Annotated in this window: 48 protein-coding genes and 1 pseudogene (2 of these 49 running past the window's edge); 19 read left to right on the top strand and 30 right to left on the bottom strand. The window is 62.2% G+C overall.

Annotated elements, in window-relative coordinates; all coding sequences use genetic code 11:
• On the bottom strand, positions 1 to 693 hold the 5' portion of the coding sequence (locus tag Q1V57_RS07060) for a DcaP family trimeric outer membrane transporter (protein WP_300529067.1). Its footprint begins 660 nt before the window's first position; 693 of the gene's 1,353 nt are visible here — the first part of the coding sequence; the start codon lies at positions 691 to 693; the stop codon falls past the left edge of the window.
• 208 nt (positions 694 to 901) lie between these two features.
• Between Q1V57_RS07060 and Q1V57_RS07055 the strand changes: the two genes are divergently transcribed.
• Positions 902 to 1,543 carry a response regulator transcription factor gene (locus Q1V57_RS07055; protein ID WP_300529065.1) on the top strand — a complete coding sequence of 214 codons (642 nt, stop codon included), beginning with the start codon at positions 902 to 904 and terminating at the stop codon, positions 1,541 to 1,543.
• A gap of 13 nt (positions 1,544 to 1,556) precedes the next feature.
• Here Q1V57_RS07055 and Q1V57_RS07050 read toward each other — a convergent pair whose 3' ends face one another.
• The 3 genes from Q1V57_RS07050 to Q1V57_RS07040 form a co-directional block, all read right to left on the bottom strand.
• Positions 1,557 to 4,994 (bottom strand): ATP-binding protein, encoded by a 3,438-nt coding sequence (locus Q1V57_RS07050; protein WP_300529063.1) that lies wholly within the window; start codon positions 4,992 to 4,994, stop codon positions 1,557 to 1,559.
• A gap of 123 nt (positions 4,995 to 5,117) precedes the next feature.
• Complete coding sequence (locus tag Q1V57_RS07045) at positions 5,118 to 7,037, bottom strand: sodium:solute symporter family protein (protein WP_300529061.1); 1,920 nt, start codon at positions 7,035 to 7,037, stop codon at positions 5,118 to 5,120.
• Between the two features lie 9 nt (positions 7,038 to 7,046).
• Complete coding sequence (locus Q1V57_RS07040; RefSeq protein ID WP_366145103.1) at positions 7,047 to 7,349, bottom strand: DUF4212 domain-containing protein; 303 nt, start codon at positions 7,347 to 7,349, stop codon at positions 7,047 to 7,049.
• 252 nt (positions 7,350 to 7,601) lie between these two features.
• Between Q1V57_RS07040 and Q1V57_RS07035 the strand changes: the two genes are divergently transcribed.
• The 5 genes from Q1V57_RS07035 (at position 7,602) to Q1V57_RS07015 (ending at position 16,392) form a co-directional block, all read left to right on the top strand.
• Positions 7,602 to 8,612 carry a LacI family DNA-binding transcriptional regulator gene (locus tag Q1V57_RS07035; RefSeq protein ID WP_300529057.1) on the top strand — a complete coding sequence of 337 codons (1,011 nt, stop codon included), beginning with the start codon at positions 7,602 to 7,604 and terminating at the stop codon, positions 8,610 to 8,612.
• 144 nt (positions 8,613 to 8,756) lie between these two features.
• Entirely contained in the window at positions 8,757 to 11,594 is a 2,838-nt protein-coding gene (locus Q1V57_RS07030) for a TonB-dependent receptor (RefSeq protein WP_300529055.1), read from the top strand.
• Between the two features lie 28 nt (positions 11,595 to 11,622).
• Positions 11,623 to 12,603, top strand: coding sequence for a glycoside hydrolase family 16 protein (locus Q1V57_RS07025; protein ID WP_300529052.1), 981 nt, complete (start codon positions 11,623 to 11,625; stop codon positions 12,601 to 12,603).
• Positions 12,604 to 12,645: 42 nt separating this feature from the next.
• Positions 12,646 to 14,121 (top strand): MFS transporter, encoded by a 1,476-nt coding sequence (locus tag Q1V57_RS07020; RefSeq protein ID WP_300529050.1) that lies wholly within the window; start codon positions 12,646 to 12,648, stop codon positions 14,119 to 14,121.
• Positions 14,122 to 14,178: 57 nt separating this feature from the next.
• Positions 14,179 to 16,392 carry a glycoside hydrolase family 3 N-terminal domain-containing protein gene (locus Q1V57_RS07015; protein ID WP_300529048.1) on the top strand — a complete coding sequence of 738 codons (2,214 nt, stop codon included), beginning with the start codon at positions 14,179 to 14,181 and terminating at the stop codon, positions 16,390 to 16,392.
• Here Q1V57_RS07015 and cysS read toward each other — a convergent pair.
• Positions 16,389 to 17,813 (bottom strand): cysteine--tRNA ligase, encoded by a 1,425-nt coding sequence (gene cysS, locus Q1V57_RS07010; RefSeq protein WP_300529046.1) that lies wholly within the window; start codon positions 17,811 to 17,813, stop codon positions 16,389 to 16,391. The genes Q1V57_RS07015 and cysS overlap by 4 nt on opposite strands.
• A gap of 146 nt (positions 17,814 to 17,959) precedes the next feature.
• On the opposite strand from cysS, the gene Q1V57_RS07005 reads away from it, so the two are divergent.
• The gene (locus tag Q1V57_RS07005) at positions 17,960 to 19,279 is read left to right on the top strand and encodes an AarF/ABC1/UbiB kinase family protein (RefSeq protein WP_300529044.1); all 1,320 of its coding nucleotides are present in this window, start codon (positions 17,960 to 17,962) and stop codon (positions 19,277 to 19,279) included.
• On the opposite strand, the gene Q1V57_RS07000 is transcribed toward Q1V57_RS07005, so the two are convergent.
• Positions 19,276 to 20,394, bottom strand: a complete 1,119-nt coding sequence (locus Q1V57_RS07000) for a CaiB/BaiF CoA-transferase family protein (protein ID WP_300529042.1) — start codon at positions 20,392 to 20,394, stop codon at positions 19,276 to 19,278. The two genes, Q1V57_RS07005 and Q1V57_RS07000, sit on opposite strands and share 4 nt — an antisense overlap.
• 42 nt (positions 20,395 to 20,436) lie before the next feature.
• The gene (locus tag Q1V57_RS06995) at positions 20,437 to 22,020 is read right to left on the bottom strand and encodes an alpha-amylase family glycosyl hydrolase (RefSeq protein ID WP_300529040.1); all 1,584 of its coding nucleotides are present in this window, start codon (positions 22,018 to 22,020) and stop codon (positions 20,437 to 20,439) included.
• Positions 22,021 to 22,190: 170 nt separating this feature from the next.
• On the opposite strand from Q1V57_RS06995, the gene Q1V57_RS06990 reads away from it, so the two are divergent.
• Positions 22,191 to 23,633 carry an MFS transporter gene (locus Q1V57_RS06990; RefSeq protein ID WP_300529038.1) on the top strand — a complete coding sequence of 481 codons (1,443 nt, stop codon included), beginning with the start codon at positions 22,191 to 22,193 and terminating at the stop codon, positions 23,631 to 23,633.
• 274 nt (positions 23,634 to 23,907) lie between these two features.
• Here the strand turns inward: Q1V57_RS06990 and Q1V57_RS06985 are convergent, their stop codons facing one another.
• Together Q1V57_RS06985 and Q1V57_RS06980 are read right to left on the bottom strand one after the other, a co-directional pair.
• Entirely contained in the window at positions 23,908 to 25,446 is a 1,539-nt protein-coding gene (locus Q1V57_RS06985; protein ID WP_300529036.1) for a tryptophan halogenase family protein, read from the bottom strand.
• A 161-nt stretch (positions 25,447 to 25,607) separates the two neighbouring features.
• The gene (locus tag Q1V57_RS06980) at positions 25,608 to 28,343 is read right to left on the bottom strand and encodes a TonB-dependent receptor (RefSeq protein WP_300529034.1); all 2,736 of its coding nucleotides are present in this window, start codon (positions 28,341 to 28,343) and stop codon (positions 25,608 to 25,610) included.
• 293 nt (positions 28,344 to 28,636) lie between these two features.
• On the opposite strand from Q1V57_RS06980, the gene Q1V57_RS06975 reads away from it, so the two are divergent.
• Positions 28,637 to 30,277 carry an alpha-glucosidase gene (locus Q1V57_RS06975; RefSeq protein ID WP_300529032.1) on the top strand — a complete coding sequence of 547 codons (1,641 nt, stop codon included), beginning with the start codon at positions 28,637 to 28,639 and terminating at the stop codon, positions 30,275 to 30,277.
• On the opposite strand, the gene Q1V57_RS06970 is transcribed toward Q1V57_RS06975, so the two are convergent.
• Complete coding sequence (locus Q1V57_RS06970) at positions 30,274 to 31,287, bottom strand: LacI family DNA-binding transcriptional regulator (protein WP_300529030.1); 1,014 nt, start codon at positions 31,285 to 31,287, stop codon at positions 30,274 to 30,276. The two genes, Q1V57_RS06975 and Q1V57_RS06970, sit on opposite strands and share 4 nt — an antisense overlap.
• 262 nt (positions 31,288 to 31,549) lie before the next feature.
• Between Q1V57_RS06970 and Q1V57_RS06965 the strand changes: the two genes are divergently transcribed.
• Complete coding sequence (locus Q1V57_RS06965; RefSeq protein ID WP_300529028.1) at positions 31,550 to 33,061, top strand: MFS transporter; 1,512 nt, start codon at positions 31,550 to 31,552, stop codon at positions 33,059 to 33,061.
• Between the two features lie 15 nt (positions 33,062 to 33,076).
• Here the strand turns inward: Q1V57_RS06965 and Q1V57_RS06960 are convergent, their stop codons facing one another.
• Together Q1V57_RS06960 and Q1V57_RS06955 are read right to left on the bottom strand one after the other, a co-directional pair.
• Positions 33,077 to 33,661: a DUF427 domain-containing protein gene (locus Q1V57_RS06960; RefSeq protein WP_300529026.1), complete on the bottom strand. Its 585-nt coding sequence runs from the start codon at positions 33,659 to 33,661 to the stop codon at positions 33,077 to 33,079.
• Positions 33,654 to 35,555 (bottom strand): alpha-amylase family glycosyl hydrolase, encoded by a 1,902-nt coding sequence (locus Q1V57_RS06955; protein WP_300529024.1) that lies wholly within the window; start codon positions 35,553 to 35,555, stop codon positions 33,654 to 33,656. Before Q1V57_RS06955 ends, Q1V57_RS06960 begins: the two co-directional genes overlap by 8 nt.
• A gap of 202 nt (positions 35,556 to 35,757) precedes the next feature.
• On the opposite strand from Q1V57_RS06955, the gene zwf reads away from it, so the two are divergent.
• From zwf to eda, 5 genes are read left to right on the top strand one after another with little or no spacing between them, the layout of a single operon-like run.
• Positions 35,758 to 37,233, top strand: a complete 1,476-nt coding sequence (gene zwf, locus Q1V57_RS06950; protein WP_300529022.1) for a glucose-6-phosphate dehydrogenase — start codon at positions 35,758 to 35,760, stop codon at positions 37,231 to 37,233.
• Positions 37,217 to 37,942, top strand: coding sequence for a 6-phosphogluconolactonase (pgl, locus tag Q1V57_RS06945; protein ID WP_300529020.1), 726 nt, complete (start codon positions 37,217 to 37,219; stop codon positions 37,940 to 37,942). Before zwf ends, pgl begins: the two co-directional genes overlap by 17 nt.
• Positions 37,943 to 37,973: 31 nt before the next feature.
• Positions 37,974 to 39,821, top strand: a complete 1,848-nt coding sequence (gene edd / locus Q1V57_RS06940) for a phosphogluconate dehydratase (RefSeq protein ID WP_300529018.1) — start codon at positions 37,974 to 37,976, stop codon at positions 39,819 to 39,821.
• Positions 39,818 to 40,792, top strand: a complete 975-nt coding sequence (gene glk, locus Q1V57_RS06935; protein WP_300529016.1) for a glucokinase — start codon at positions 39,818 to 39,820, stop codon at positions 40,790 to 40,792. Before edd ends, glk begins: the two co-directional genes overlap by 4 nt.
• Positions 40,792 to 41,421, top strand: coding sequence for a bifunctional 4-hydroxy-2-oxoglutarate aldolase/2-dehydro-3-deoxy-phosphogluconate aldolase (eda, locus tag Q1V57_RS06930; protein ID WP_300529014.1), 630 nt, complete (start codon positions 40,792 to 40,794; stop codon positions 41,419 to 41,421). Before glk ends, eda begins: the two co-directional genes overlap by 1 nt.
• Here the strand turns inward: eda and Q1V57_RS06925 are convergent.
• Positions 41,418 to 42,314: an aldo/keto reductase gene (locus Q1V57_RS06925; protein ID WP_300529012.1), complete on the bottom strand. Its 897-nt coding sequence runs from the start codon at positions 42,312 to 42,314 to the stop codon at positions 41,418 to 41,420. The two genes, eda and Q1V57_RS06925, sit on opposite strands and share 4 nt — an antisense overlap.
• A 158-nt stretch (positions 42,315 to 42,472) precedes the next feature.
• On the opposite strand from Q1V57_RS06925, the gene Q1V57_RS06920 reads away from it, so the two are divergent.
• Positions 42,473 to 43,579 (top strand): serine hydrolase domain-containing protein, encoded by a 1,107-nt coding sequence (locus Q1V57_RS06920; RefSeq protein ID WP_300529010.1) that lies wholly within the window; start codon positions 42,473 to 42,475, stop codon positions 43,577 to 43,579.
• On the opposite strand, the gene Q1V57_RS06915 is transcribed toward Q1V57_RS06920, so the two are convergent.
• The 4 genes from Q1V57_RS06915 to Q1V57_RS06900 are packed head-to-tail and all read right to left on the bottom strand — an operon-like array spanning position 43,576 to position 45,786.
• Positions 43,576 to 44,355 carry a hypothetical protein gene (locus Q1V57_RS06915; RefSeq protein WP_300529008.1) on the bottom strand — a complete coding sequence of 260 codons (780 nt, stop codon included), beginning with the start codon at positions 44,353 to 44,355 and terminating at the stop codon, positions 43,576 to 43,578. The two genes, Q1V57_RS06920 and Q1V57_RS06915, sit on opposite strands and share 4 nt — an antisense overlap.
• Positions 44,352 to 45,410, bottom strand: coding sequence for a Rieske 2Fe-2S domain-containing protein (locus Q1V57_RS06910; protein ID WP_300529006.1), 1,059 nt, complete (start codon positions 45,408 to 45,410; stop codon positions 44,352 to 44,354). Before Q1V57_RS06910 ends, Q1V57_RS06915 begins: the two co-directional genes overlap by 4 nt.
• Positions 45,410 to 45,559 (bottom strand): hypothetical protein, encoded by a 150-nt coding sequence (locus tag Q1V57_RS06905; protein ID WP_300529004.1) that lies wholly within the window; start codon positions 45,557 to 45,559, stop codon positions 45,410 to 45,412. Before Q1V57_RS06905 ends, Q1V57_RS06910 begins: the two co-directional genes overlap by 1 nt.
• Positions 45,556 to 45,786 carry a hypothetical protein gene (locus Q1V57_RS06900; protein ID WP_300529003.1) on the bottom strand — a complete coding sequence of 77 codons (231 nt, stop codon included), beginning with the start codon at positions 45,784 to 45,786 and terminating at the stop codon, positions 45,556 to 45,558. The genes Q1V57_RS06905 and Q1V57_RS06900 overlap by 4 nt, the downstream gene beginning before the upstream one ends.
• A gap of 192 nt (positions 45,787 to 45,978) precedes the next feature.
• Between Q1V57_RS06900 and Q1V57_RS06895 the strand changes: the two genes are divergently transcribed.
• Both Q1V57_RS06895 and Q1V57_RS06890 read left to right on the top strand, forming a co-directional pair.
• The gene (locus Q1V57_RS06895; protein ID WP_300529001.1) at positions 45,979 to 47,964 is read left to right on the top strand and encodes a thiamine pyrophosphate-dependent enzyme; all 1,986 of its coding nucleotides are present in this window, start codon (positions 45,979 to 45,981) and stop codon (positions 47,962 to 47,964) included.
• A 132-nt stretch (positions 47,965 to 48,096) separates the two neighbouring features.
• Positions 48,097 to 48,408, top strand: coding sequence for a GNAT family N-acetyltransferase (locus Q1V57_RS06890; protein ID WP_300528999.1), 312 nt, complete (start codon positions 48,097 to 48,099; stop codon positions 48,406 to 48,408).
• Here Q1V57_RS06890 and Q1V57_RS06885 read toward each other — a convergent pair whose 3' ends face one another.
• From Q1V57_RS06885 to Q1V57_RS06825, 13 genes and pseudogenes are all read right to left on the bottom strand, one after another.
• Positions 48,409 to 49,197, bottom strand: coding sequence for an enoyl-CoA hydratase-related protein (locus tag Q1V57_RS06885; RefSeq protein WP_300528996.1), 789 nt, complete (start codon positions 49,195 to 49,197; stop codon positions 48,409 to 48,411).
• Positions 49,194 to 49,598 (bottom strand): CBS domain-containing protein, encoded by a 405-nt coding sequence (locus tag Q1V57_RS06880; RefSeq protein ID WP_300528993.1) that lies wholly within the window; start codon positions 49,596 to 49,598, stop codon positions 49,194 to 49,196. The genes Q1V57_RS06885 and Q1V57_RS06880 overlap by 4 nt, the downstream gene beginning before the upstream one ends.
• Complete coding sequence (locus Q1V57_RS06875; RefSeq protein ID WP_300528990.1) at positions 49,595 to 49,945, bottom strand: P-II family nitrogen regulator; 351 nt, start codon at positions 49,943 to 49,945, stop codon at positions 49,595 to 49,597. The genes Q1V57_RS06880 and Q1V57_RS06875 overlap by 4 nt, the downstream gene beginning before the upstream one ends.
• 169 nt (positions 49,946 to 50,114) lie before the next feature.
• Positions 50,115 to 50,852: pseudogene (locus Q1V57_RS06870) on the bottom strand (DUF1538 domain-containing protein); the annotation flags it as partial.
• Positions 50,853 to 51,581 carry a DUF1538 domain-containing protein gene (locus Q1V57_RS06865; RefSeq protein WP_300528986.1) on the bottom strand — a complete coding sequence of 243 codons (729 nt, stop codon included), beginning with the start codon at positions 51,579 to 51,581 and terminating at the stop codon, positions 50,853 to 50,855. It lies immediately after the preceding pseudogene.
• 94 nt (positions 51,582 to 51,675) lie between these two features.
• Positions 51,676 to 52,506, bottom strand: a complete 831-nt coding sequence (gene fghA / locus Q1V57_RS06860) for an S-formylglutathione hydrolase (RefSeq protein WP_300528983.1) — start codon at positions 52,504 to 52,506, stop codon at positions 51,676 to 51,678.
• 230 nt (positions 52,507 to 52,736) lie between these two features.
• Positions 52,737 to 53,363, bottom strand: coding sequence for a class I SAM-dependent methyltransferase (locus Q1V57_RS06855; protein ID WP_300528981.1), 627 nt, complete (start codon positions 53,361 to 53,363; stop codon positions 52,737 to 52,739).
• 164 nt (positions 53,364 to 53,527) lie between these two features.
• Complete coding sequence (locus Q1V57_RS06850; protein ID WP_300528978.1) at positions 53,528 to 53,977, bottom strand: YaiI/YqxD family protein; 450 nt, start codon at positions 53,975 to 53,977, stop codon at positions 53,528 to 53,530.
• Positions 53,974 to 54,405 (bottom strand): type II toxin-antitoxin system VapC family toxin, encoded by a 432-nt coding sequence (locus Q1V57_RS06845; RefSeq protein WP_300528976.1) that lies wholly within the window; start codon positions 54,403 to 54,405, stop codon positions 53,974 to 53,976. The genes Q1V57_RS06850 and Q1V57_RS06845 overlap by 4 nt, the downstream gene beginning before the upstream one ends.
• Positions 54,402 to 54,629 carry a hypothetical protein gene (locus Q1V57_RS06840; protein ID WP_300528974.1) on the bottom strand — a complete coding sequence of 76 codons (228 nt, stop codon included), beginning with the start codon at positions 54,627 to 54,629 and terminating at the stop codon, positions 54,402 to 54,404. Before Q1V57_RS06840 ends, Q1V57_RS06845 begins: the two co-directional genes overlap by 4 nt.
• Positions 54,630 to 54,691: 62 nt before the next feature.
• A complete protein-coding gene (locus tag Q1V57_RS06835) occupies positions 54,692 to 54,922 on the bottom strand; it encodes a hypothetical protein (protein WP_300528972.1) in 231 nt (76 codons plus the stop codon).
• 31 nt (positions 54,923 to 54,953) lie between these two features.
• Complete coding sequence (locus Q1V57_RS06830; protein ID WP_300528970.1) at positions 54,954 to 55,205, bottom strand: hypothetical protein; 252 nt, start codon at positions 55,203 to 55,205, stop codon at positions 54,954 to 54,956.
• A gap of 9 nt (positions 55,206 to 55,214) precedes the next feature.
• On the bottom strand, positions 55,215 to 56,324 hold the full coding sequence (locus tag Q1V57_RS06825; RefSeq protein WP_300528967.1) for an S-(hydroxymethyl)glutathione dehydrogenase/class III alcohol dehydrogenase: 1,110 nt from the start codon (positions 56,322 to 56,324) through the stop codon (positions 55,215 to 55,217).
• A gap of 306 nt (positions 56,325 to 56,630) precedes the next feature.
• On the opposite strand from Q1V57_RS06825, the gene Q1V57_RS06820 reads away from it, so the two are divergent.
• Positions 56,631 to 56,730: the 5' end (the start) of an Ig-like domain-containing protein gene (locus Q1V57_RS06820; RefSeq protein WP_300528965.1), read on the top strand. It continues 7,055 nt past the right edge of the window; 100 of the gene's 7,155 nt are visible here — the first part of the coding sequence; it begins with the start codon at positions 56,631 to 56,633; the stop codon falls past the right edge of the window.

Genomic DNA, 56,730 nt, shown 5'->3' with positions numbered 1-56,730 from the left:
GACCATGCCGTCCGAGGCAACCAGGAAACTCGCACTCTCCGGGATGGCGGCGGTGTTCTGGAAGGTCGACCAGTCCTGGCCCATGCGCCAATTGCCATATTGCAGCCAGGCGGCGCGAAGGCGCGGATTATAGGAGTTGGAGACCCGCTCATTCCCGCCCGGCGAGCCGAGAAAATCGAACTCCAGACGGCCCCGGATTTCGCCATTATCAGTCGGAGTTGAAGTGGCGAAGAAGAAGCGTGTCCCTTTGGCGGTAAAGTCGTTATCGACCCGGCTGTCGCCGGAACCGCCAACCGGCGTTGCGCCGGGGATGTAGAAATCGCGCGCGATCGAGGTGGGGGCGAAATCACCGTCCGACAGCTCCGTCACGTGATAGTCGGCATCGACGAAGCCACCCATGGTGATGCGTGTATTGCCGGCCATGAAGCCGGATGCGCCACTGGCTGCCGCTGCGGCCGGTGCCGCTGCGACCTGGGCTTCGATCTGCTCGACACGCACGACTTGTTCGGCGTCTGCCGCCTGTCCTGCGGCCACTTCCTGGCGCAGCTCCGCGATCATCGCCTCCAGCGCGGCGATGCGGGCCTCGAGGTCCGGATTGGTGCTGGCTGCCGCCATCGGCGCCAGGCCGGTGGTCAGCGCCAGGACGGCCGTGGTGAGGCCGAGCTTGGTTTTGAGCAAACGCGAATTCAACATCGATAGTCCTCCCCGGACCTTTCTTGCCGGCGGTTTGCCGGGTGTCCGTCTGATGTGGGAGTATCGGGAAAGCCCCGCCGCGGCGGTATTCTCCAAAGGTCGTAGAGGCCGCCAATCGGGCTACGACTTTGGGCTAAGAAGACAGCGTCTTGCGCGCGGACTATGATGAATTGCAATCGATCTATTGTGCTGCCGGAATGCAACGCGAATGGCCTCAGAACGCATACTCCTTGCTGACGACCACCCGCTGGTCCGCGCGGCCCTGCTGGAAGCGGTCCGGCGACTTGCGGGCGATATTGAAACGATTGAGGTCGACAGCCTGAGCGCGGCCAAGGACGTGCTGGCCAAGGGGCCGGTCGATCTGGTTTGCCTGGATCTGCACATGGGCGACAGTTCCGGATTTATCGGGCTGACCGAGTTGCGCCGCGATTATCCGGCCATCCCCGTGGTTATCGTGTCAGCCAGCGATGCGCCGGGCATCGCCTATCGCGCCGTCGAGTTCGGTGCGTCTGGATTCATCCCCAAGACAGCCGATCTCGATACCATCTGCGCGGCCCTGCAGGCGGTGCGGGATGGCGAGGTCTGGCTGCCGGAGGATGCTGAGGATGTCGGCGATGATGAAAGCGTTGATCATGCGGCCCTTCTGGCGACTTTGACCCCGGCACAATTGCGTGTGCTGGAAGGTCTGGCAGCCGGGCGGCTGAACAAGCAGATCGCCTATGAAATGGATATCTCGATCGCCACGGTCAAAGCCCATGTGACCGCGATCTTCCGCAAGCTGGGCGTGATCAACCGGACGCAGGCGGTCCTTATTGCCCAATCCCTCTTTGTCGAACCGGCCAAGGCCTGAGTGTAGCCTCAGTTCAGGTGTTTGATTTCTGGCGCCGGCGGGTCTGCAGCGCGCTCAAACTGGCCCGAAGGACCGCCGGCGGCACAGGTTTGGCGATGACATCCATACCGAGCCGCTGCGCCGCGGTTTCGACTTCTGCACCTTTCTCAGCCGTTGCCAGCAGGGCAGGTGGCCGGGCCGCCCAGTCCTCGCACAGCCGTTCGAAAACCTCCGGGCCGATTTCGCCCTCATCGAGCCGGTAGTCGATGATGGCAAGATCAGGCGGTGTGTCCGGGAAATGGGTCCTGGCCTCGGCTTCGTCGCGGACGGCTGTGACGTCGCAGCCCCAACGTCCGAGCAATTCTTCAAAGCCTTCCAGAACGGCCGGGTCATTATCGAGGCACATCACCGTGACGCCGCTCAGATCGCGGGCCCGGCTGCGCGTGCGGCGTTTGGGCTTGGGGGCGGCGTCGGGCGCGCAACGCGGCAGCTCGACCTCGAAGACCGAACCGCCATCGGGACCCTCGACAATGCGGATAGGGTGGCCAAGGCGCTGCAAAATCCGGTCGACAATGGCGAGGCCCAATCCGAGACCGCGATCATCGGCCTTGTTGGTCTTGCCGCGCTCGAACTCCTTGAAGATGCGCTCGCGGGCATCCAGCGGAACGCCGGGTCCGGTATCCACCACCTGCAAGGCGATGGATGCGCCGCGCCGCCGGGCCCCGATCAACACGCCGCCGCTCCGGGTATAGCGCACGGCATTGGCGATCAGGTTTTGCAGCACGCTCATCATCAGGCCGCGATCACTCTCCACCCACAGCCCGCTGCGAACACTGCGCAATTCCAGACCCTTTTCGGCGGCTTTTTCGGCCATGGGGGCTGCGGTTTCCGCGATCAGGGCGTCAAGGGAGAACCGGCTGATCTCCGGCGTGACGCCGCCGGCATCGAGGCGGGAAATGTCCAGCAGCGCCCGTAGCAGCTGATCAGCATTCTCGATCGATTGATCAATCCGATTGATCAGGCTTTGGGTGTCTGGTGGCGAGCTTTCGAGCTCGCTCGACAGGGCTGAGGTGAGCAGGCGTGCGGCGGAGAGCGGCTGTAAAAGGTCATGGCTCGCTGCCGCCAGGAAGCGGGTCTTGGACTGGGTTGCGCCTTCGGCCTGGGCGCGGGCGATCTCCAGATCCTCAACCAGCGCCAGCCGCTTGGCGCCCTCCGCTTCCAGCTCGGAGGTGCGCTCGCGGACCTTGTCCTCAAGCGTGGCATAGGCCTCCATCAGCCCTTCCTCGGCGACGCGACGCGCGGTGATGTCCTGATAAACGCCGAAGAAACCCACCACCTCGCCTTCTTCTATGCGGGGCTGATACAGAACCTGCCAGGTCTGGGCTGTGCCTCCGGCTGTATCCCGGGCGATGTCGAAAACCTGGCGCTCGCCCTCAAGAGCCGCGGCGATATACGGCTCGCGGCGGGCGTATTCTTGCTCCGAGAGATACTCGGCAATGCGATGGCCGGTGATGTCCTCGTCAAGGCCGAAATAGTCCAGATAGGCGCGATTGGCGAAGCGCAGGCGCTGGTCCTGGTCGGAGAAAGAGATCAGGGCCGGCACATGATCCATATAGAACTGCACCGAGCGCTCGGTCTCCTCCCGCGCTGTTTCCGAAGTGCGGATAATCTCCGACGTTTCATCGATCAAGGTGACGACATCGCTGGCACTTAACCCGCCTCCGGGTAGGACCTGTGCGATCAGGATTCGGGCTGCCGGAGCCCCCACGGCACGGGCCAGCCGCGCCTCGCACCAGTTGAGCACTTCACGCGGTACCGCGCCGCCGCTGTCGACCGAACGGCCGGCAATGGTGCGCAGTTCAGTGATGGCCTCGCGGGCGCCGGCTTCGCCGAGGACATGCTGGAACAAGGTCTGAAGGTCCGCCAGACGGATCGCTGCTCCGCTTGGGCCCGGTGCCGGCTGCTCCCGTTCGGAGAACCGGGCGGCTTGGACCCGGTCGGTGAGGTGAGCGGGTGAGAAGGCGACAGCGATGATGAAAGCGATCGCATTGCACACCAGGCTGAGCAGCGTCATCCAGGCAAAACCATCCGCGTCGCCGGGCAAGGCGACTGGCGCGCCCGTATAGGACGGCAAGAGAACAAGGGCGAACCAGAGCAGGCTGCCAGTGCAGATGCCGGCGATGGCACCGGCGCGGTTGGCGCGTTTCCAGTAAAGTCCGAAAAGCAGGGCCGGGCCGAGCTGGGCCGCACCGGCGAAGGCCACCAGCCCGATATCAGCAAGCGCCATCTGACGGTCGAGCCCGAGGTGGAAGAGATAGGCGGCCAGCAGCAGGAGCAGGATGGTGGCGCGGCGATAATTGAGCAGGCGCGTGGCCAGGTTGCGCGGCCGGTTCTCAACCCCGCGCTGCAGCAGGATGGGGGCGGCGACGGCATCGACCAGCATGGTCGAGAGGGCCAGGGCGCCGACCGTGATCATCCCGGCCGATGCGGAGAAACCGCCGATAAAGGCCAGCAGGGCCAGGCTGTCCGAGCCCGCAGCGATCGGCAGGGCGAGGACGAAGGCATCCGGATTGGTACCGCCGCTGAGCGTGGTTCCGGCCAGCGCGACCGGTGGGGCAACCAGCGCCACCAGTCCGAGATAAGCCGGAAAGGCCCAGCGCGAGCGGCGCGCATCCTCCGGCTGGCGCGCCTCGACGACCAGCATGTGAAATTGCCGCGGCAGACACAGGGCTGCGAAGCCGGCGAGCAGGGTCAGCACGGCAAAGCGGACATCCAGATCCGGCGCGCGCAGGGACGAGGCGGCGAAGGTGGCCTGTTGCTCAGCGGTCGGCAAACCGTTCCAGATGCTCCAGGCCAGAACGCCCACCGCAATCATGGCAACCAGTTTGACCACCGCCTCGAAGGCGACAGCCAGAACCAGGCCACGATTGCCGCTCGACGTGTCCGGCCGGCGGGCGCCGAACAATATGGCGAAGGCGGCGAAGGCAATTGTCGCCAGCAAGGCCCAGTCAATCTCGCGCGCTTCGCTGCCCACGAGCAGCTCCAGGCTGGTGGCCGTCGATTTCAGCTGCAGGGCGACATAGGGCACGGACGCGACCGCCAGCACGATGGCCGCGAGCGAGCCGACCAGGGCGGACTTGCCGAAACGGGCCGCCAGGAAGTCGGCAATCGAGCCGGTATCATGTTTGCGCCCGAGGCGGACCAGCCGGCGGATAATCGGATAGCCCAGCATGAAAAGCAGGGCCGGACCGAGATAGATCGGCAGATAGTCCCAACCATTGCGCGAGGCTTCGCCAACGGCGCCGTAGAAGGTCCAGCTGGTGCAGTAGACGCCCAGTGAGAGCGCCAATAATCCGCTGCGCAGCCCGGCATGGCGATCCAGCCGGGACGCGTGACGATCACCCCAGGCGGCCAGCATAAACAGGAATGCCGTGTACAGGCCGAGCGTGATGGCGACGGCGTTGATCGACATGCGGCGCAAACCCTCCCCGGCCAAGGCCTTGTGATCATTGCGTGGTCTGCACGGTGGGACAAGCCCAAAGCAAACCGGCCCCGGTCAGCTGACCGGGGCCGGGTATTCGGCTACCGGGCCGACTTATTCAGCCGGTGCGTTGCCGTGCACAGGGTGGGCATGGATGGAGGGGATGCGGATCTCCTCGACCATGTCCTGGACGTCCTGCGGCGGTGTCTTGGTGGCCAGGGCGACGGCGGTTGCGACAGCGAAGCTGACGAACATGCCGACCGTACCGAAGCCTTCCGGCGATATGCCGAGGAACCACTGATCGCTGCTGCCCATCGGGATGTCCGGCAGGACACCGATCAATCCGAGCAGACCGACCAGAACCAGACCGCCTGCGCTATACATCAGTGCTGGGGTCGACTTGCCGGCCTGACGCGTTCCCAGGAAGAGGATCGCGGCAGCGATGGCCAGGATGACGGCGAGCACGCCGAGCACCATGGAAGAGAAGCCGATCTTGAAGTGGACGATGTAAGCGCCGGTCAGCAACAGGCCTGTGCTCATGCCTGCAATCGCGCCTTCCTTGTTCATCCGCTTCCAGAAAATGCCCAGGAAAATGACCGGGAAGAAGCTCGCCGCAGCCAGACCAAAGGCGAAGGCGACGACGGCGGCCACAAAGCCGGGCGGGTAGATGCCGGCCAGAATGGCGATCAGCACAGCGACCACCGCGGCTGAGCGCGCGACCAGCAATTCCTGCGTCTCACTCATGCCCGGCAAGAGCACTTTCTTGCACAGATCGTGAGACACCGCCGAGGAAATCACCATCAACAAACCCGCTGCCGTCGACAGGGCAGCCGCCAGCCCGCCGGCAACCACCAGCCCGATGACCCAGCCCGGCAGATTGCCGATCTCCGGATTGGCCAGCACGAAGATGTCGCGATCGAACGTGGTGACCTCATTGGTCGCCGGATCGGCGCGATACTGGATGCGGCCATCACCATTATGGTCGGTAAAGCCCAGCAATCCGGTGCGTTCCCAATTATAGAACCAGCCCGGCGTAGAGCCTTCCGGCAGGTCTGCAGCCGGGATGTCACCGCGCGCGGCTTCGACCGAATAGGTGCTTTCATTGACCGTATCGATGAAGTTGGAGCGGGCGAAAACAGCCACAGCCGGCGCCGTCGTGTACAGGATGGCGATGAAGACCAGGGCCCAGCCCGCGGATTTACGCGCATCCGATGCCTTGGGCACGGTGAAGAAGCGGATGATGACGTGCGGCAGGCCGGCCGTGCCGACCATCAGGGCCAGCGCGATGGCAAACACGTCGAGCTTGCTTTTCAGCCCTTCCGTATAGGGTTGGAAGCCCAGATCAACCAAAGTGCGGTCGAGGTTGAGCAAGAGGGGGGTGCCGTTTTCCGCATTGCCGACAAAACCCAACTGCGGGATCGGCGTACCGGTGATCTGCAGCGACAGGAAGATAGCCGGAACCATGAAGGCGAAGATGAGCACGCAATACTGCGCCACCTGGGTGTAGGTGATGCCCTTCATACCGCCCAGAACGGCATAGAACAGAACGATGATCGCGCCGACAATGACTCCGATTTCGATCGGAACATGCAGGAAGTTGGAGAAGGCGATACCGACACCGCGCATCTGCCCGGCGATATAGGTAAAGGAGATGAAGAGGGCGCAGATCACCGCAACAATGCGGGCGGCTTGGCTGTAATAGCGATCGCCCACGAAATCCGGCACGGTGAACTTGCCGAATTTGCGCAGATACGGTGCCAGCAGCAGGGCCAAAAGGACATAGCCGCCGGTCCAGCCCATCAGATAGACCGATCCGTCATAGCCGGAGAAGGCGATGATACCGGCCATGGACAGGAATGAGGCGGCGCTCATCCAGTCGGCGGCGGTCGCCATGCCATTGAAAAGCGGCGGCACATCATGGCCGGCCACGTAGAAATCATCTGTTGAACCGGCACGCGCCCAGACGGCGATGCCGATGTAGAGACCGAACGTTGCGATAACGAAGAACGCGGTCCATAGCAGGGTCGAATCCATAACCGCCTCCTAGTCGTTGTCGTCGCTCATGCCGTACTTCTGCTCGATCTTGTGCATGCGATGCACGTAGATGAAGATCAGAGCGACGAAGACGAAAATCGCGCCTTGTTGAGCAAACCAGAAGCCCAGAGGGGCTCCGCCGATCGAGAATTGATCGAGCCATTCACGCGCGAGAATGCCCGCGCCGAAAGACACCGCGAACCAGATCGAGAGCAAAATGCCCATCAGCGTGAGGTTCTCGCGCCAATAAGCTTTGGTGACGTCTTCAGTGACGTCATGATCCTCGGTCCGGGGCGGCGTATTTGTATCCATAATGTCCGTCATTGCTTGCCTCCCGCAAATTGCTGGTTTTCCAGCACCTGGGCAAGATGACAGACCGAATGCCCTGGGGTTAGAGCGACTTTGGTCTAACACCGGGGCTGAATTGCTTCGAAGCGTCCTGTGACACTTAGGTTTTTGCGCTTCGGGCCGTGACGCATTATCCCATAGGAGGGGGCAGCGATTCACCGGACTGGAACACCGGGCGGGTCGCGGCGAACGCTCACGCCAGCTGGATAGGCTTTCATGGCGAATATCTTCGACGTAGCCAAACGCGCCGGGGTTTCGATCAAAACCGTCTCACGCGTCATGAACGATCAGAGCGCTGTTCGTGCGGCGACGCGCGAGCGCGTGCTGAAAGCGATGAAGGAGCTGGATTACAATCCCAGCCACGCCGCGCGCGAGCTGCGCTCCGGCCGCTCGCGGTCGATCGGCATGCTGTTCGGTGACCCCTCAAGCGGCTTCCAGTCCCGCTTCCATCATGCGGCCCTGCAGGCCTGTGACGAGGTCGGCTACTTTCTGGCAGCGGGCCTGTTCGATGAGCGTGCCGATGACTGGGACAAGCAGCTCAGCGCCTTTCTGGCTCGGACCCGGGTCAAGAACATGATTCTGGTCCCGCCGCTGTGTGGGTCCACCGTGCTGCATGACCAGCTCATCGAGCGCGGTGTGTCCTTCGCGCTGATCTCACCGACACAGCCGGTCGAGGGCGCGCCGTCGATCAGCATGGATGATTTCCAGGCGGCCAAGGAAATAACCACCCACCTGCTCGATCTCGGGCACCGCCGTATCGGGCATATTTCCGGTGATGCCGAGCATATCGCGACCAAGCGTCGCCGTGAGGGGTATGACGCGGCTCTTGCTGCGGTGCCGGATGCAGATCGAGATGAGGCGTTGGTGCAGCCGGGCGGGTTCAGTTTCGACGAAGCGCTGGGTGTGGCGGAAGCCATGTTATCCGGGCCGGACCGGCCGACCGCGATCTTTGCCTCCAATGACGAGATGGCGGCAGCGGTCTATTTTGTCGCCAATCGGCTCGATCTGAAGGTTCCTGAAGACCTGTCCGTGGTCGGATTCGACGACATCGCTCTCGCTCGCACCATCTGGCCGCCGCTGACCACTGTGGCCCAGCCTTATGAGGCGATGACCCGCGAAGCGGTGCGCAAATTGACCGGGGCCGGAAGCAAGTCTGAAGTCGACGATCTAACCCTTGGTTATGAATTGAAGATTCGTCAATCCACCGCGGCAGCGCCCAAGCGCTAAACCACGTTCACCCCCTATCTTCTTGTCTAGGCAAAATAAAAATCTGACACAATTGTCTTGACAAGGTTGGACAAAAGCGAGAGCGTTTAGCCTAAGGGCCCATGGACCGAAAAAATTCGGGGGGCATCCGAGGGGAGAAATCTGATGATTTTGCGTGCATTGAAGCAATCCGCCTTGCGTTCCGTTTCGCTTGGCGTTCTTGGTAGTCTGGCGTTGACGCCGGCTGTCATGGCCCAGGAGGCCGACACAGATACCACAACGGACCGGGAAGAGATCACCGTAACCGTTGAACGTCGTGAGATGTCGCTACAAGACCTGGCAGGTACCGCCACCTCGTTCGATGGCGAGGAAATGAAACTGCTGGGCGTCCAGTCCATTGCCGACCTGAACGGCCGCTATCCGGGCCTGCAGATCGGTAACAACCAGGGTAATATCGAGGTCTTTATCCGCGGTGTTGGTTCGACCAACAATACCGAGCTCGGCGAGCCGGCTGCGGCGACCCACATGGACGGTATCTACATTCCGCGTCCGAGCGGTTTCGGTTCCGCCTTCTTTGATATCCAGCGGGTTGAGGTGAATGTTGGTCCGCAGGGTACGCTGCGCGGCCGTAATGCCACTGCCGGGTCGGTCAATGTGATCCCGTGGGGCCCGGGTCTGGGTGTCTTCGATGCGGCTGGCGAAGTCAGCATCGGTAACTTCGGCGAATATTCTGCCGAAGGCGTCATCAACGTTCCGATCACGCAGAACTCGGCTTTCCGTCTCGCCGGTTATGCGCTTGAACGTGACAGCTATTACGAGAATGTGTCGCCCTGCAGCGATGAAATCAGTGTGACCGTCCCGACCTGCGAAAGCGAAGGCGTCGGTGTTGCTGAATCAGCTGAAAACTGGGCCGTTCGCGCGTCCTATCTGATCGAGCCGACTTCGACCTTCCGTCTCACCCTGACCGGTGACTATATCAGCGAAGGCGGTAGCGGCTACACCGGTACCAACTATGCCAACCCGCTGGGCAATGGCGTCCGTCCGGAAGACATTGACGATCCGCGCCGTGTCATCGGTCGCGCTTTCACCCCGGAACTCGACACCGAGCACTGGGGCTTCAAGGCCCATGCCGAGTGGGAAACCGAATGGTTCAACGTCGAATATATCGGCGGCATGCGCGACCTGGTTTATGATTATCAGGCTGCAACCCCGCTCTCGCCGTATTATGACGGCGTGATCGATAACCTGCGCAACCCGTCTGACGGCAACCTGCAGGAAGCTTTCGATAACTTCTCCTTCTTCCAGTCGGTCACCGACTCCGAGTCGACGGTTCACGAGATCCGCTTCTTCGACGAGCTCGACAATGGTTCGGTCTGGAATGCCGGTGTCTTCGTATTCGAAGAAGATCAGCGCACCTTCCTCGGCACCACGGGTGACCGCGGTCTGTTCTTCTCCGGCCTTGAATTCAACCAGCGCACCCAGACGGATGCCTGGGCGGCTTATGCCGATGGCACCTGGGCAGTGCGTGACGATGTCCGCCTGACGGCTGGTATCCGTTACTCGGAAGAGGAAAAGACCCGTACCGGCGTCAACGCCCGTTACGGCTTCGCCATCGGCGGCGCCGGTTATGCCTGCTGCGGCGGCGTACGTGTCGGTACTGAAGGCTTCCAGTTCAATATCTTCGACCGGACCATCTACAACCCGGACACTGACGGGGATGGCCAGGTGACCGACCAAGAAGCGCTCGACTTCTACATGGATGGTGTCCGGACCTTCGGCGCGCGTGACAATGTCGATGACATCTTCGCCAACGGCCCGCTGGTCGGCGTCGACCTCGGCAACCCGACCCAGATCGCGTCCTATCCGACCTGTGTCGACACCATTGCCGGCGACTTCTGGGAATGCCCGAGCACGACCGACGGTATTCCGTGGGATAATGCGGCTGACGGTATCTTCACTTATGCCCTGCCTTTCCCGGGCCAGATCGCACCGCAAAACGGTTTTGCATCGTTTAACTTCATCGACTGGCGTCTGCGCCTGGAGATGGATCTGTCCGATGATCATCTCGTCTACGCGTCCCTAAGCACCGGCCATAATGGCGGTGGCTTCAACGATAACCTTCCGTCAGTTGAAAACGTCACGATCGATCCGGGTGCGGGCAGCCCGCCGGTTCCGTTCGACACTTCCGAACTGGCACCGACCTATGGAGAGGAAAGCGTCCTCGTCTATGAAGTCGGCTCCAAATACGAGTTCGATACGCCGGATGGGCGGGGGTATTTCAATGCTTCGGCCTTCTACTATGACTATTCCGACCTGATCCAGAACGTCCTGCTTTCTGTCGGTCAGATCCTTGATGGTCAGGGTGTTGATCTGGACACGTCCGCAACTCCGGGCTCGCAGCTCGGCACGGTGGTGAACTTCAACTTCAACGCGTCCGACGCCGAGATCTACGGTGCACAGTTCGAGGCCGGTTATGACCTGCCTTACAACATGCAGTGGAAGGGTACCGTCCTGTGGATGCCGGAAGCGCGCATCCAGAACTCCGAGCTGATCGCGGACAGCCGTTTCCAGGCTGACGTGGCACCGGCCCAGGCGATCCCGCAGTCCATCGACGGTTTCCGCCTGCGCCGTACGCCGGAATGGAGCATCCAGACCTCGCTCAGCCAGCGTCTGAATTTCGACCATGGCGATGCCGACTGGATCGTTTCGGTCGGCTACCGCTCCGAGCAGCATCAGGATCTGTTCAACGGCACCATCTATCCGGAGTTTGACTTCGCGAATGATGACCCGCTGCGTCTGAATGACCTGGTCGAGGGCTACACCACGATCGATGCCGGTGCGGGCTACAACCCGGGCGGCAATGAGAAGATCCGCTTTGAGGCTTACGTCCAGAATCTGACGGACGAGCAGCGCGAGCAGGCGATCGTTATCACCCAGTTTGATAACACCCGCTTCTTCTCGCGTCCGCGGACCTTCGGTGTCCGTTTCCGCGTGCGTCGCTAGGGAGGCGTAAGCGATGAGGAGCGGCGTCATGAGAGTAATGGCTGGGGCAATCGGCGCCATCGCGCTCGTGACGCCCTCCGCAATCGCGGCCTGCGACGGCCAGGGCGGGATCTCGGAAGAGACCTCCTCCTGGCGGCTGGTCTGGTCGGACGAGTTTGATGGTGACACCATCGATGCCGAACGCTGGAATCGCGAGGTTGATTGTTGGGGCGGTGGTAATGATGAGCGGCAGTGCTACACGCCGTTCGATCAGAATTCCCGCGTCGATGATGGCTGCCTCGTGATCGAGGCCCGGCTGGGCGAAGCCACGGGTCCGGCCTGGCCTGCGCATATGCGCGAGGGCATGTCGGAAGAGCAAAGGGCCGAGACCAATACTCAGCCCTTTACCTCGGCCCGTCTGAATACCCGCGGGAAGGGCGACTGGCGCTATGGGCGGATCGAAGTCCGCGCCCGCCTGCCCGAAGGTCAGGGCACCTGGCCGGCGATCTGGATGTTGCCGACGGACGAGTATTACGGCCCCTGGGCCCTGTCCGGCGAAATCGACATCCTGGAAGCGGTCAATCTCGGCGAGCGTTGCCGGGAATGCCGCGGCCGCCTTGAGAATCGCATGTTCGGCACGCTCCACTTCGGTGGCGCCTGGCCGGAAAACCGCTATATGAACCGCAATACAACGATCCCGACGGGTCCGGATAACGAACAGCAATTCAACGTGTTCGCGATTGAATGGACTGAAGGCGAGATCGAGTGGTTCCTCAATGGCGAAAGCTATGGAAGCCTGACGCCGACAAACTGGCGCACCGATAGCGAACTTGCCGACGGCAATCCCAATGCGCCGTTCGACAAGGAGTTCTTCCTGATCCTCAATCTGGCGATCGGCGGCAATCTCGCTGAAAGCCTGACGCTGGGCGGTGTCCGCCTTGAGGGCTATCCCAAACAATTCCTGATTGACTGGGTGCGGGTCTATGACTGCCCGCAAGACCTGGAAACGGCGCGCGCCTGCGCCAGCTGACGTGTGGCCCCTTAAGCGGGGCCCACGAGACAGGATTATCCCATGAGCCAGACTGCGACTAAAACGCGTCCCGAAGATCGCGTTTCCTTTGCGCATAGGCTTGCCTATGGGTCCGGTGCCTTCGCCAACAATTTGCTGGCGGGCGTGTTTGGCGGGCTAGCTATCGTGTTGAACCTTGGACTCGGTATGGACCCGGTTCTCGCGGGTATCGCCACCGGGTTACTGCCTCGCATGTTCGATGCCTTCACGGACCCGGTCATGGGTTATGTGTCGGATAATACCCAAACGCGGTGGGGGCGCCGCCGGCCCTACATTTTTGTCGGCGCGATCCTGGTAGCGATCGCCTTGGCGCTGGTCTGGCAGATGCCGGACGGGCAAAGCGACAGCTTCTATTTCTGGTGGTTCCTGGTCGGGTCCTTGGCCTTCTACCTAGCCTATACCGTCTTCGCGACGCCATGGGTTGCGCTGGGATATGAGCTGACCCCCGATTATGACGAGCGATCCCGGCTGATGGGGACGCAGAATTTCATTGGCCAGCTCGCCTATTTCATACCGCCCTGGTTGCTGGCGATCATGACCTACGAGCCGCTCTTCGAGAACATGGTTGATGGCGCGGCCGCTGTCGCTCTGGTAACTGCGGTTCTGGTCCTTTGCCTCGGATTGGTGCCGGCAATATTCCTGCGTGAACGCTTGGCCGGCATTGCCGCCAAGGAGTCGGCTGCGCGTCATACTGATAAACTGAGTGGGATCAGGGCGCTGTTCCGAACGGTCGGTGATTTCTTCAAGAGTTTTGTCGCGGCATTGAGTTTTGTTCCCTTCTTGAAACTCTGCTTGGCGACCTTCCTGATCTTCAACGGCTTCATCATGATTGCCGCATTCCAAACCTACGTGATCATCTATTACGTGATGGGAGGCGATCAGGCGGCTGGGGCGCTCTGGGCCGGTTATGCCGGCACGGTGGCAACTTTTGCGACCTTCGGGGTCGTCGCTTTTGTTGCCTGGCTCGCCACAAAGATCGGCAAGCGCCGTGCTTTCGCAGTATCCACCGGCATCTCCATGCTCGGCTATCTGGCGAAATGGTTCTGCTATAATCCTGAAGTGCCGTGGCTGGTTCTATTGCCTGGACCGCTCCTGGCGTTCGGACTTGGCGGCCTTTTCACCCTGATGCCGTCTATGATGGCCGATGTTGTTGATCTTGATGAGCTCAAAACTCACGAACGACGCGAGGGCATGTTTGGCTCAATGTACTGGTGGGTCGTCAAACTGGGCATGTCCGTTGCCCTGGTCGGTGGCGGCTTCCTGCTGAATGCGACGGGCTTCGATGTCGATTTGGGCGCGGAACAGAGCGAGCAGACCCTGTTGATGTTGCGCATCTTCGATGTTGGCGTTCCCTTTATTGCGTCCGCGATTGCCATCTACACGATCTCAACGCTCGATGTTACGCGGGAGACGATGCACCAGGTTCGCCTGAAGCTGGAAAGCCGTCGCGGTGTGCCGGACGCGGTACCAGCCGAATAACTCAACTGAACACTCCACCCGGCGGCTTTGACCGCCGAGAAGAACGGGAAAGCCGTCATGGGCAATGCACAAGAAGTCAGCGCCGCGGGCAATGATAACGGCATCGAGAGCCGCATCCGCGATCTCCTCGAGCGGATGACGCTGGAGCAGAAGATCGGCCAGCTCAACCAGGTCCAGGCCTGGGGCGATAATATCGTTGAAAGCCTTGCTCCGGCCATTCGCGCCGGTCGCGTCGGCTCTGTGATCAATATTGTCGATCCGAATGTCATCAACGCACTGCAGCACATTGCCGTGCATGAGAGCGAGCATGGCATTCCGCTCCTGATCGCCCGCGATGTCATCCATGGCTATCACACGGTGGCGCCGCTGCCGATCGGCCAGGCGGCGAGCTGGAATCCGGAAGTGGTCCGCGCCTGTGCCCGCCTGTCGGCCCAGGAGGCCAGCGCCTTTGGCGTCAACTGGACCTTCGCGCCGATGATCGACATTTCGCGCGATCCGCGTTGGGGCCGTATCGCCGAAAGCCTGGGTGAAGATCCCTATCTCACCGGCGTTCTGGGGGCGGCGATGGTCGAGGGCTTCCAGGTCAGCGAAACCGGAGGCGCGGACACGCTGGTGGCTTGCGCCAAGCATTTTGCCGGTTATGGAGCGTCTGAGGCCGGCCGCGACTACAACACGACCAATATTCCGGAAAACGAGCTGCGCAATGTCTACCTGCCGCCCTTCTTCGCGGCGGTAGAGGCTGGGGTCGGCACCTTCATGACCTCGTTCAGCGATATTGATGGCATCCCGGCGACCGCGAGCGATTTCCTGCTCGACCAGGTGCTGCGCAAGGAATGGTCGTTCGACGGTGCCGTGGTCAGCGACTGGGATTCCATCCACCAGCTCGTCGTCCACGGCTTCAGTGAAAATGATGTCGAGGCAACCTATGAGGCCGCGACGGCAGGGGTCGAGATCGACATGATCGGCGGCGTCTATGAACGTCACCTGCCGGAGCTTGTGCACCAGGGGCGGGTTTCCATGCAGCGCGTGGATGAGTTGGTCGGCAATGTCCTGCGGGTGAAATTCCGGGCGGGCCTGATGGACCGGGATGTGACTGAGCTGCCTTCTGTGCCGCCGCGGATGACGGCCCTCAACATGGCGCGTGAGGCGGCCGAACAAAGCCTTGTCCTGCTGCGCAATGAACACGGCACACTTCCGCTCAACGCTGAAACCCTCTCCTCCATCGCCGTGATCGGCCCGCTCGCCGATGAGCCGGCGGAGCAGTTGGGCACCTGGGTGTTTGACGGGGATGCGGAGCGCAGTGTGACACCGCTCGCGGCGCTCAATTCCATGCTCGAAGGCACGGTCGAAATCCGTCACGTGCGTGGCCTGGAAACCACCCGTTCCAAGGACAAGGGCGGCTTTGACGAGGCGCTGTGCGCTGCTGAACAGTCCGATGCGGTCGTGCTGTTCATCGGCGAAGAGGCCATCTTGTCCGGTGAAGCCCACTGTCGCGCCGACATCACTTTGCCGGGCGTGCAAGAAGACCTGATCCGCCATCTCCGCAGCGCCGGCAAACCGGTCATCGGGGTTGTGCTGGCGGGCCGTCCGCTGGCACTGGGCGGGATTATCGATGGCTTTGACGCGCTCATCTATGCTTGGCATCCCGGCACGATGGGCGGACCGGCGATTGCCGACACGCTGTTTGGCCGCGTCGTGCCGTCGGGCAAGCTGCCGGTCAGCTTCCCGACCATGTCCGGCCAGGTGCCGATCTATTACGGCTACAAGCAGACCGGTCGTCCGGCGACACCCGACACGGTGATCCATATCGACGAAATCCCGGCCGCTGCCACCCAGACCTCCCTGGGCATGACGACCTTCCACCTCGATGCCGGATACGAGCCGCTCTTCCCCTTCGGTTTCGGGCTGAGCTACACCGATTTTGCCTACACGGATCTGGCGCTGGACCGGCACCATATCCGTATGGGTGAGAGCGTGGTCGCCGAGATTACCCTGACCAATAGCGGTGCGGTTGCCGGTGCCGAAGTGGTGCAGCTCTACATCCGCGACCGTTTTGCCAGCCTGACCCGGCCGATCCGTGAGCTGAAGCGGTTCGAGCGGGTGACGCTGGAGCCGGGTGAAAGCCGCCGTGTGCGCTTCGAGCTGCACACGGATGATCTCGCCTTCTTCCGCCGCAACAAGACCTATGGCGCAGAGCCGGGTGCATTCGACCTGTGGATCGGTGGCGATTCCACCACCGATCTCGGGACCGAGTTCCACATCGACGCTTAGGCCTTGGCCGCTTCCAGCTTGGGGCCGTCCGGCGTGTCGACAATGACATAGCCGGCGGCCGCAATAGCATCGCGCAGGCGATCCGCTTCGGCCCAGTTCTTGTCCTGGCGCGCCTGCTGGCGTGCATCCAGCATGGCCTGAACATCCTCGCCGGCATCGCTGTCGCTTTCCTCGACATAGGGCTCGAGCAAGCTGAGCCCGAATACGCCGTCAAAGGTTTTGACCAGGGCCAGTTTCTGATCCGCGCTCAAGGCGTCATCGCTGATCGCCGCCTGCAAATGTGTCAGGGCCGCCGGCGTGGCGAGGTCGTCATAGAGCGCCGTTCGGATCAGCGTGTCATACTTGGCACTGCCTGCGTCCGCCGTGATGTCGGTAATCGCGTCTGCATCGCCCTGGTCGAGCAGGGCGGTGACGGCCAGGCGCATGCGGCGGTATTGCGTCGCCGCTCCGTCGAGCACGTCCCAGCTGAACTTCATCGCCGTACGGTAATGCGCCTTCAGGCAGAGCAGACGGAAGGCGAGCGGGTCATAGCCGCGCTCTTCCAGCGCGAAAACCGTCAGGAAGTCGCCAGACGACTTGGACATTTTGATATCGTCGAGCAGGCGCAAGAACTCGCTGTGCAGCCAGAATTTGGCAAAGGGCGCCTTGCCGGTCGCGCATTCGCTCTGGCAGATCTCGTTGGTGTGGTGCACCGGGATGTGGTCGATCCCGCCGGTATGGATGTCGAACTGATCGCCGAGATAATGCGCCGACATGGCCGAGCATTCGATATGCCAGCCCGGAAAGCCGACGCCCCAGGGGCTGTCCCACTCCATCTGGCGTTTTTCGCCACGCGAGAATTTCCAAAGCGCGAAATCCGTCTTGCAGTGCTTGGCCCCGAGATCGACACGCTCGCCGCCGCGCAGACCGTCCAGGTCAAGGCGCGCCAGCTTGCCGTAATCATCGATCTTGGTGGTGTCGAAATAGACGGCTTCGTCTGTCGTGTAGGCGAAGCCCTTTTCTTCGAGCTGCTCGATCATGGTGATCTGCTGGGCGATGTGATCAGTCGCGCGGCAGACGATGTTCGGGCGCTTGATGTTGAGCTTTTCCGACTGCTCGAAGAAGGAAACCGTGTAGCGCTCGGCGATATCCCAGGCCGTGATACCTTCACGCGCCGCGCCGACTTCCATCTTGTCGTCGCCTTCATCCTCATCGGAGGTGAGGTGGCCGACATCGGTGATATTCATCACGTGCTTCACGTCCAGACCGGACAGGCGCAGCGTGCGCACCAGTACATCGGCGGCGACATAGGCGCGCATATTGCCGATATGGGCGTGGTGATAGACGGTCGGCCCACACGTATAGATGCCCGCCTTACCCGCTTCGATGGGATCGAAGACCTCGGTTGAGCGCGACATCGTATTGAAGAGTTTCACTTCCACTGGACCGGTCCTGTTGGTTGGAAAAGGCTTGCAGGCAAGGGCGCTTCTCTAGCTTGAACAGGGCGGGGCGGCAAGCTGACGCGGCGGTGCAGGCTTGCCCGCAATATCGCAAAAACTAGCTCTCGATTGCCAGCGATGTGAGCGATATGAGCAAACCGGATCAAGATAACGGCGTGGCCGTGCCGAAAGGGCGCCTCAATCGGCTCGCCCGGCTGGGTTCCGTGGCCACAGATGTCGGCCTCAATGTGCTCTCCGGCAGTATCTCGGCGCTGGCATCGGGCGATCGGCCGGACCTGCGCGCCATTGCCCTGTCACCGCGCAATGCGCACAAGCTGGCGGGCGAACTGGCCAGGATGCGCGGCGCGGCAATGAAGGTGGGGCAGTTGATCTCGATGGATGCCGGTGACCTCTTGCCGCCGGAATTTGCCGAGGTGCTCGCCCGCTTGCGCGCTGATGCGAGGCCGATGCCGCCAAAACAACTCAAACAAGTTCTCAACGCTGCCTGGGGTGAGCGCTGGCTGTCTCGTTTCAAGCGGTTTGACCCCCGTCCGCTGGCCGCCGCCTCGATCGGGCAAGTGCATCGCGCCGTGACCCGGGACGGGCGCGATCTGGCAATCAAGGTTCAATTCCCGGGCGTCGCCGAGAGTATCGACAGTGATGTCGACAATCTCGGCGCCCTGACCGCGGCCTCCGGCTTGCTGCCGCGCCAGGTCGACATCAAGCCGCTGTTGGCTGAGGCCAAGCTGCAATTGCATGAAGAGGCGGATTATCTCGCCGAGGCCGGACATCTGGCTCGTTTCCATGACTGGCTGGAAGCCGATGAGCGTTATCGCCTGCCGCGCCCGGATGCCGAGCTTTCCGGCCGCACCATTCTGGCCATGGATTACATCGACTCTGTACCGCTCGAGGCGCTTGAGGCCGAGCGCCAGGGAGTGCGCGACCGGATAGTGGGCGACCTGTTTGCCCTGCTTTTTCGTGAGCTGTTCGAGCTGGGTGCGATCCAGTCCGATCCGAACCTGGCCAATTATCGCTATGACCCGGAGCGCGCTTGTCTCGTCCTGCTCGATTTCGGCGCGGTGCGCTCGCTCCCCGAGGGGCTGGTTGCCGGCTATCGCGCGCTGCTCCGGGCCGGTGCCGAAGCGGATGCCGGCGCCTTGCGCGCCGCGGCCAGCCAGATCGGCTATTTCGACGCGGAGACGCCGTCTGATCAGCTCGAGCTGCTGCTCAAGATCATGATGGCGGCCGCTGCCCCGCTGCGTGCTGAGGGCGGGTTTGATTTCGCCGCGTCAGATCTGGCGGGCGAGCTGCGCGATGACGGCATGAGGCTGGGTCTGGAGCTGGGCTATCGCCACCTTCCCCCGATTGATGCGCTCTACCTGCACCGCAAGTTCGGCGGCCTCTACCTGCTCGCCCGGCGCCTGCGCGCCCGTGTCGATATCGCGGCGCTCGCCCGTCCCTATCTTTAGAGCCAGTCCGGGGCGTCCCGGCCGAGCGCCGGCGCGCCGCCGGTCACCGTGGCGGAGCGGGAAAAGCGGATGGGGGAGTTCAGGCCGTACTCCCCGACCAGGCCGCGGGCGGTGATCTGCGGGTCCTTCAGCGCATCCTCAACGCTGTTGATCGGTCCGGCCGGTACGGTCGCGGCTTCCAGCGCCTTGAGGAGCTCGTCGCGCGTCCATTGCGCGGTCAGCGTGCTGATCGCCTCGCCGAGCGCGTCGCGGTCCTTGATGCGGCCAGTATTGCCGGACCATTCCGGCTTGGCCTCAAGGCCCACCACCTGGCAGAAGCGCTCGAACTGTTTGTCATTGCCCACGGCGAGGATGATCCAGCCATCGCTGACCGGTACGGCCTCATAGGGCGTGATATTGGGGTGACGATTGCCCATGCGTTTCGGTGTCTGGCCGGAGGCGAGATAATTCATTGCCTGGTTGGCCAGCACACCGGTCATGCAATCGAGCAGCGACATGTCGATATGCTGACCCAGCCCGCTTTTCTCGCGCTCGGCGAGGGCCGCCTGGATGGCGATGGTGCTGTACAGCCCGGTGAAGACATCGGCGAAGGCAACGCCCATTTTCTGCGGCGGCCCGTCCGGCTCACCGGTCAGGTCCATAACCCCGCTCATGGCCTGGATGATGAAGTCATAGCCGGCCCGGTCGGCATAGGGACCGGTCTGGCCAAAACCGGTTATGGAGCAATAGATCAGACGCGGATTGAGAGCGGCAAGGCTGTCATAGTCCAGCCCGTACTGGGCCAGTCCGCCGCGCTTGAAATTCTCGATCACTACATCGGCGTCCGCCACCAGGCGGCGGACGGTATCGCGGCCGGTCTCGGTCCGGAAATCCACTATGGCGGACCGTTTGCCGCGATTGCAGGCGTGGAAATAGGCGGCACTGGTCTCGCCATCCTCGCCTTCGATAAAGGGCGGTCCCCATTTGCGGGTGTCATCGCCGTCCGGGCTTTCAATCTTCAGCACATCAGCGCCGAGATCGGCCAGGGTCTGTCCGGCCCAGGGTCCGGCCAGAATGCGGGCGAGTTCAAGAACACGCAGGCCGGCCAGCGGTGCTTTGGAGGTGGTATCGCTCATACCGACTGTTTAGCCAGCACAGCACCGCTCTGTCGAGTGGGCTCAACGGCGTAGGATCGCCCAGCCGTGCGGTTCGAGTGTTCGAGCCGGGCGAGTGTTGATGCGTCCAAGCAGCATATCGCCGGTTATATCTGCTGGCAGGGGCGTCCTCGTTGCTGCGAGATTGAAGGCGCAGACCAAATGATCATCCCCATTTATCCGCTCAAAAACGAGGAGCGGCGCGTCTGTATCGAGGAAGCGGATATCTCCGAGTTTTAGCGCCGGTTCGGCCTTGCGCAGGGTCAGTAGGCGCCGGGTCCAGTGCAGGACGGAGGCCTTGTCCTTTTCCTGCAGCGCGACACTGAGCGGGCCGTGGCGGGCATCGACCGGGAGCCAGGGCTCTTGCGCGGAAAAGCCGGCATATTCCTCATCCGGTACCCAGGGCATGGGCGTGCGGGCACCGTCGCGGCCGAGGGTTCGCGGCCAGTTCTTGATGGCTTCGGGGTCGACCAGTTTCTCGAATGGTATATCCGCTTGTGGCAGGCCCAGCTCTTCACCCTGATAGAGGCAGACCGAGCCCCGCAAGCTTAGAAGCAAAGCGTTGAGTTGAATGGCGAAAGCGGAACTGGCGTCGCCCCATCTGGAGGGGGCACGAACGGCGTCATGGTTGGAAAACACCTGGGTCGGCCAGCCCTTGGGATGACGATTGAGGCCGTCTTCTATGGTGTCCCGGATCAGCGCCGGATCGAGCGGCTTGCGGAACAGGAAGCTGAAATTATAGGCCGTTTGAAGTGTGGTGTCCGGATCGGCATAGGTCACGGCCTGGCCCAGCGGGTCCTCGCCACCGATCTCGCCGACGGCGAAACGGCCTGGATATTCGTCCAGAACGCTGCGGATTTCGGTCATCAAACCGGCCGTTTCCGGCAGGCCTACGGTGCGAATCTGGTCCTGCATGTCACCGGGTTTGCGCGGGTTCTGGACCGGTTTGGGCGGGTTGTCGCGCATGTCCCGGTCATGCAGGCAGTGACTGATGGCATCCAGCCTTACCCCATCGACGCCGCGATCGAGCCAGAAGCGCAGCGTGTCGAGAATGGCGGCCCGCACGTCCGGATTCCACAAATTGAGATCGGGCTGCTCGGGCAGGAAGTTGTGCATGTAGTACTGGCCGCGGCGCGCATCCCAGGTCCAGGCCGGGCCATAGAAGAAGGATTGCCAATTGGTCGGCGGCGAACCGTCCGGCTTGGGGTCGGCCCAGACATACCAGTCCGCCTGGGCATTTGACCGATCGGCACGGCTGGCGGTGAACCAGGCATGCTGGTCGGAGGTGTGGGAATAGATCTGGTCGATCACGACCTTGAGGCCGAGCCCATGGGCCTTGGCGATCAGCCGGTCAAAATCATCCAGCGTGCCGAAGACCGGATCGACATCGCAGAAATCGGCGACGTCATAGCCGAAATCCGCCATTGGCGAGGTGAAGAAGGGCGAGATCCAGATGCCGTCGACGCCGAGCGCGGCAATATAGTCGAGCTTGTCGATAATGCCGGGCAGGTCGCCGATCCCATCACCATTGGTGTCGAGATAGCTGCGTGGATAGATCTGGTAGATCACCGCGCCGCGCCACCAGTTCTTGTCGGCTGTATCGCTCATCAAACCCTCTCCATCCGTCATTGAATAGCACGAGTTTGCGTAAATTTGGAGCGCTTGATTATCAGTTAGTGCATTTGATTCCGGAAAAATAGCGTGACCCAGAGCAAATTCACTGCAAGGATTTGCAAAACGGTGGGAGCGGCTGTCCAGGCCGTGCCCGGGGGAGAGCCATGCTGAATATGCAAAAGCGCCTGAGCGCGCCTTTCATGGTGTTGATGACTTTGCCGTCAACGGCGATGGGGTTTGCCCTGGCGGTGCAGATCTCGGCTCTGAGCTGGCTGTTGCGGACGCAGTTCGATTTCGAGATCGAGGAGATTGGTCTGGTCTGGGCGGCCGGACCGCTGGCCGGGATTATCGGCCAGGTCATTATCGGCATGATTTCCGACAAGGTCTGGTTCTGGGGCGGACGGCGGCGGCCTTTTATCCTGATTGGCGGCGTCTTGTCGGCGCTTTCCCTGCTCGCCTTGCCCAATATCGGGGTGATTTCCACCAGCCTGGGGCTGGAGGGCATTGTCGCTGTTGCCCTTGTTGTGGCGCTGACCCTCGATCTGTCGATCAATGTCGGCTTCAACCCGACCCGCTCGGTCATCGCCGACCTGACCCCGGAAGGTGAGCGCCGCACCCAGGGCTATACCTGGATGCAGACCGTTTCCGGCTCTTTTGGCGTGCTGGCCTATTTTGTCGGCGCGGCCATGGGGAATATTTTCCTCATCTATGGCGGCGCGGTCCTGGTCCTGCTCTTCACCCTGGTCCCGCCCTTTTTCATGCAGGAACCCCGAACTCTCGAGGGTACGGAGGGCGAGCAGGCGGCCGCTGCATCGAGCGGCTCCGATATCTCGCGCCTGGCCGTGGCGACGCTGCCGCTCTGGGCGGTGATCGCCTATGACGCCTACGCCCTGACCCTGCGTTTGATGGGTGTGGAGCGTCATGATTTTACCGCGGAGATACTCACCCTCGCGGCCACGGCGGTTCTGATCGGCTATGTCATCCTGCGCCGGCCCAAAGCGCCATCCGCGACAGGCGAGGATATGGGCGAGTTCCAGAAGATCATGGCGGCGCACGCGTTTTCCTGGATCGGGGTGCAGACCATGTTCATCTACATGTTCGCCTTCCTCGAATTCCGCATTCCCGGTGTCGAGGATGACCGGCTCGGTCAGATCACCTCTTACAGCTTCCTCATTCTCAATGCCGTGGCGGCCCTGTTGCCGGCTTTCGTGCTCGCCCCTCTGGCCAAGAAAATGCGCCGGGTGCGCCTGCATGCTGCCTGTCTCGCCGTCATGGCGGTTGGCTATGCCGGCGGATATTTCCTCGGCTTCAGCCCGCTGGCCATCTACCTGGTGATGGCCCTGCTCGGCGTCGGCTGGGCCGCGATCGTCTCCCTGCCATTCGCCATCATGACCCAGCGTGTCTCCAAGGCGCGCACAGGGCTTTACATGGGTATTTTCAACCTCTCCGTCGTGCTGCCCCAGCTGGTGGCCAGCCTGGGTGTCGGCCTCGCCATCGACCGGGTGGCCGATAAAGGGCTGGTCTTTGCCATTGGCGCGGTCTCGCTGGCGGTGTCGGCGGCATTGTGGCTGACGGTCAAGCCACTGGTGGATGACGGGCAGGGCTGAGCGGGGTCTTTCAAAGGCCCCTCATGCGCCCCGGATCAAGTCCGGGGCACCTTCTCCCCGGGTGGGGAGAAAGATGTGATGCCGGTCACGTTGAATCGTCTGCCTTGCGGCTAGCATCCCTCTCCCCATGATCGGGGAGAGGTCCCGCGTAGCGGGGGTGAGGGGCGCGCGGCTCAAGCCGCGCAACAAGAAATTCACCGACGCCGTAAACTTATAGCTAAGCCCCTCATCCGCCCTTCGGGCACCTTCTCCCCGGGTGGGGAGAAGGAGGGGTTTACTCTGCCAGTTCCGCCGTGCGGTAGCGCCCGAGCTTGGTTCCCAGCTCGTGCTCGAGCCAGTCTTCATGGCGCGGAAGGCGGGTCTTGCCGGCCTCGACGATCCTGGTCACGCCGGGCAGGTGTTTCGCCACCGGGCGCTGGCCGCCGCCAAACCGGTCACGCTGAAAGTCCATGCCGTAGAGGATGTACTCATAGCTCTGGTGCGAGAACAGGCGCAGCTGGTCCTCGAAGTCGGAATGGGAGGGTGGTTTGAGTTTCCAGAACTCGAACTTGGCCTTGAGGTTGTCGGTGATGCGTTCGTCCTTTTGCACCTCGCGCCAGAACTCGGTGTCGGTGCGGCGGGTCATGCAATAATGCATGTTGATGAAGTCGAGGATCTCGTCATAGCGGCCGGTCATGATCTGGTTGAAGCGGTCGGCCAGGGGCTGCATGTCGCTGCCATAGGGAAAGTGTTCGCACAGCGTCACCACGGCGTATTCGCTTAAATAGATGCCGGTGGATTCCAGGGGCTCGATAAAGCCCGAAGAGAGGCCGATAGAGACGCAGTTCTTGACCCATTGCTGTGGCCGCCGGCCGACACGGAAGCGCAGGTGTCGCGCGTCGAGATCCTTGGTGTGGTCGCCCTCGAAAGCGCGCAGCTCGGCTTCCGCCTTGTCCTTGTCGAGAAAGGCCGAGGAATAGACATAGCCGGTGCCGCGCCGGTTCATCAGGCCGATATCCCAGATCCAGCCATTCGATACGGCGGTAGAGGTCGTATAGGGTTTGATCTGGCCGGGGTAATAGGTCTCGTAGGGCACCCGCATGGCGACCGCGCTGTCGCAGAGCAGGTGCTGGGAGAAATCGTCAAACTCAGCGCCGAGCGTCTTGCCGATCAGGATTGAGGCAAATCCGGTGCAGTCAACGAAGAGGTCGGCTTCAAGGGTCAATCCGCCCTTGGTCGACACACTCTCGATATTGCCGTTCTCGGCGCGTTTGATGTCGGTGACATCATCGACATAGTGTTTGACGCCGCGCGCCTTGGCGATGTCGCAGAGATGGTCGGCGAATTTCTCCGCATCCATGTGATAGGCGTAGGGCAGGGGCGAGGCGTAATCCGGGCTTTTCGGCATGCGCGGAGACAGGCCTGCCTCGCAGAAGTGCGGCTGGGTCGAGACCAGCTCGGCGAAGGGGCGCGAGCGATCGCTGGCCATCCAGTTCACGCCGGTGCGGTCGATGCGGGCGGTCTGGCGGCGCTCGAACGGGTGGTAATAGGTTTCGCCGCGGCCATCGAGCCAGTTATCGAAGCGGATCGATTGTTTGAAGGTCGCATCGGTCGCCTTCATGAAATCACTCTCGGAAATGCCGATGGTCTGCAGCACATGGCGGATGGTCGGAACCGTGGCTTCGCCCACACCGATGCGTCCGACAATCTCGGACTCGATCAGCGAGACCTCGACCGGTTTGTGATCCTTGGAATTCAGGGCGGCATCCATATAGGCCGCGGTGATCCAGCCGGCCGATCCGCCGCCGACGACAAGAACGCGTTTCAGGCTCATGTTGTGCCATCCTTTCCGGCTCAATGTGCCGAGTATAGCCCGGCTGTGCTGCTTGCGAGCGGCCGGAAAAAGAAAAGCGCCACCGTCGTGGGAACGGTGGCGCGAGGTCGTTACTCAGTTGAGCGGGCCACGTCTGGACGCGGCCCGTCTCAGGGGAAAGCCTAGAAGCTCGCGCGCAGGCGGACGCCGTATTGGCGCGGCGAGTTCAGATAGCGGATGTTCACCGAGTTATTGATGAAGCCTTTGGTCGAGAAGGCTTCCTCGGTCAGGTTCTCGACATAGACGTCGAGGCGCAGGTTCTCATCTGCTCCGAAATTCATGCCCGCATTGGCATTGAAGATGGCGAAACCGTCGACACGGTCGGACAGGAAGTTGCCGTTGGCGTCGCCGCCAATGCCCGACAGCGTGCCGTTATTGCCCGGCGTCAGGTTTTCCAGCGGAATGACGTCGCCATTGCTGTCATAGCCGATCGAGTTGAACGGCGAGAGGAAGTACTCGCTGCGATACATCATGTTCACAGTCCAATCGACGGACGAGACATAGTCGTGCTCGATATCGATGGTCTGCGACAGGCGCGCATTGAGGTTCCACTCCGACGTGTTCGGCAGACGATTGCCGTCAATCGAGATGCCGGGCGTGTTCGAGCGGCTGTCATAGACCGTCGAGTTCTCGAACTCGCTGTCGAGATACAACAGGTTGAAGGCCGCGTTGAAACCGTAATCGAAGTCGAAATTACCCTCGAGCTCGAAACCCCAGACATTGGCGCTGGCGACGTTGTCGGTGAGCACGACCTGGGTCGTGGCGCCCGGATTGGTCGGCGTGGAAACGTCAATATCGACCAGGTTCTGGATCACCTTGTCCGAGTAATCATAGAAGAACAGAGCGGCGTTCAGGATCGCATCGCGGCCCATGAATTCGATCTCGTTCTTGGAGCCGAATTCCCACACGGTCAGCTCTTCCGGCTCCCAGATACGGGTCTGGACGACACCGCCGGCGACGATCGGCAGGTTCACACCGCCCGAACGGGTGCCGGTGGAGATAGTGCCGTAGATCATGCGGTCATCATCGAGGTCGTATTCAAAGCCAAGACGCCAGTCGACATAGTCATTCTCGACCGAATTGGTCTCGGTGCCGTCCGGGTAGGCGGAGCGGATGAAGGCCCAGCAATCCACGCCCGGGTCGCAATTCTCCAGCAGATCGTCCCAGGTGTCATTAATGCCGAAGCGGCTAATGCCATCGAGGAAGTGGGCCAGCCCCGCCGCGCCGGCGGTATTGGCGTCGACGCCACCTTCACAGGACAGGGACGCGAAGGAGAACTCCTCGCATACCACCGGATCAAGCGAAGAGCGGCCGCCCGGCGCTTCCAGGCGGAAACCATCCGTGCCCAGGGTCAGGAAGTTGAGATAGGTGTTGCCGTCAAAAGCGGAGCCGAACTGGTCCTGCCAGGCCTGATCGGTGAAGACGATCTGGTACTGGGCATTGCTCTCATTGGCGATTTTCTCGTCTTCGGTATAGCGAATGCCAGCCTTGACGCGGAAAGTGTCGGAGATGTCGTAGGTGCCGTCTGCATAGAAGGCCATGGATTCGACGGTGGAGGCGTCGCCGCGGTTCTCGCCGCCCAGGCCGTTCTGCCAGCACGAAATCGTGCCCGGCTCGAACCAGTCGCTGTCACCGCAATAGCCGCGGCCCACATCCCAGGAGAGGTAGTCGTATTCTTCTTCAAAATAGAAGGCGCCGGCGGTCCATTGCAGGCGGCCTGCATCGGTGGAGAAGAAGCGCAGCTCGTGCGTCGTGCCCTCGCTCAGCTCACCCTGGTAGAAGGTGTCCTGGACGCCGAACGGGATATTGGCGGCCTCTGCGTCAGAACCCGGATAAACCATACCCAGCTGCCATTCGCGCGACGCGTTGGCGTTATAGGCATCAACCGTGTGCTGTGAGCCGCTGTATTCGACGCCAACGCCGCCGAAATCGTAGAACAGGGTGACCAGCGCGGTCTCGACATCGGCATCATAGCTGCCGCCGCGACGGAAGTACTGGTTCCACGGATCGTCGAGATCGTCGATGTCATAGCCCGCCGAGAGCGCGCGTCCGGCAAAGGCACCCGGATCGCCGGACGAGCCGACTTCGCTGTCTTGGTACAGGAAGTAGGCGGTGAAATTATCGGTCGGTTCGAACTGGCCGGACAGGCGCCAGGCCATGTCGTCCTGCGAGCTCGGGCCTTCAAAAGCCGGGCCGGTGTCGAACTGGTTGGTATAAAGGCCGTCATGGGCGCGGTGCCAAGCGGATGCGCGCAGGGCAAAAGTGTCGGTCACCGGCAGGTTGATCGCGGCTTCGAATTCACGGTTCTCGAAATTGCCGACGCCAGCTTGAACATAGCCGCCGAACTCTTCCATGTCCGGGCGGGCGGAGATCACATTGATCGTACCGCCGGTCGCGTTACGGCCGCGCAGCGTGCCTTGCGGGCCTTTATTCACTTCCACGCGCTCGACGTCGAAGAAGAGCGGGCCGATGCCGCGCGGGCGGGCCATGTAAACGCCATTGAAGTGGGTGGCGACGGACGGGTCGGAGGAGAAATCGCTATCGGTCGAACCGATACCGCGAAGGAAGACCTCGAACTTGCCTTCCTGCTGGGCGATCTGCAGGCCCGGAACCGCGTATTGCAGGTTCTCGAAATCCGAATTGATGCCGAGCGTCTGCAAGTCCATCGCGGAGAAGTTCTGAACAGTCGCGGCGACATCCTGGATGTTCTGCTCGCGGCGCTCGGTGGTGACGATGATCTGCTCGCGATCCGTATTGGTATCGGTCTGCGCGAGGGCTGCCGGTGCGATGGCAGCGAGTGTTGAAGCGGCAGCCATCGTGAACACGGTAGACTGCAGCATGGCTTTGATTGGCTTCATAAAATTCCTCCCTCAAGCGCGCCGCAATTTGAACTGGCGGCTTTAGCTTGTTGCGCAAATTAATGAAAAAAATTGATCAGCACAACTCCGAATGTTGAGAAAAAATTAGAGATATGCCCGGTGAGGTGTTTTTGTTACACGCCCTAATGCGCGCCATATTGCTAATAATAGCGACGAAACAACTGGATTGACAGTTTGAGCGCAACATTGCAAATTTTTGCAATCACAAGACAGCGAATTGCTGCAAAGAATGATCGTTGGTGGTCTGGCCGGCGAAATCAGGGAGGGGCAAGATGAATTTGGAGGCGTTCGACCAGCCGGATATGGCATCCGAGGCCGAACAGGCCTGGTGGCGTGGCGCGGTCATCTACCAGATCTATCCGCGCAGCTTTGCCGACTCCAATGGTGACGGGGTTGGTGACTTGCCCGGCATCACGGCGCGCCTGGACTATATTGCCAGCCTCGGTGTCGATGCGATCTGGATCTCGCCCTTCTTTACCTCGCCGATGCGCGATTTCGGCTATGACGTCGCTGATTATCGCGATGTTGATCCGATTTTCGGCGTTTTGGCGGATTTCGACGAGCTATTGCGCAAGGCGCATGCGCTGGGGCTTCGCGTCATTATCGACCAGGTCTATTCGCATACGTCTGATGCCCATGACTGGTTCGAGCAGAGCCGCGCCGGTCGTGAGGGTGACAAGGCGGACTGGTATGTCTGGGCCGACCCCAAGCCGGACGGTTCGCCGCCGAATAACTGGCAATCCGTTTTTGGCGGCCCGTCCTGGACATGGGATGCGCGCCGCGGTCAGTACTATCTGCACAATTTCTTGCCCGAGCAGCCCGATCTCAACGTTCATAATGGCGAGGTGCAGGCTGAAATTCTCGACACCATGCGCTTCTGGCTTGATCGTGGCGTTGACGGCATCCGAATGGATGCGGTGAACTTCATGATGCACGACCCGTCGCTACGCGATAACCCGCCTGTGCGCGACGCGGGTGGCAAGCGGACGCGGCCCTTCGACTTCCAGCATCACTATTACAACCAGTCCCATCCCGACATTCCGGTTTTCCTGGAGGAGGTCCGGGCGCTGGCGGAGGAATATGGCGATCGTTTCCTGGTGGCTGAAGTCGGTGGCGAGCGCGCGCTCGACGAGATGGAGCTTTACACGCGTCCGCCCGGGCGGCTGCACAGCGCTTATGGCTTTCTCTATCTCTATGCCGACCAGCTCGAGGCCGATCTGGTGCGCCGCGGTGTTGAGCTCTGGCCCGATGATGGGGTTGCCGGCTGGCCGTCCTGGACGTTCTCCAATCATGACGCCCCGCGGGCGGTGTCGCGCTGGGCCTCACCGGCGGACCGTAAGGCGATGGCCGAGATGAGCTTGCTGCTGCTGGTAGCGATGCGGGGTAATATCTTCATCTACCAGGGTGAGGAGCTCGGGCTGCCGCAGGCGGTGGTGCCCTATGAGCGTTTGCAGGACCCCGAAGCGATTGCCAACTGGCCACAAACCCTGGGCCGGGATGGTGCGCGCACGCCGATCCCCTGGTGCGCGGCGCAGCCGCATGCCGGGTTCTCGACGGTTGAGCCTTGGTTGCCGGTTGATCCGGCGCATCTGCCCCTCGCTGTCGATGCGCAGGAGGTGGATGCGGACTCAACCCTGAACTGGGCGCGCCGGGTGATGGCGCTGCGGCAGGACTGGGAGGCTTTGCGGTGCGGTGGCATGCAGGTCGCAGAGGGTGCGGCTGCGGGCGTGCTGGAATTCACCCGGACGGCTGGTGATCAGGCGGTTCTGTGTGTTTTCAACCTGACTGCCGAGCCGGTGGCCTGGGCGGCGCCGCCCCATGCGCGTGTGATCGAGAGTGTCAATCTGGCCGGGGCGCAGTCCGCGGTCTTGCCGGCCTATGCCGGTGTGGTGCTGGAGTTGAATGCGCCCTAGCCGCCGCAACTTTCGCGAACGATCAGATCGGTCGCCAGGCGTTCCGAGCGGCGTGCCTGCGGGCCGCGGAAGTCGAGCAGTTTGGACAGCATCATCCGGCCGGCGGCCTGCATGTCCTGGTCGACCGTGGTCAGGGCCGGATTGGCATAGCGGCTGAACGAAATATTGTCGTAGCCAACCACGGCGACATCTTCCGGCACGCGCTTTCCTGCGTGTTGCAGTGCCCGTATGGCGCCGAGTGCAATGACATCACTGGCGGCGATAATGCCGTCGAACTCGACCCCGTTTTTGATCAGCGCGTCGACCGAGGCTTCTGCCGACTCAATATCGAAATGGGTGTCGACGACGAGCTCGTCGATCAGCTCCCTGCCGTTGTTCTCCAGGGCTTGCTGATAGCCGCGGAAGCGTTGCACGACTTCCGGTGCTTCCGATTGGCCGATAAAGGCGATCCGCTTGCGGCCCAGGCGTAGCAGGTGCTCGCTGGCGCGCTGGCCGCCGCGCACATTATCCGAACCGATCGAGCAATAGCGCTGCTCGGGCAGTTCCGCGCCCCAGACCACAAAGCGGCCCTCGGTTTCCGCCAGCCGGTTGAAGGCCCCGTGCAGTGTGCTCTGGCCGACAAAGATGACGCCCTCGGCGCGGTGGGTCGTCATGGCGACAACCAGGTCGTCATAGGAGGCCGGGGCGACATGGCTGATGTGGACATCGCATTCGCGGTCGCGGGCGGCATCGCCGATCCCGGCCAATAACTCCAGCAGGAAGGGGTCGGACAGGCGTGTATCGCGGCCCTGGGGTCGTGGTACCACGACCGACACGGTCGCCTTGGCGCCGATCGGGCCCGCCGGCATGTGGCGGCGGAAGGGGTAGTCCATCTCCCGCGCCAGTTTCCAGATGGCCTGCTTGGTGCGCATATTGACCGACGGGCTGTCATTCAGCGCTCGCGATGCGGTCGAGACGGAGACGCCGGCCTTCTTGGCGAGATCTTCGAGGCGGGTGGTTTTTTTCGTCATGATTTCAGCGCTCTTGAGCCATTTTTGCGCAAATAGGCAAATGCCGTGATTTGCCTGGACATTTCAAGCGCGGCGAATCGTATCGGCGTGAAAAGTTTTGCATCGTAATCCTGCTCTCAAAACTGGTTCAGGATCAAGTCCGACGTGGTTTTCATCTTGTTCTGTGCTCTAATATGCGGAATCTGCGTAATATTATTTATCGCTCGACACCGTCGCCCTCTTGCCGCAATATCCGCAAAAATATGCAAATGGGGAGAGGGTTATGCAAAAGCCGCAGCTCGGCTTCTGGCAGATATTCAATATGTCGTTCGGATTCTTCGGGATCCAGATGGCCTTCGCCCTTCAGGGGGCCAATGTCAGCCGCATTTTCCAGACCCTCGGCGCCGATGTTTCCAATCTGGCGATCTACTGGCTGGCCGGTCCGGTCACCGGGCTGATCGTACAGCCCCTGATCGGGCATTTCTCCGACCGCACCTGGGGGCCGCTGGGTCGGCGCAGGCCCTATTTCCTGGCCGGCGCGATCCTGACCACGCTGGCGCTCTTCATCATGCCCAACTCGCCCTATCTCTGGGCCGCCGTGGTCATGCTCTGGGTGCTGGATGCCTCCATCAACGTTTCCATGGAGCCCTTCCGGGCCTATGTCGGCGATATGCTGCCCAGCCGTCAGCGCACCCGGGGGTTTGCCATGCAGACCATCTTCATCGGTGCCGGGGCGGGGTTGGCGTCGGTGGCTCCCTTCGTCCTGACCCAGCTCGGTGTGGCCAATGAGGCGGCGCCCGGCGTGGTGCCGGATACGGTGCGCTATTCCTTCTATATCGGCGGCGTCGCGCTATTCCTGGCAATCGGCTGGACCATCATTTCGTCGAAGGAGTATTCCCCCGAGGAGATGGCGAAGTTCAATGCCGCGTCCGGCGTTGGCCGGGCGGCGGCTTCTGACGCGAAGCCGCGTTCGCCGGTCTACTTCTTCGCCAATGCCTTCTCGCTGGCCATGGTCGCGGGTCTCGGCAGCTACGCTATCCATGCTTTCGGCATGCGCCCCGAGCTATATGTGCTGACGGCGACAGCCGGTGGCTTGGCCTTGCTCTTCCTGGGCCACGCGCTGGCGAAAATGCGCGACCGGACCGACAATGTGGTCAGTCATATCATCAGCGATCTGGTGACCATGCCGCGACTGATGCGCCGGCTCGCTGTGGTGCAATTCTTCTCCTGGTTCGCGCTCTTCATCATGTGGGTCTATGCGGTTCCCGCTGTCGCCGCGCATCACTACGGGTCACCGGATCCGGCCTCTTCCGGTTACCAGGAAGCGGGCAATTGGGTCGGGGTGTTGTTCGCTGTCTACAATATCGTCTCGATGCTCTGGGCTTTGCTGTTGCCTCTGGTCACCAAGCTTATCAATCGGCGTCTTGCCCATGCGCTCGGCCTGGTCGCCGGTGCGGCCGCCTTCGCCTCTTTCTGGCTGGTGCGCGATCCCCAGCTCCTGATGTTGTCCATGGTCGGTGTCGGGATCGCCTGGGGGTCTATCCTGACGATGCCCTACGCCATTCTGTCTGACGCCCTGCCGGCGGAGAAGATGGGCATCTATATGGGTATCTTCAATTTCTTCATCGTCCTGCCGCAAATGGTTGTGGCTGGCGTGATCGGGTCGGTGCTGGTCAATTTCCTCGGCAATGAGGCGATCTACACCTTCCTGGTCGCAGCGGGCTCAATGGCGCTCGGTGCGCTGTCGCTGGTCTTCGTGCCGGGGCGGGCAGCGGCCCGGTCGGCGGAGGGGTGAGTTCGGTGACGCGAACTACCAGTGGCCGGTGCCCGGTCCGCCTTTGATGGGGCCCTTGATGTTGGATGTGACCCAGCCGGCATAGAGGCCGCCATCCTGGGGGCGTGCCCGCTCTTCGCCAAGCCAGGCGGCGTCTACCCGTCCGGCGTAAAAGCCGAGCCAGCCGGCGATTGCGGCATAGCCTTCGTCCAGATCATCGAACGGATCGGGGTAGCTGAATGCGGCTTCATGAGCGCGGCGGCCGCCGGCGACAATATCGTAATAGATCGCTGCGCCCTTCCACTCGCATACGCTGATGGCGTGCGAACGCGGCTCCATAAACTCCATCGCGATATCATCGGGCGGGATGTAGTAGACCGGCGCTCCGGCGGTTTCGCAGACTTTCACGGCGCGGTCGGAGTGGGCGATGATTTCGCCGCCAAATTCGATGCGCACGCTTGCCCCGGCGGGCCGAATGACCGGCGGCCGCGGATAATCCCAGACCGACTCTTCACCGGGCGCTGCAGGTTCCGGAGTGAGGTCTGCCGGGCGCGCGGGCCAGTGCGCGCGGCCGGGCTGGGCCTGGCGCAGCAGGGCGGCTTTGTCGGGTAGCTTAATCATCCCCCACCCAGCTTGACCGGCAGACGATGAAGTCAAGCGGCGGTACGGTTACAGCATAGCTGGCTGTGGTGCGACTACTGGTCTCACAGCCTCCGGCCAGGCCTTCCCAGGCCGTGGAGCGGCCATCGACCGTGATATTCATCGTCACAGGCTCCTGCTCGGCATTAAAGACAATGATGACTTCCTCGCCGCTTTCTTCATGCAGGCGCGACAGGGCAATGATCCCGTCCTCGCGACCGGCAAATCGGACGATCTGCTGTCCGCGGCGCAGGGCCGGGGTGGCGGTGCGGATCGCGGCCATCTGTGCCAGGGACCGGTAGAGCGGATGGCGGGTGTCGAAATTCGCGTCTGCTGTCGTCGCGTCCGTGCCGATCAGGTCATTGTCATTATAGCTCTCGACCTGGCTGGCGAACATGTTCTCGCGGGCGCCGCGATCATGTCCATCGGACACAAAGCCCTGCTCGTCACCGTAATAGATTGTCGGAATGCCGCGCATGAACATCATCATCGCATGGGCCAGGCGCACGCGGGCGAAGCGTTCCTCGTCCGCCATGCCAGGGGCGGCGTCCTGCAGGAAGCCGGCAAACCGGCCCATATCGTGGTTGGACACGAAGGTTGGCAGGATCAGGCCGGTCTCGGCGCCACCGGCATAGGAATGGTCGAAATTGAACACGTGCTCGAACAGCTCGCCGGGCCGGCCATCGATAACCACCTCCTGGATCGCTTGCTGAACCGCAAAGTCGAGCACGGAGGGCATGCCGCCTTCCTGGGTGAAGCGGGTCAGTTGTCCGGCCTCGATTGTGGCGCCATTGCCCGTCACATTGACCTCGCCAAAAACAAAGAAGTGATCGATGCCAAGGTCATGGGCGTGTTCGATAATGGCCGGGGTGAATTCGGCCCAGAATTCCGGCCGGACATGCTTCACCGTGTCGATGCGGAAGCCGTCAATGCGGAATTCGGTGATCCATTCCTTGTAGATCTCGATCATGCCCTCGACGACCACCGGGTGCTCGGTGTTGAGGTCATCGAGGCCGACAAAATCGCCATAGAGCGCGCTTTCGCCCCACCAGAAACTGTCGCCGCGGTTGTGGTAGAGGGTCATGTCATTGAGCCAGGCCGGCACCAGCGCGCCGCGCTCGTCTGCAACCGGGTAGAAGGGGGTGTAGGCGAAGTCCGGATCAGTCAGGCGGGCAAAGTTCTCGTCCGTCAGGTGTGCCGGGTCGTCGCCCAGAAAGCCGTCATTGATCGGCTCGCCGTCTGCATCGCCGCGCGTGGTGAACGGGTAATCGGCGCGCGAGCGATAGGGGCAGGGGCCTTGCGGGTCGATATAGAGAGCGGAGGACGGGTCGTGGCATTCGCGATAGGCGATCACATCGGCGGTGTGATTGGTGATGATGTCCATATAAACCCGCATGCCGCGAGCATGGGCGGCATCGACGAAAGCGCGGAACTCTTCCCGTGTGCCCAGGTGGGCGTCCGGGCGCGAGAAGTCAGTGACCCAATAGCCGTGATAGCCAGCCGAGGCCCAGTCGTCTTCGCCCTGGACCGCCTTGTTGTGGAAGATCGGTGTCAGCCAGACGGCAGTGGCGCCCAGGCCCTGGATATAGTCGAGCCGCGCGGTCAGGCCGGCAAGGTCGCCGCCATGAAAAAAGCCGGTATCGGTCGGGTCGAAGCCGTGCTGCATGCGGTTGCCATCGATGCCGCCGCGGTCGTTTTCGGGGTTGGCGTTCTCAAACCGGTCGGGCAGAACGAAATAGATGATCTCGTCCTGCGGGCCGCGATCGCTGTCGGCAATGCCAGCGTTCTGCGCTGGCTGGGCGCAGGCGGCTGTTGTCAGGCAGAGTGCTGTCAGGCTGGACAGGATGGAGGGTTTCAGTTTTTGCAAAACCTGCATCGTCGATCGATCCCCAGTAGTATTGTTGTATTGGTATATAATCAAAGCGATGGCGGCTTGCCAAGCCGGCCGCTTTTCCAGAACGAATTTGCAGGAAATTGCAAAGCTCGCTGCAGCTTAACCTCTGGTGCATCCAAAACCTGTATGTTAGGGCTAACATCAATTGCGCCGCCGGCCGGTGCCTCTGTCCAGGAAAGCGTTCATGGCTGAATTACTTCCCGTCGAACCCTTCGATATTGTCGTGTTTGGCGCGACCGGCGATCTGGCTTTGCGAAAGCTTGTCCCGGCCCTGTTTCACCGTTGGTGTGACGGGCAGATCCCGCCGGAGTCGCGTATCATCGCGGCCTCACGCGATACGCTCGATGGCGACGCCTATCGCGAGCTCGCCGCGACCCACATCCTGGCCGAGGATGCCTCGGAAAACCGTAAGGCGCGATGGACCGAGTTTGCCCAGCGCCTGGTCTATCTCTCCGTCGACGCGACCGGGGACGGGGAGGGCTGGAAAGAGCTCAGCGCGGCGCTCGACCCCGATGAGAACAAGATTCGCCTTTTCTATCTGGCTCTGCCGCCGTCGATTTACGGTCAGGTTTGTGCGGCCATCGGGCGCCACGGGCTGAATTCGAAGAATGCGCGCATCATTCTGGAAAAGCCGATCGGCAAGGACTTTCATTCTGCCCGGTTGATCAATGACCAGGTGGGCGAGGTCTTCCCCGAAAACTCGATCTTCCGCATCGACCACTATCTCGGCAAGGAGACGGTCCAGAACCTGTTGATCCTGCGCTTTGCCAATTTTCTGTTCGAACCGATGTGGAATGCGGCGGGTATTGATCACGTCCAGATCACCGTGGCCGAATCCCTCGGGGCCGGTCAGCGCGCGAGCTATTATGACCGCTCCGGTGCCCTGCGCGACATGGTTCAGAACCATCTGCTGCAGCTGGTCTGTCTGGTCGCGATGGAGGCGCCCAACTCTCTCGATGCCGATGCTGTGCGCACCGAGAAGCTGAAAGTACTCAAGGCGCTGCGCCCGGTGACGGCGGACAGCGTCGGTCAGGACGTGGTCCGCGGACAATATCGGGCCGGGGCTGTCGAAGGTGAGCCGGCCGAGGGCTATGCCGATGAAGTCGGGCATGAGAGCGATACCGAAACCTTCGTCGCCATGCGCGCTCATATCGACAATTGGCGCTGGGCCGGCGTCCCCTTCTATCTGCGCACTGGCAAGCGTATGAGCGACCGCCGGTCCGAGATCATCGTCCAGTTCAAACCCGTGCCCCATGATGTGGTCGGGAGCGCCAGCGGTGCGCCGCACCCTAACCGTCTGATTATTCGGCTGCAGCCTGATGAAGGCGTCAAGCTGATGCTGATGACCAAGGATCCGGGGCCGGGCGGTTTGCGCCTGCGCTATGTGCCGCTCAACCTGTCCTATGCCGAGCATTTCGAGGGCGGCTATCCCGATGCCTATGAGCGCCTCCTGATGGCCGTGGTGCGCGGCAATCTCAGCCTGTTCATGCGTCGTGACGAGGTGGAGGCCTCCTGGCGCTGGATCGACCAGATCATTCAGGCCTGGGATCAGGGCCACTCCAAGCTCTATGGCTATCAGGCCGGTACCGATGGTCCGACGCAATCCGATTTCCTGCTCGCGCGCGAAGATAGGGAGTGGTTCGATGCCGTCACCCGCTGACACCCTCATTGTGGAACGCCATGGCGATCGCGATGCCATGGTCGATGTTCTCGCCGAAAAGATCGCAGCCCAGCTCAGGGCTGGTATCGCGGCGCGCCGAGCCGCCAGTTTTGCTGTTTCCGGCGGATCCACCCCGGCACCGCTCTACACCCGCCTGTCCGCGATGGATGTGGAGTGGGACAAGGTCACGGTGGTGCTGGTCGATGAGCGCTGGGTTGATCGCGGTGAAGCCGGGTCGAATGCGGATTTCGTCGCCGGTTCGCTCTTGCAGAACGCCGCCGCTGCGGCGCGCTTTGTCGAGCTGAAGACGGCAGACGCCACCCCCAAGGCGGGCCTGGCCGAGCTTGAAACCCGACTGGCCGGTGTGCCACAGCCCTTTGATGCCATTGTTCTCGGCATGGGCGGGGATGGCCATACGGCGAGCTGGTTCCCGCATGCCGAGGGCCTGGCCGGGGCACTCGACCCAGATGCCGGTACGCTGGCTGCGGTGCGGGCACATCCGTCCGATGTCACCGGTCCTTTCCTCGATCGCATGACGTTGACCAAGCCGGCCCTCGATGGCGCGGGCCTGAATGTGCTGATGCTGACCGGGCAGGGTAAGCTCGAAACGCTTGAGGTCGCGCTCGAGGACGGTCTGGTCGAGGATATGCCGGTGCGCGCATTGCTGCGGCAGCCGGCACCCAATTTTGAAATCCACTGGGCCGGTTGAGCCCTGAACGGACCCGGATAAGGAGAGCGAGATGAGTGTATCGCCCCAGCATGTCGTCGCCGAGGTGACACAGCGGATCCAGAAACGTAGTGCCGCGACGCGGCGGCAATATCTCGACATGATCGAGGCGGCCCGCGGTGAGGGTCGCCATCGCTCGGCCCTATCGTGCGGAAACCTGGCGCATGGTTTTGCCGCCTGCGGTGGTTCCGACAAGCGCGCGCTCAAGGATGGCGGCTGGGCCAATGTCGGGATCGTCACCGCCTATAATGACATGCTGTCCGCCCACCAGCCGTTCGCGGCCTATCCGCCGATCATCAAGAAAGCGCTCAACCAGGTTGGTGCGGTCGGCCAGGTTGCGGGTGGTGTGCCGGCCATGTGTGACGGGGTCACCCAGGGTCAGCCGGGCATGGAATTGTCCCTGTTCTCGCGTGATGTGATCGCCATGTCGACGGCGGTTTCCCTGTCCCACAACATGTTCGACGCGGCCTTGTGCCTTGGGGTTTGCGACAAGATCGTACCCGGTCTCATCATCGGCGCGCTGCGCTTTGGTCATCTGCCGGTGATTTTTGTCCCGGCCGGGCCGATGCGCTCGGGGCTGCCCAATCCGGAAAAAGCGCGGGTCCGCCAACTATTTGCCGAGGGCAAGGTCGGCCGCGACGCGTTGCTGGAGGCGGAGAGCAAAAGCTATCACTCGCCCGGCACCTGCACCTTCTACGGTACGGCCAATTCCAACCAGCTCCTGATGGAAGTCATGGGGCTGCACATTCCCGGCACGGCCTTTATCAATCCCGACGACCCGCTGCGCGAGCGCCTCAACATTGCCGCGGCCCAGCGGGCGGCGGCCCTGGCCGAGGATGGGGCCCAGGCGATCGGCGACATTGTCGACGAGAAAGCCATCGTCAACGCGATTATCGGCCTGCACGCGACCGGCGGTTCGACCAACCACACCATCCACCTAATCGCCATGGCGCGGGCGGCGGGTATCATCATTGACTGGTCCGATTTTGATGAGCTGGCCAGTGTCACGCCGCTGATGTGCCGCGTTTATCCGAACGGGCCGGCCGATGTGAACCATTTCCATGCCGCCGGCGGGCTGGGCTTTATCATCCGCGAACTGCTCGATGCGGGTCTGCTGCACGAGGATGTCGAAACTGTGATGGGGCACGGACTTCGGGCCTATGCCAGCCAGCCGCTGCTGGATGGCGAGGAACTGGTCTGGAAACCGGTCACCGAAGACAGCGCCGATACCGAAATCGTGCGCCCCTATGCGGCGCCTTTCTCGCCGGATGGCGGTCTGCGCCTGCTCGACGGGCCGATCGGCCGCGCGGTGATCAAGGTGTCTGCGGTCAAACCGGAACATCGCACAGTCACAGCGCCGGCGGTCGTCTTCGATGATCAGGATGACTTCATGGCGGCGTTCAAAGCCGGCGAGCTGGAGCGCGATTTCGTCGCCGTTCTGCGCTTCCAGGGGCCCCGGGCCAATGGCATGCCCGAGCTGCACAAGCTCACCCCGGCACTGGGCTCGCTGCAGGACAAGGGCTTCAAAGTGGCCCTGGTCACGGATGGCCGCATGTCCGGCGCATCGGGCAAGGTGGCTGCCGCAATCCATGTCAGCCCGGAAGCGGCCATGGGCGGTGCCATCGGCAAAGTTCGCGACGGCGATATCGTCAAGGTCTGCGGCCATAGCGGTGAGCTCAGCGTGGAAGGTGTCGATCTCGATGAGCGCGAAGTGGCGGTGCTGCCGCCCAAGCGCACCGAGGGCATGGGCCGCGAGCTGTTTGCCGGTTTCCGCGCCATTGCGACTTCGGCCGAGGACGGGGCGTTGAGCATGCCCGACCTTGCTGTTCCGGCCGATCAAAAGGCCCTGGCAGAAGCATGAGCGCGTCGCCGTCCTATCTGGTCGCCGATATCGGCGGAACCAATGCGCGCTTTGCCATTGCACGCGGCAGTGTGCGTGCAGGCTTCAGGCTGGAGCAGATCCGCCGGCTCAAGAATGAGCATTTCGAGAATCTGCGCGATGCGGCCCACGCTTTTCTGGAAAGCTGTACGGGCTCGCGGCCGCAGCGCGGCTGCTTTGCCGTCGCAGGCCCGGTGGCCCAGAGCACGATCCGGCTGACCAATTCGACCTGGAAGTTCAAGCCGGAGGATCTGGCCAAGGAGCTCCAGCTCGATGCTCTGCTTCCGGTCAATGACTTCGCGGCCCAGGCCCGTGGGGCGCCGCTGATCGCGTCGGAAGACCTGGTTACGCTCAATGCGGGCAAGCCGGAGGCCGGCGCGCCCTATGCGGTGCTGGGGCCGGGTACCGGGCTCGGTCTCGGACTTCTGATCCCGCATAACGGCAATCTTCTCGTCGTTCCGACCGAGGGCGGTCATGCGGGCTTTGCGCCGCGGACCCAGGAGGAAATCGCTGTCGGACGTTTCATCGCCGATGAATACGGTTTCGTGTCCTGGGAGCGTCTTCTGTCCGGGCGTGGACTGGTCAATATCCACCGAGCGCTGTGCCATATCGATGGCGAACCCTGGCCGGGCTACCGGCCGGAAGAGATCACGGCCGAGGCGCTCACCTCCGAGGACTCCATGTCGCGGCGCGTGGTCAATCTTTTCTGCGCTGTATTGGGCGCCTATGCCGGTGATGTTGCCGTCATGGCCGGTGCCCGCGGCGGGGTCTTTCTGGGCGGCGGTATCCTGCCGAAAATGCGCCCGCTGCTGGAATCCAGCGCCTTCCTCGCGCGCTTCACCCGCCGGGGCCCGATGACCCGCTATGCGGGCGATATCCCGATCTCGATGATTACGTCTGATGCAGCGCCGCTTCTTGGAGCCGCTGCCCTGGCAGAAATTGGAGGCCTTTAATGGCTGTTTCGATGCAAACCCTGATCGATGAGGCTTCGGTCATCCCGGTGCTGACCGTTGGCGATGTCGCCCACGCCGCGCCGCTGGCGGATGCCCTGGCCTCGGGCGGGCTGAAAGTCATCGAGATGACCTGGCGTACCGACAATGCGCTTGAGGTGATGCAGGCCATGAAGGCTGCACGGCCGGAGCTGATTATCGGTATGGGCACGTTGCGCACCGGGGATCAAAGTCGCGCCTGCCTCGACGCCAAGGCAGACTTCCTGGTCTCGCCCGGCCTGACCCCTGTGCTTGCCGCGGCCTTGCTTGAAGTCGGCCTGCCGGTCCTGCCCGGCGTCGCGACAGCCGGTGAGGCCATGCAGGCGGCCGAGATGGGATTTGAGGTGCTGAAATTCTTCCCGGCCGAACAGGCGGGCGGCTTGCCCTATCTGAAATCCCTGTACGGTCCCTTGCCGGATATTCGCTTCTGTCCGACCGGTTCGATCTCCGCAGAAAAGGCACCGGACTATCTGGCTCTGCCCAATGTGGTCTGCGTCGGTGGATCCTGGATTGCCAATTCGAAAATGATCGAGGCCGGTGACTGGGATACGATTGAGGCCAATGCCCGCCGGGCCGCAGCCATGAAGCCCTAGGGCACGCGGGCTCCGCGGGCGGCTTGGAGAATTTCATACCAGTCCTGCTCATCAAGACTGATCCGGCGCAGGCCCTCGATCTGTTGCTGCAAGCGCTCGACAGACATGGTCCCCAATACCGGGATGACCGGTCCGGGTATGCGCCGCAGCCAGGCCAGGGCGATACTGGCCATATCAGTCTCTTCGCGCTCGGCCAGGTGGGCGAGCACGACATTGACCGGGCGGTCCTCGGCGAACAGGGCCCCTCCCGCCAAGGGCGACCAGGCGAGGATGGCCGCCTTGAGTGACCGGGCCTGTTCCAGCACACCGCTGTCGAGTGCTTGATTGGCCAGCACAGACAATTCGATCTGATGGGCCGTGAGCGGCAGGTCCAGCGTCTCGGTGAGACCGGCCAGCTGGTGGGTGGAGAAGTTTGAAATACCGACCGAGGCGACCTTGCCGCTCGACACCAGTGCCTCCAGGGCGCGCGCCGTCTCCTCGACGGCCATGAGATAATCGGGCCGGTGCAGGAGGTAGAGATCGATGCGTTCGCCGCGCAATCGCTTGAGTGAGGCCTCGGCCTGCGCGGTAATGAAATCGGCACTGGAACGATAATGGGCGATGCGGACACCGGGCTGGCCCGGACTTTCAAACCGGACCCCGCATTTTGAAATCACCCGCAGGCGCCGGGCCTGCTCGCCATCGAGATGGGTCAGAGCCTCGCCATGCAGGTTCTCGACGGCGCCATCATCATAGATGTCTGCATGGTCGATCCAGGACACGCCCAGATCGAGGCAGGCGGACAGACGTTCGGCGAAGCCCTGCGGTGTGCGGCTTAACGCGTTGGAGCGGGCGCGCCAGGCGCCCCAGACGGCATCGGTATCATGGATCGGGATCATGGCCTCAGTGAGCATGTGGCGCCCGCGCGGGCAAGCCTGAAGGTCTCATAACGTTCAAACCTGCCGGAATGGGCGATATGAGACTTAAAACCTGCATCCATGCCCCAGTTCTAGGCATCCCATCGGGTACAAGCGCCGCCGGTTGCGGTGCAGATCCACCGGAGTGAATGGACATGAGCAAGACTTGGAAAACCCTGATGATTGGTGCGGCGGTGATTGCCGGCATGACGGGCGGTGCCAGTGCGCAGCCGGCGCAGGATTGGCAGACCGTATTTGATGCGCGGGTGCCGGCTCTGCTCAGCGAGCATGACGTACCCGCCGCCGGCATCGCCATCGTCAATGCAGATGGCGTCGTCTATTCCGGCGTCTGGGGCGAGGCGCGACCCGGCGAAGCGGCGACGGCAGATACGCTGTTTAACGTCGCCTCCGTGGCCAAGACGATCGCGTCGGAGACGATGTTGAGCCTGGTTGAGGCCGGAGAGTTCGGTCTTGATGACCCCATGGCGCCCTACTGGATCGATCCGGATATTGTTGATGATCCGAGGGCGCAGACACTGACCCCGCGTCATGCGCTGGGGCATTCGACCGGGTTTCACAATTGGCGCCGGATGAGCGAAAGCGGTCAGCTGGAAATCCGTTTCGATCCGGGCTCGATGTCGGATTATTCCGGCGAGGGCTATGAGTATCTGGCCCGTTTCGCCGAACAGGTGACCGGGCAGGATTACGCGGCGCTGGTCCACTCTCGCCTGCTTGAGCCACGCGGAATTGATGGCGTCGTTGTCGGCCGTGACCCCGGGCTGGCGGAGCACTATGCCTGGTCGAAACGTCCGGATGGGAGTTTTGTCGCCGCCGATTTCACCGTGCCGGCCTCCGCGGCGGATGATCTCTATATCACCGTTGGCGGCTATGGCGCGTTCATGGCCGGCGTGATCCGCGGTGAGGGGCTCAGCGCGCCCCTGGTCACGCAACGTGAGACCATCCAGTTCGATTTTGCCTCGCGGTTCTGCTCCATCCCGGTATTCACCGACATTTGCCCGGATGCCGTCGGGTTTGCGCTTTATGGCTCGGTCTTCGTCTGGGACGGCGAGCCGGTCATCATTCAGGGGGGCGGCGATATCGGTGAGCGGGCCTTGAGCTTTTACCTGCCGGAGCGCGATCTCGGCGTAATCATTGCGACCAATGGTGCCAATGGCGCCAAGCTCTTCGAGCCCCTGGTGCGTGAAATCTACGCCAATGAGAACCTGCTCACCTTCCTGCGCCTGCAGGCCCAGCAGGGCTAGACTCGCGTCAGATCCGCCGGGTCGAGGCGAAGCTGAAGCAGATCCTCGATCCGGTGCACGCGGCCGGTGACCCGCACAGGGTCCGCCACATAACGCAGGATTGGCTGTACAAGGGCATGGCCCTCCGGGTCGGTGATCATCATGGCCCGGCTGCGGCCAAGCCTGTCACGGGCATAGAAATAGGGGGCGAGACCGCCGGCGATACACAGCATGGCGCAGGCCTTGTGTCCGGCCCCTTCATTGGGCCGCATGGCGCCGAACCAGCACTTGCTGTCGAGGATTTCGCCGTTCAGCTCGACCATGCCGAGGTCTTCCTCGTCAAACCCGGTCAGCCGTGCGGGCAGGGTCTGGTCTGCGCTGATCCAGTCATCCTCATTGGCGACGGCCATCATCACATGGCGGCCGCGCTGGATCAGCGATCCGCGCACATTGACCCGGTCACCCGCGACGCTGGCGGCGGCGAGTTTTTCCTGTGCGCCGCACTTGGTGTCGCAGGCCAGCAGAACGGTCTGCATCGAGCCGTCGAGGCCGGTGGTGCGCAGGAGCGGGTAAGGGGTTTCGGAGAGATAGCCGGACAGCGTGACCTGCGTTGCCATATCCCAGCTGCCCTGGCCCGCGCCGCCCTGTTTCTTGGCCAGCAACGCACCCGCGCCGCCGGCAATGCCCAGGCCCAGAACCGAAAGACCAAGCAAATAGCGCCGGTCGACTTTCGGGGCGTCGAGATAGCCGACGAAGTACTCGCCCGGATCCTCGTCGCGGATAAGCTTCCTGCTCATGCCCGGGCCTCCTCAATGCGAGCCGGTTCGACATCGGTGCCGGCCGGCAGGGCCTTGGTGTTGACGAAGACGATGCCGTCTTGCAGCCCGACCTTGTAAGTCGCGACCTTCTCGGTGAAGGGCGCCGGAGAACGGCCATCGCGCGGCTTGTATTCATACCCATGCCAGGGGCAGACAACGCAGCCATTGACGATGCGGCCCTCGCCGAGCGGGCCGTTCTGGTGTTTGCAGGCGTTGGAGATGGCCGAGACCTGGCCGTCATAGCGGAACACCGCGATGCGTTCGCGGCCCTCACCGGGCACGATAACAGCGCGGTCATTGGGGATGTCGCTGGCCGGGCCGACCTCGACCCAGCCATCCTTTGCCTTGAAGCCCGTGCGCCGGTCCTTGGCAAACTCGCGCCAGCCGGTGATCAGATGCAGGGCGCCGACCAGCCCTGCCGAGCCCAGGACCCAATAAGCGTAGAGCGGGGATTTTTCGTGCTGGACCAGGCCCAGCAGGACGTGTGCGACCAACAGGGCAAAGGCGAAATAGACACCCATGTGCAGCGCCTTCCAGAAGGGGGCGCCAAGATTGGCGAGCCAGAAATCATGGCTCGTTGCCGCCATCAGGAAGATAATCAGAAAGGCCGCCAGTCCCAGGCTTTCAAACGGGAAGCCGCCGATCCGGTCATAATTCGGATTGGTGGTCAGCACCGAAAGTAGCGGGTTGATGTCGGAGAAGCCGTGATACCAGACCATCACCAGGGCGGCGTGGATGAGCATCAGGATGAAGGCGGACACGCCCATATGGCGGCGATTGTAGAGCAAGGGTTTGAAGCGCGGGGTCAGGCGGGCCATCGGGCCGATGATCAGGATGAAGGTCAAAAGTGCAAAACCCGCAAAGCCGAAGGCGCGCATGACCAATTGCACCGGGTGGAAGCTCTCGCCCTCCGGCTGGGTCAGGCTGGTCATGATGACAAAGCTGGCGATGAAGGCGGCGATCACCGCCCATAGGCTGAACAGATAGGACTTCTTGAAGCCGTTCCAGATAACGGCCTTGTATCCGACCGCCATTAGCGCGTCTCCTCGATCAGCGCCGCCGGCAGTGCTTCATTGTTCGCTGGGACCGGTTTGTGCGCGAGAGCGGCCCAGCCGACAATGGCCATGACCGGGATGAGTATGACCCAGATCACGAGATGGGCGGTGCGGTGTGCGCGTCTCATGCCCGGCCTCCGACTGTCATACGCTTGATCAGGGTAAGCAATAAAACGGGCCAGAGGGCGATGACGCCGGGAAAGATCAAGACCCGGAACTGGACCGGCGCGGCCTCGGCGGCACCTGCATCGAACCGTTTGATCAACAGCGTCACGAAGGCGAGGGCAAAGATCAGCCCGGCGAGGAAGTATGGGCCCAGACAAGCCAATAGGGCCTGTGCCAATGCCTGATCCATGATGCGTCTCCCTTCATGCCGTCATGACCGTCGCGGTCAGGCTAAGCTGCCAACCGGTCCTAAACTACCGGAATCAGTCGGGCATCGAAAATTGTGATCGCGTTTCCTGACGACTTCGCGAGCCAGATGTGATGGTCTGCACGCGCCCGCCCGATGCTAAAGCGGTCGGCAATCAAGCGCAGGGAGAAGCGGGTGAGCGATACACAGACCGAGCTGGACTGGCACAAGGTTGCTGAAGGCGATGAACTGGCTGAGGGCCGGGTCAAATCCGCAACCGCCGGGACCCATTCTATCGCGCTGGTACATTTCGACGGTCAGCACGCGGCGATGGATAATCACTGTCCGCACCAGGGTGGCCCGCTCGGCGAGGGGTCGATCGAAAAGGGCGTCGACGATAAATGCTGGCTGCGTTGCCCCTGGCATGGCTGGGATTTCGATCCGCTCACCGGTGCGCCTCCGGGCGGCCACGAGGATGCGGGCCAGGAGACCTATCCGGTCGAAGTGCGCGAGGATGGCATTTATGTCGGCGTCGAGCCGGAGCCCGCGCATGCGCGCACCGTCACCGATGTGATGGCCGAGACCTTTGTCAATTGGGGCATCAAATCCTGCTTCGGCATGGTCGGGCATTCCAATCTCGGCCTGGCCGATGCCTTGCGCCTGCGCGAGGAAGCCGGTGAGCTGTCCTATTTCGGCATCCGGCATGAGGGGGCCGCGTCATTCGCCTGTTCCGGCTATGCCAAACTGTCGGGCAAACCGGCAGCCTGTCTGGCCATCGCCGGACCCGGCGCGACCAATCTCCTGACCGGGCTTTGGGACGCCAAGGTGGACCGGGCACCGGTTCTGGCTCTGACCGGCCAGGTCCAGGTCCAGGTCTTCGGTCCGGGCGCTTTCCAGGATATCGATCTGAAATCGGCTTTTGATCCGGTCACCCGTTTCTCACAACCCGTGTTGAACTCCTCCAATCACGCGGAGCTGGCCTCGCTCGCCTGCAAGACGGCGATTGTCGAGCGTGATGTGGCGCACCTGATCTTCCCGGACGATGTTCAGACCCTGCCCTCGGACCAGGCCGCTGCGGCGCCGCGCGGACGTCTGACGTCCGGCGATATTGCGCCGCCCCAGGAGGAGGTCGCTGCGGCCGCGGAGGCGATCGCCCAGGCCAAGCGCCCGCTGATCATCGTCGGCTATGGCGCGCGTGACGGGATGGATCAGATCGCCGCGCTGGCGCGAGAGTTGCGGGCTCCGGTGGTGACCACCTTCAAGGCCAAGGGGCAGATCGCCGACAGTGACCCACTCGCCGCTGGCGTGGTCGGCCGCTCGGGCACGCCGATCGCCTCTTGGTTCATGAATGAATGCGATCTCATAATCGCGCTTGGGGCGTCCTTCTCCAATCATTCCGGGATCGAGCCGAAAAAGCCGATCGTGCAGGTTGATTTCGAGCGCATGCAATTGGGCAAATTCCATCCCGTTACCTATCCGGTCTGGGGCGAGGTCCGGCGCACGGTGGGGATTATTCGTCATCTCATCAGCAATCGTGAGCTCGCTGCCATCGATCAGCGCGAGGAATTGGCGGAACGCTGGCACATCTGGCGGGAAGAAAAAAAGCGCCGCCAGGGCGAAGACCGCGGTCAGGGGCTGGCTGCTGCGGCGGTATTCGATGCCCTGACCCGGCTGGCACCGGACGAGGCCGCGATCGCCGTTGATGTCGGCAATAATACTTATTCCTTCGGGCGCTATTTCGAACCCCAGGGCCAGCGGGTGATGATGTCAGGCTATCTGGGATCGATCGGGTTTGCCTTCCCGGCGGCGATGGGCGCCTGGGCCGCGACGCAGGATTTTGAGGAACACCGCCACCGCAAGGTAATTTCGGTGTCCGGTGATGGCGGGTTCGGCCAATACGCCATGGAATTCACCACCGCTGTGAAATACGGCATGAACATCACCCACATTCTCCTCAACAACGCCCAGCTGGGCAAAATCACCAAGGAGCAACGGGCCGGGAACTGGCCGGTCTGGCAGACCAGCCTGGTCAATCCGACCTTCGCCGGTTTCGCCCGCGCGTGCGGCGGTTACGGCCGTACCGTGAAAAGCCGTGAGGAGCTGGATGCAGCCATGACCGAGGCGCTTGCTCATGACGGTCCGGCCCTGCTGGAAATCATGACCGATGCCGAGCTCGTCTAGGCGTGCTGAAGGATTGAGCCGGGCGAAGTGATTATTGCTCCGGGGGAAACAAAGCTTCGCCGGAGCACCCGTTTCTTTCGCCCGGCCGCGCGCCTATGTCTGCATCAACACAATTTGCCAGGGAGGCCCGCCATGTCCGATATCACGTTCACGCTGGAAGAAACCGGTTCCAAGGGCCGCTATGTCGCCCACATCGCCGGTCAGGACGATGTCGGCGAGATGACGTTCTCGCGCCTCAGCCCGACCCGCATCATTGTCGATCACACCGGTGTGCCCGAAAGTCTCAAGGGCCAGGGCGTCGGATCGGCGCTGGCGCGTCATATTGTGGCTGAAGCCCGGGAAAACGGCTTCACCATCGTGCCGCTCTGCCCCTTCCTCAAGGCACAAGCCGATCGTCACCCGGAATGGTCGGATGTGATCGAAGGTCTCAAGGCGAAAGCCTGATCAGTCCTGGCGGCGCTTGAAATCCGGTGCCCGCTTGTCGAGGAAGGCGCGATATCCTTCCTTGAAATCGGCGCTGGTAAAGGCGTCGAGGAACCATTGCCGGGTAATGGCGTCCTCATCTGTCTGGCCCGCTTCCAGGCGGGTCAGCATCGCCTTGGTGATGCGCGCGGTCACGCTCGACCGCGTCTCCAGTAAGGCCGCGTAGTCACTGACGGTTTCGGCCAGCGCGCCAGGCTCCAGCAGGCGGTCGATGAGGCCGATCTGCAGCGCCTCGTCGGCGCTGACATGGCGACCGGTGAACAGCAAATCCTTAGCCGTCGACAGGCCGACGGCCTCGGCAAGTCGCTTGGTGTCATTGAACGGGTAGGCCAGCCCCATCTTGGCCGGTGTAATCCCGAAGCGGCTGCCTTCAGCCGCGAAACGCAGGTCACAGGCCAGTGCCAGCCCGCAGCCGCCGCCAATACAGACGCCTTCAATGGCTGCCAGGGTCGGTTTGGGAAAATCGGCGAGGGCATTGAGCCCGTCAGCAATCCCATTGGAATAGGTCTCAGCCCGTTCCAGGGTGGCGTAAGCCGTTTCAAACTCGCCGATATCCGCGCCCGAGGCGAAGCTTCCCCCGGTTCCGCGCACCACCAGCAGGCGCAGGCTTTCATCCTCGGCCAGCGGGGCGAGGAGTTCGGGGATGGCCAGCCACATGGCTTCGGTCAGCGCATTATGGCGCCGCGGCCGGTTGAGGATGAGATCGGCCCGCGCACCCTTGCGCTCAATGCGGATATCGTCAGTGCTCACGAGGGTTTGGCCATGGATCGCAGGACCAGGTCGCGGAGGGTGACAAAGCCGGCAACCTTGCCGTCCTGCAGCACCAGCGCCCGGGTCAGGCGGAAACGGGTCAGCAGGCGGACGGCGTATTTGACGTTCATGGCGATGTCGACGCTGAGCACCGGTTTGGACATGATTTCATAAACGCTGACACGCTCGGGAGAGCGGTCCTGGCCAATGACCTGTTCGGCGACATCATGGACGGCGAGGATGCCGTACTCGTCCGACTCATCGCGCTTGTCGACGACCAGCGAGCTGACATTCTTTTCCCGCATGAGATCAACGGCTTGGTCGACAGTCGCCAGGCCGTCAATGGCGATGGGCGAGGGGGTCATCACCTCGCGCACCTGAACATAATCGGTTCCGGTCATATCTTGTCTTCAATCTCTCGTTTGATTTCAGGCAGCTGGCTGGACAGGCCGACAGCATCCTCGATATCGATCTGGAAGGCGACCCCTGCGCCTGCCTCATCGTCAAATTGTCCAGCCTCGCCAATGGCTTCGAGGATGGAACGGCTCATATGAGCTTCGACCAGGAAGAGGGCAACATCGCGTTGTCCTTCCAGGGTCAGGCCGAAGAATGTCTTGGGCGGGTTGAGGCCTTCACCGCGGGCAGCGGTGATGACGGTACACCCGGTGGCGCCGGCCTTGCGGCCGGCTTCGGTGACCTCGTCAGTCTTCTCGTCGGTCACCAGGGCGATTATCAGCTTGAACTTCATGCTCGCCATCCTCCTTCATCAGGGCCGCGCTTGCGTCCGTTTCCGGTGTGGTTTCGGTGGGTTTCATGTGCGCCTCGAGCGCGCTTTGTGGCGGCTCCGGGTGCGGTCCGGTCGCGGCCAGTACGGCCTTTGTGCGTTTTCTCTGCCAGGCGGCCCAGGCGGCAGAGCCCTGAGCGTAGCCCATCACCGTGATCATCGGGAACAGGCTCGCCAGCGCGATCAGTCCGAAGCCGTCGATCAGCGGACTGCGGCCGGGAACCGTGGACGCCAGGCCGAGGCCGAGGGCGGTGACCAGGGGCACTGTTACGGTCGAGGTGGTGACACCGCCGCTATCATAGGCCAGCGGCACGATCTCTTTCGGCGCGAACATGGTCTGCACCACGACCAGGACATAGCCGACCATCATGTAAAGGTGCAGCGGCGTGCCGGTGACGATGCGGAAGGCGCCCAGCGCGATCGACAAGGCCACCCCGACGGCGACGGCAATGCGCAGCGGCCAGGACGAGATGGCGCCGCCGGAGGCTTCATCGGCTTTCAGCGAGACGGCGATCAGCGAAGGTTCGGCGATGGTGGTGGAAAAGCCGATGGTGAAGGCGAAGAGGTAGATCCAGTAGTATTTGGTCCAGTCGCGGTCCTCGGGGATGGCCTCGCCGCCATAGATAAAGGCCGGGTCGGTCAATTGCCGGGCCATGGTCTCGCCCAGCGGGAAGAGCGCCTCTTGCAGCCCGACCAGGAACAGCGCCAGGCCGAGGATCACATAAACGAAACCGATCAGAACCTGTTTCAGATGCGGCACCCGCTGGCGCAGCACCACGATCTGGAAAAAGCCGAGGATCAGGGCGATCGGCGCAACGTCGCGCAAAGTCGTCACCAGGGTGGTGAGGATCTGGATCAGCGCGTCGAGCATCTAGACCACCATGCCGTAGAGCAGGACGAAGAGGATGGGGGTCAGGCTGGCAAAGGCGATCAGGCCGAAACCGTCGATCAGCGGATTGCGCCCCTTGATTACCGTTGAGAGGCCGATGCCCAGGGCGGTGACCAGCGGCACGGTAATGGTGGAGGTCGTCACCCCGCCGCTGTCATAGGCAATGCCGATGATCTCGCGTGGTGCGAACTGGGTCAGCAATACGATGAGGATATAGCCGCCAATGATCAGGAACTGGATCGGCCAGCCCTTGAGGATGCGGATCACCCCCAGAACCAGCGCGGCGCCGACGGATACGGCGACGGTATAGCGCAGGCCCAGCGCATAGGAGGCCTGATCGGCTTCCGCCAGCGCGCCTTCGGTGGCTTTGACGCTGGCGGCTTCGGCGGCGACGGCGATCAGCGCCGGCTCGGCGACGGTGGTGCCAAATCCAAGGGCGAAGGCAAATCCCATCAGCCACCAGACATTACCCTTGCGGGCGAAGGCTCCGGCCATGCTTTCACCGATCGGGAAGAGGCCGATCTCCAGGCCGCGGATAAACAGCGCCAGCCCCATGAGGACGGCGACCAGCCCGAAAATAATCCGGGGCAGATCGGGGAAGGGTTGTTGCAGGACGGCGATCTGGAAAAACGCCACCACGAGGATGATCGGCGCCAGATCGCGCAGGCTGTCGAGCAGCAATCGTCCGTAGGCGACAAGAGAGGGTGGCATCTACCTGCTTGAAAAGTATGGCGTTAATCGAACGCGAAAACCTTACTTTTTAAACGGGAAGGGCGCTATTGGATATTCCGTCGCAGGGGCAGGTCTAGGTCAGCACCCGGGCATGATGGGCGATATGGTCCTCGATGAAGCTGGCGATGAAATAGTATGAGTGATCATAGCCGGGCTGGCGGCGCACGGTGAGACTTTGTCCGGCCAGGCGGCAGGCGGCCTCGAACAGTTCCGGCTTGAGTTGCTCTTCCAGAAACTGATCCGCCTCGCCCTGATCGATGAGAATATGCGCTGCGCTGGGGCGGGTACGGACCAGTTCACAAGCATCATAGTGTGCCCAGGCGGTCTCATCCGCACCGAGATAGGCAGTGAAGGCCTTGCGCCCCCACGGCACCTGGCTGGGTGCCACAATGGGCGAGAAGGCCGAGACCGAGCGATAGGTCTCCGGGTGTTTCAGGTGCAGGGTCAAAGCTCCATGCCCGCCCATGGAATGGCCGAAAACGCCCTGGCGGCTCACATCAGCGGGGAAGTTTTCCGCGATCAGGGCCGGCAATTCCTCGGTGATATAGCGATCCATCTGGAAGTGCGGCGCCCAGGGCGCCTGCGTCGCCGTCAGGTAGAAGCCGGCGCCCTGGCCGAGATCATAGGCCGCGTCATCGGCGACCTCTTCACCGCGCGGGCTGGTGTCCGGTGCGATGACCATGACGCCGTGCTCGCTGGCCGCTCGCTGCAGGCCGGACTTCTCCATCACATTGGACCAGTTGCAGGTCAGGCCGGAGAGATACCAGAGGACCGGCACCGGGCCTGACTTGGCCTGCGGCGGGGTGAAGACGGCAAAGCGCATCGGAACGCCACAGACCGCACTGTCATGATCGAACACGGCCAGCTCGCCGCCAAAAGAAGCCCATTGGTTGATGCGGTCCATCGCGATCCGTCCTCTATTGCCTGCTTCGACTGTCTAGCAGCTGGACATAGAGGTGTCGCCAGCCCGTCTCAACGCCCTCCTCGCCCTTGATGGGCGAGGTCCCGCGCAGCGGGGGAGTGGGTGGCGCGGCGAAGCCGCTGCTAAAATCATCGCTACTGTCGTGAGTTCTCTTGGCGCCTGCGGCGCGCACCCACTCCGTCTTGCGGCTGCGCCGCAATCCACCTCGCCCATCAAGGGCGAGGAGGGGGTGAGCTGCACTCCAGCACCAGCCAGATCCATGTCACCCCCGCACCCTTGTCCTGGGGCTTGATCGCATCGCGCTCGCCGCGCCAGATCAGCCGCAAACCCAGTGCCTCGGCCTGGGCCAGGCTTTCCTCCGGATTGGTCGGATGGGCCGGGCGGTCCGGGTGAGCCGGGCCGGAGCGCAGCGACAGGCAAAGACGGCCGCCCGGGGCGATGAGGCGGGCGAGGGCCTGCATGGCCCGGGGCCGGTCGCCCGGAGCGAGGTGCTGCCAGACCGCATTGCACAGGACGAGATCATGGCGGCCCGCACGCGCGTCGAGCCGGGTCAGGGCCGGGAGTTGGTCGTCGATCCATTCAATGGCGTTGGGGCTGTGCAGGTGCTGGCCGGCCTGTCTCAATTGCGACGGCTCGACCGCGGTGACTTCATAGCCGCGCTGCGCCAGCCAGGCCGCATCACGGCCCGTGCCGGCGCCGATATCGATGGCGCGCGCCGGAGCAGGCGGCCAGTGATCGAGGGCTTCGCCATAGACGAGCTCGGTGCTGACACCTTCATAGAGCGCCGTAAGCTCGTCGGCCGCGCGGCCGTAATTGGCGATGATGTCGCTGGGGCGCATCGGTCGATATCCCAGTCCGGGCCAGAACCGCCCTTAAACTTCATGCTGGCGATAGGGCCGTGTTGAAGCCGGGCGGTCAAGGGCGCGCAGCGCCGCCTCCATGCTCTTCGCGGCATGGTCCTACGCCCTTAAGAACGACATACGTGACGACGAAAAACAGAGGGTCAAAGCCCCTTCTTCACCTTCTGGATCAGGGCTTCCAGCCCGTTGAGAAAGGCCGACCGGTCCTTCTGCGAGAAGGGTTTTGCGCCCGAAGTGATCACCCCGGTCTCGCGCAGATCGGTCATCAGATTGCGCGTCGCCACAGCCGAGCCGATCGTGTCCGGGGTAAACGCCTTGCCGCGCGGATCGATGGCGCGGGCGCCGGCCTTGAGGCAGCGATCGGCGAGCGGGATGTCGGCGGTGACACAGATATCGCCCGGCCCGATACGCTCGGCGATCCAGTCATCGGCGGCGTCCAGCTTGCCCTCGACGATCACCAGTTTCGCCCATTGCGAGCGCGGCCGCATCAGCCCGCCATCGCAGACCAGCAGGATTTCCGACCGGTGCCGCTCCCCGACCCGGATCACCTCGTCTTTGACGGGGCAGGCATCTGCGTCGACATAGAGGATCATGGTGCGGGTATCTCCGGCGGGATGTCCGCAAGGTCAATCGTCTCGAGCCCGAGACGATCGCGGGCCAGGGACAACAGACGCTTGTCGGCGGAAAGAACGGGCACCGACTGTTGCCTCGCCAGAGCCAGGTATTGGCAATCATAGACCGGGTGATCGAGCTCGACGGCAAGATCGATCGCATCGCCAACAAGGCCGACGGAGGAATGGAGCACCGTGAGAGTAGGCAGATTGGTCAGAGCCGCACGGCAATCGGCAACGCTTACATCGCCCCGCCGCGCATATTTCCAGAGCCCGTTCGCGACCTCCGACACGATCAGTGTCGGTGCCGAGCAGTTGAAAACATGCCCTGCCCGCAGCGCTTGCGGGGTCAGAACATCGTCGATGAACCACTTCACCGCAACACTGGCGTCGAGGATGCAGGCACTCATCGCTCTCGGTCTTCGCGTATCAGTTCCGTCGCATCGCGCCAGGCCGGTTTCGATCGCTCGCGCATGCCCTTGGCGAACTCGAAAAAAGACTGTTTGTCCGAACGGGCCCGTTCGGCCAGCAAGTCGCGCAGATATTGCTCCAGCGATTTGCCCTCATTGGACGCCATCCGCTTCAAGTCAGCCAGCACGCTGTCCTCGAGGTTTCGGATAATCACCTGACCCATTTCAGCCTCCTGATATCACAGCGATAGCATAGCGTGGACACTGGGTGCTTTCCAGACGCAATTTATCCCGAATTTACGAGCGCACCGGCCTCGAAACTCATCCGCCCTTTCCAATTCTCCATCAAGCAAGCCATGTGAGCGAAGAGCTGTTGTTCGCGCGCTTCTTCCAGTTCGATGCGCCAGTCAGACAGATTGGTCGCGGAGAGCACAACTGCTTGGGCTTCATCCTCTGCGCCAATGGCTTCTTGGCAGAAGCAGCACTCAAAACCCGGGTTGAACAAGGATTTCGCCATTTGAGCCCCACGATACAATGAAAACTAGCCTCTATTCACCGCCTTCAATGCCATCGCCTTTGTCATAGAGAAAGAGGGTGACCTGCGCTGGGTGTTGCTCGGCCCACACGATCGCTTCGTGCCAGGTCAGGTGTTTCTTGTCTTGGCAAAGGCCGTAATGCTCGTCTTGGTCGATCTGGTCAGAATCTCGGCAGGAGTTGTCGTGCGCTGTGGCTTCGATAACCGCGTTGATGTCCTTCCAGCGGTATTTCCGTTTTCGGTTGTCGACGATATTGAAAATCATGAACGACCCCTAAAACTCCACCACGCTCCGGATGCTCTTGCCCGCATGCATGAGATCAAAGGCCGTGTTGATCTCTTCCAGCGGCATGGTGTGGGTGATGAGGTCGTCGATATTGATGCGGCCGTCCATATACATGTCGACGATCTTGGGCACGTCGGTGCGGCCTCTTGCGCCGCCGAAGGCGGAGCCGCGCCAGACGCGGCCGGTGACGAGCTGGAAGGGGCGGGTCTGGATTTCCGCGCCGGCCGGTGCGACGCCGATGATGACGCTCTCGCCCCAGCCCTTGTGGCAGCATTCCAGCGCCGCGCGCATCACCTCGACATTGCCAATGCATTCAAAGGAATAATCCGCGCCGCCGCCGGTCAGCTCGACGAGGTGACCGACCAGATCGCCCTTGATCTCATTGGGATTGACGAAATCGGTCATGCCGAACTGGCGCGCCATCTCCGCCTTGGCGGGATTGGTGTCGACGCCGACGATCTGGCGGGCACCGATCAGTTTGAGGCCGTGGATCACGTTGAGGCCGATCCCGCCGAGCCCGAAGACGACGCAACTTGTATTGGGCTCGACCTTGGCGGTGAACATGACCGCGCCTATGCCGGTGGTAACGCCGCAGCCGATATAGCAAATCTTGTCGAAGGGCGCGTCCTTGCGCACTTTCGCCAGCGCGATCTCGGGCAGGACGGTGTAGTTCGAAAAGGTCGAACAGCCCATATAATGCAGGATCTTCTCGCCCTTGTAGGAGAAACGCGAGGTGCCGTCCGGCATCAGGCCCTGGCCCTGGGTGGCGCGGACTTTCTGGCAGAGATTGGTTTTCGGGTGCAGGCAATAGTCGCACTCGCGGCATTCCGGCGTGTAGAGCGGGATGACATGATCGCCGGGCTGGAGCGAGGTGACGCCCGGGCCGGTCTCGACCACCACGCCCGCGCCTTCATGACCTAAAATGGCCGGGAAAGCGCCTTCCGGATCGGCGCCGGAGAGGGTGAACTCATCGGTATGGCAGATGCCGGTCGCCTTGATTTCGACCAGGACCTCGCCCGCCTTCGGCCCTTCCAGGTCGACCTCGACCACTTCCAGCGGTTTGCCGGCCTCAAAGGCCACGGCGGCGCGTGTTTTCATCTCTTCTCCTCCCGCTTGCGGTTTGCCGGCCCGAGCATGCGCATTTCCCTGATTTTCGAAAGGGCTAACTTCGCAGCTGCGGAATTTTCGCTCTAAGGCTGCGTGCAAATTAGGTTTTCGGAAAAAACACTTGTTTCGGGCACGAAACCTCTTTTGCCTGCTATTTTGCTAGTATAGGGTGTGAGTGCGTTCCTATGAGGGGGACTCGCGAGAAACGCGTTCTGTTGCTTTGCATTACGACCAATCCGCTGATTCGCGGACGTAATTCACAATGGGAGCGCGCTTCGCCTATGGGGGGAATAGACAATGCTGTCGCTCGATCAATTCAAGGCTGTCGTTAACTCTACCGGCAAGGTGATGCGTTCATTCGCACTGGCCGGTGCAGGGGCAATGGCGATGGCCAGCG

This window comes from Maricaulis sp. (genome assembly GCF_030149425.1).
In the GTDB taxonomy this organism is placed as follows: domain Bacteria; phylum Pseudomonadota; class Alphaproteobacteria; order Caulobacterales; family Maricaulaceae; genus Maricaulis.
The sequence above is the reverse complement of the archived record's forward strand: the minus strand, read 5'-3'. Positions and strand labels throughout refer to the sequence as shown.

What these genes read in the sequence shown, in the direction of transcription:
- Q1V57_RS07055 (WP_300529065.1), top strand. Translation starts at nt 902, where the DNA reads ATGGCCTCAGAACGCATACTCCTTGCTGACGACCACCCGCTGGTCCGC.
- Q1V57_RS07050 (WP_300529063.1), bottom strand. Translation starts at nt 4,994, where the DNA reads ATGTCGATCAACGCCGTCGCCATCACGCTCGGCCTGTACACGGCATTC.
- Q1V57_RS07045 (WP_300529061.1), bottom strand. Translation starts at nt 7,037, where the DNA reads ATGGATTCGACCCTGCTATGGACCGCGTTCTTCGTTATCGCAACGTTC.
- Q1V57_RS07040 (WP_366145103.1), bottom strand. Translation starts at nt 7,349, where the DNA reads ATGGATACAAATACGCCGCCCCGGACCGAGGATCATGACGTCACTGAA.
- Q1V57_RS07035 (WP_300529057.1), top strand. Translation starts at nt 7,602, where the DNA reads ATGGCGAATATCTTCGACGTAGCCAAACGCGCCGGGGTTTCGATCAAA.
- Q1V57_RS07030 (WP_300529055.1), top strand. Translation starts at nt 8,757, where the DNA reads ATGATTTTGCGTGCATTGAAGCAATCCGCCTTGCGTTCCGTTTCGCTT.
- Q1V57_RS07025 (WP_300529052.1), top strand. Translation starts at nt 11,623, where the DNA reads ATGAGAGTAATGGCTGGGGCAATCGGCGCCATCGCGCTCGTGACGCCC.
- Q1V57_RS07020 (WP_300529050.1), top strand. Translation starts at nt 12,646, where the DNA reads ATGAGCCAGACTGCGACTAAAACGCGTCCCGAAGATCGCGTTTCCTTT.
- Q1V57_RS07015 (WP_300529048.1), top strand. Translation starts at nt 14,179, where the DNA reads ATGGGCAATGCACAAGAAGTCAGCGCCGCGGGCAATGATAACGGCATC.
- Q1V57_RS07005 (WP_300529044.1), top strand. Translation starts at nt 17,960, where the DNA reads ATGAGCAAACCGGATCAAGATAACGGCGTGGCCGTGCCGAAAGGGCGC.
- Q1V57_RS07000 (WP_300529042.1), bottom strand. Translation starts at nt 20,394, where the DNA reads ATGAGCGATACCACCTCCAAAGCACCGCTGGCCGGCCTGCGTGTTCTT.
- Q1V57_RS06995 (WP_300529040.1), bottom strand. Translation starts at nt 22,020, where the DNA reads ATGAGCGATACAGCCGACAAGAACTGGTGGCGCGGCGCGGTGATCTAC.
- Q1V57_RS06990 (WP_300529038.1), top strand. Translation starts at nt 22,191, where the DNA reads ATGCTGAATATGCAAAAGCGCCTGAGCGCGCCTTTCATGGTGTTGATG.
- Q1V57_RS06985 (WP_300529036.1), bottom strand. Translation starts at nt 25,446, where the DNA reads ATGAGCCTGAAACGCGTTCTTGTCGTCGGCGGCGGATCGGCCGGCTGG.
- Q1V57_RS06980 (WP_300529034.1), bottom strand. Translation starts at nt 28,343, where the DNA reads ATGAAGCCAATCAAAGCCATGCTGCAGTCTACCGTGTTCACGATGGCT.
- Q1V57_RS06975 (WP_300529032.1), top strand. Translation starts at nt 28,637, where the DNA reads ATGAATTTGGAGGCGTTCGACCAGCCGGATATGGCATCCGAGGCCGAA.
- Q1V57_RS06970 (WP_300529030.1), bottom strand. Translation starts at nt 31,287, where the DNA reads ATGACGAAAAAAACCACCCGCCTCGAAGATCTCGCCAAGAAGGCCGGC.
- Q1V57_RS06965 (WP_300529028.1), top strand. Translation starts at nt 31,550, where the DNA reads ATGCAAAAGCCGCAGCTCGGCTTCTGGCAGATATTCAATATGTCGTTC.
- Q1V57_RS06960 (WP_300529026.1), bottom strand. Translation starts at nt 33,661, where the DNA reads ATGATTAAGCTACCCGACAAAGCCGCCCTGCTGCGCCAGGCCCAGCCC.
- Q1V57_RS06955 (WP_300529024.1), bottom strand. Translation starts at nt 35,555, where the DNA reads ATGCAGGTTTTGCAAAAACTGAAACCCTCCATCCTGTCCAGCCTGACA.
- zwf (WP_300529022.1), top strand. Translation starts at nt 35,758, where the DNA reads ATGGCTGAATTACTTCCCGTCGAACCCTTCGATATTGTCGTGTTTGGC.
- pgl (WP_300529020.1), top strand. Translation starts at nt 37,217, where the DNA reads ATGCCGTCACCCGCTGACACCCTCATTGTGGAACGCCATGGCGATCGC.
- edd (WP_300529018.1), top strand. Translation starts at nt 37,974, where the DNA reads ATGAGTGTATCGCCCCAGCATGTCGTCGCCGAGGTGACACAGCGGATC.
- glk (WP_300529016.1), top strand. Translation starts at nt 39,818, where the DNA reads ATGAGCGCGTCGCCGTCCTATCTGGTCGCCGATATCGGCGGAACCAAT.
- eda (WP_300529014.1), top strand. Translation starts at nt 40,792, where the DNA reads ATGGCTGTTTCGATGCAAACCCTGATCGATGAGGCTTCGGTCATCCCG.
- Q1V57_RS06925 (WP_300529012.1), bottom strand. Translation starts at nt 42,314, where the DNA reads ATGCTCACTGAGGCCATGATCCCGATCCATGATACCGATGCCGTCTGG.
- Q1V57_RS06920 (WP_300529010.1), top strand. Translation starts at nt 42,473, where the DNA reads ATGAGCAAGACTTGGAAAACCCTGATGATTGGTGCGGCGGTGATTGCC.
- Q1V57_RS06915 (WP_300529008.1), bottom strand. Translation starts at nt 44,355, where the DNA reads ATGAGCAGGAAGCTTATCCGCGACGAGGATCCGGGCGAGTACTTCGTC.
- Q1V57_RS06910 (WP_300529006.1), bottom strand. Translation starts at nt 45,410, where the DNA reads ATGGCGGTCGGATACAAGGCCGTTATCTGGAACGGCTTCAAGAAGTCC.
- Q1V57_RS06905 (WP_300529004.1), bottom strand. Translation starts at nt 45,559, where the DNA reads ATGAGACGCGCACACCGCACCGCCCATCTCGTGATCTGGGTCATACTC.
- Q1V57_RS06900 (WP_300529003.1), bottom strand. Translation starts at nt 45,786, where the DNA reads ATGGATCAGGCATTGGCACAGGCCCTATTGGCTTGTCTGGGCCCATAC.
- Q1V57_RS06890 (WP_300528999.1), top strand. Translation starts at nt 48,097, where the DNA reads ATGTCCGATATCACGTTCACGCTGGAAGAAACCGGTTCCAAGGGCCGC.
- Q1V57_RS06880 (WP_300528993.1), bottom strand. Translation starts at nt 49,598, where the DNA reads ATGACCGGAACCGATTATGTTCAGGTGCGCGAGGTGATGACCCCCTCG.
- Q1V57_RS06875 (WP_300528990.1), bottom strand. Translation starts at nt 49,945, where the DNA reads ATGAAGTTCAAGCTGATAATCGCCCTGGTGACCGACGAGAAGACTGAC.
- Q1V57_RS06865 (WP_300528986.1), bottom strand. Translation starts at nt 51,581, where the DNA reads ATGCCACCCTCTCTTGTCGCCTACGGACGATTGCTGCTCGACAGCCTG.
- fghA (WP_300528983.1), bottom strand. Translation starts at nt 52,506, where the DNA reads ATGGACCGCATCAACCAATGGGCTTCTTTTGGCGGCGAGCTGGCCGTG.
- Q1V57_RS06855 (WP_300528981.1), bottom strand. Translation starts at nt 53,363, where the DNA reads ATGCGCCCCAGCGACATCATCGCCAATTACGGCCGCGCGGCCGACGAG.
- Q1V57_RS06850 (WP_300528978.1), bottom strand. Translation starts at nt 53,977, where the DNA reads ATGATCCTCTATGTCGACGCAGATGCCTGCCCCGTCAAAGACGAGGTG.
- Q1V57_RS06845 (WP_300528976.1), bottom strand. Translation starts at nt 54,405, where the DNA reads ATGAGTGCCTGCATCCTCGACGCCAGTGTTGCGGTGAAGTGGTTCATC.
- Q1V57_RS06840 (WP_300528974.1), bottom strand. Translation starts at nt 54,629, where the DNA reads ATGGGTCAGGTGATTATCCGAAACCTCGAGGACAGCGTGCTGGCTGAC.
- Q1V57_RS06835 (WP_300528972.1), bottom strand. Translation starts at nt 54,922, where the DNA reads ATGGCGAAATCCTTGTTCAACCCGGGTTTTGAGTGCTGCTTCTGCCAA.
- Q1V57_RS06830 (WP_300528970.1), bottom strand. Translation starts at nt 55,205, where the DNA reads ATGATTTTCAATATCGTCGACAACCGAAAACGGAAATACCGCTGGAAG.
- Q1V57_RS06825 (WP_300528967.1), bottom strand. Translation starts at nt 56,324, where the DNA reads ATGAAAACACGCGCCGCCGTGGCCTTTGAGGCCGGCAAACCGCTGGAA.